Annotated in this window: 45 protein-coding genes (1 of these 45 running past the window's edge); 14 read left to right on the top strand and 31 right to left on the bottom strand. The window is 63.7% G+C overall.

Going from position 1 to position 47,839, the window contains the following annotated elements:
• Positions 1-19: 19 nt before the first annotated feature.
• Positions 20-871, bottom strand: a complete 852-nt coding sequence (locus RBB39_RS09840; protein ID WP_108133627.1) for an ATP-dependent zinc protease — start codon at positions 869-871, stop codon at positions 20-22.
• Positions 872-1,321: 450 nt separating this feature from the next.
• Here RBB39_RS09840 and RBB39_RS09835 point away from each other — a divergent pair, with 450 nt between their 5' ends.
• The gene (locus RBB39_RS09835) at positions 1,322-2,005 is read left to right on the top strand and encodes a type 1 glutamine amidotransferase domain-containing protein (RefSeq protein WP_306169062.1); all 684 of its coding nucleotides are present in this window, start codon (positions 1,322-1,324) and stop codon (positions 2,003-2,005) included.
• 41 nt (positions 2,006-2,046) lie between these two features.
• Positions 2,047-2,250, top strand: a complete 204-nt coding sequence (locus tag RBB39_RS09830) for a hypothetical protein (RefSeq protein WP_108447942.1) — start codon at positions 2,047-2,049, stop codon at positions 2,248-2,250.
• Between the two features lie 367 nt (positions 2,251-2,617).
• On the opposite strand, the gene RBB39_RS09825 is transcribed toward RBB39_RS09830, so the two are convergent.
• From RBB39_RS09825 to gorA, 12 genes are all read right to left on the bottom strand, one after another.
• Complete coding sequence (locus RBB39_RS09825) at positions 2,618-3,376, bottom strand: FadR/GntR family transcriptional regulator (RefSeq protein WP_306169061.1); 759 nt, start codon at positions 3,374-3,376, stop codon at positions 2,618-2,620.
• 252 nt (positions 3,377-3,628) lie between these two features.
• A complete protein-coding gene (locus tag RBB39_RS09820; RefSeq protein WP_306169060.1) occupies positions 3,629-4,441 on the bottom strand; it encodes an NAD(P)-dependent oxidoreductase in 813 nt (270 codons plus the stop codon).
• Positions 4,442-4,491: 50 nt separating this feature from the next.
• Entirely contained in the window at positions 4,492-5,355 is an 864-nt protein-coding gene (locus tag RBB39_RS09815) for an amidohydrolase family protein (RefSeq protein WP_306169059.1), read from the bottom strand.
• Positions 5,352-6,494, bottom strand: coding sequence for a mandelate racemase/muconate lactonizing enzyme family protein (locus tag RBB39_RS09810; RefSeq protein ID WP_306169058.1), 1,143 nt, complete (start codon positions 6,492-6,494; stop codon positions 5,352-5,354). Before RBB39_RS09810 ends, RBB39_RS09815 begins: the two co-directional genes overlap by 4 nt.
• A gap of 73 nt (positions 6,495-6,567) precedes the next feature.
• Positions 6,568-7,848, bottom strand: coding sequence for a TRAP transporter large permease (locus tag RBB39_RS09805; RefSeq protein ID WP_306169057.1), 1,281 nt, complete (start codon positions 7,846-7,848; stop codon positions 6,568-6,570).
• Positions 7,849-7,850: 2 nt separating this feature from the next.
• The gene (locus RBB39_RS09800) at positions 7,851-8,480 is read right to left on the bottom strand and encodes a TRAP transporter small permease (RefSeq protein ID WP_231498708.1); all 630 of its coding nucleotides are present in this window, start codon (positions 8,478-8,480) and stop codon (positions 7,851-7,853) included.
• Between the two features lie 57 nt (positions 8,481-8,537).
• Positions 8,538-9,545, bottom strand: coding sequence for a TRAP transporter substrate-binding protein (locus tag RBB39_RS09795; RefSeq protein ID WP_306169056.1), 1,008 nt, complete (start codon positions 9,543-9,545; stop codon positions 8,538-8,540).
• A gap of 587 nt (positions 9,546-10,132) precedes the next feature.
• Positions 10,133-11,104 carry a transporter gene (locus tag RBB39_RS09790; protein ID WP_052704298.1) on the bottom strand — a complete coding sequence of 324 codons (972 nt, stop codon included), beginning with the start codon at positions 11,102-11,104 and terminating at the stop codon, positions 10,133-10,135.
• 258 nt (positions 11,105-11,362) lie between these two features.
• Entirely contained in the window at positions 11,363-11,755 is a 393-nt protein-coding gene (locus RBB39_RS09785) for an ectoine synthase (RefSeq protein ID WP_045992068.1), read from the bottom strand.
• Positions 11,756-11,949: 194 nt separating this feature from the next.
• Entirely contained in the window at positions 11,950-13,215 is a 1,266-nt protein-coding gene (gene ectB / locus RBB39_RS09780; protein WP_045992067.1) for a diaminobutyrate--2-oxoglutarate transaminase, read from the bottom strand.
• Between the two features lie 85 nt (positions 13,216-13,300).
• Positions 13,301-13,879 (bottom strand): diaminobutyrate acetyltransferase, encoded by a 579-nt coding sequence (ectA, locus tag RBB39_RS09775; protein WP_045992066.1) that lies wholly within the window; start codon positions 13,877-13,879, stop codon positions 13,301-13,303.
• A gap of 322 nt (positions 13,880-14,201) precedes the next feature.
• Entirely contained in the window at positions 14,202-15,563 is a 1,362-nt protein-coding gene (gene gorA, locus RBB39_RS09770) for a glutathione-disulfide reductase (protein ID WP_239452524.1), read from the bottom strand.
• Between the two features lie 222 nt (positions 15,564-15,785).
• Here gorA and can point away from each other — a divergent pair, with 222 nt between their 5' ends.
• The 8 genes from can to RBB39_RS09730 all read left to right on the top strand — a co-directional run bounded on the left by can (position 15,786) and on the right by RBB39_RS09730 (position 24,731).
• Complete coding sequence (gene can / locus RBB39_RS09765) at positions 15,786-16,433, top strand: carbonate dehydratase (RefSeq protein WP_045992064.1); 648 nt, start codon at positions 15,786-15,788, stop codon at positions 16,431-16,433.
• Positions 16,434-16,830: 397 nt separating this feature from the next.
• A complete protein-coding gene (locus RBB39_RS09760; protein WP_045992063.1) occupies positions 16,831-18,402 on the top strand; it encodes an ABC transporter substrate-binding protein in 1,572 nt (523 codons plus the stop codon).
• 104 nt (positions 18,403-18,506) lie between these two features.
• On the top strand, positions 18,507-19,553 hold the full coding sequence (locus RBB39_RS09755; protein ID WP_045992062.1) for an ABC transporter permease: 1,047 nt from the start codon (positions 18,507-18,509) through the stop codon (positions 19,551-19,553).
• Entirely contained in the window at positions 19,550-20,491 is a 942-nt protein-coding gene (locus tag RBB39_RS09750) for an ABC transporter permease (RefSeq protein WP_045992061.1), read from the top strand. The genes RBB39_RS09755 and RBB39_RS09750 overlap by 4 nt, the downstream gene beginning before the upstream one ends.
• Before the next feature lie 10 nt (positions 20,492-20,501).
• Entirely contained in the window at positions 20,502-21,524 is a 1,023-nt protein-coding gene (locus tag RBB39_RS09745; RefSeq protein WP_045992060.1) for an ABC transporter ATP-binding protein, read from the top strand.
• A 65-nt stretch (positions 21,525-21,589) separates the two neighbouring features.
• Entirely contained in the window at positions 21,590-22,618 is a 1,029-nt protein-coding gene (locus tag RBB39_RS09740) for an ABC transporter ATP-binding protein (protein WP_045992090.1), read from the top strand.
• 109 nt (positions 22,619-22,727) lie between these two features.
• Complete coding sequence (locus RBB39_RS09735) at positions 22,728-23,657, top strand: LysR family transcriptional regulator (RefSeq protein ID WP_045992059.1); 930 nt, start codon at positions 22,728-22,730, stop codon at positions 23,655-23,657.
• 27 nt (positions 23,658-23,684) lie between these two features.
• Positions 23,685-24,731: a hydrolase gene (locus tag RBB39_RS09730; protein ID WP_239452523.1), complete on the top strand. Its 1,047-nt coding sequence runs from the start codon at positions 23,685-23,687 to the stop codon at positions 24,729-24,731.
• A gap of 29 nt (positions 24,732-24,760) precedes the next feature.
• Here RBB39_RS09730 and RBB39_RS09725 read toward each other — a convergent pair whose 3' ends face one another.
• From RBB39_RS09725 to RBB39_RS09705, 5 genes are all read right to left on the bottom strand, one after another.
• The gene (locus tag RBB39_RS09725) at positions 24,761-25,054 is read right to left on the bottom strand and encodes a HigA family addiction module antitoxin (RefSeq protein ID WP_045992058.1); all 294 of its coding nucleotides are present in this window, start codon (positions 25,052-25,054) and stop codon (positions 24,761-24,763) included.
• 99 nt (positions 25,055-25,153) lie between these two features.
• Positions 25,154-25,432 carry a type II toxin-antitoxin system RelE/ParE family toxin gene (locus RBB39_RS09720; protein ID WP_045992057.1) on the bottom strand — a complete coding sequence of 93 codons (279 nt, stop codon included), beginning with the start codon at positions 25,430-25,432 and terminating at the stop codon, positions 25,154-25,156.
• 172 nt (positions 25,433-25,604) lie between these two features.
• Positions 25,605-29,693 (bottom strand): translocation/assembly module TamB domain-containing protein, encoded by a 4,089-nt coding sequence (locus RBB39_RS09715; protein ID WP_045992056.1) that lies wholly within the window; start codon positions 29,691-29,693, stop codon positions 25,605-25,607.
• Positions 29,694-29,727: 34 nt separating this feature from the next.
• Positions 29,728-31,608, bottom strand: a complete 1,881-nt coding sequence (locus RBB39_RS09710) for an autotransporter assembly complex family protein (protein WP_052704297.1) — start codon at positions 31,606-31,608, stop codon at positions 29,728-29,730.
• Between the two features lie 32 nt (positions 31,609-31,640).
• A complete protein-coding gene (locus tag RBB39_RS09705) occupies positions 31,641-32,510 on the bottom strand; it encodes a hypothetical protein (RefSeq protein WP_124804730.1) in 870 nt (289 codons plus the stop codon).
• Positions 32,511-32,744: 234 nt separating this feature from the next.
• Between RBB39_RS09705 and RBB39_RS09700 the strand changes: the two genes are divergently transcribed.
• Positions 32,745-33,311 carry a Fe-Mn family superoxide dismutase gene (locus RBB39_RS09700; protein ID WP_083970298.1) on the top strand — a complete coding sequence of 189 codons (567 nt, stop codon included), beginning with the start codon at positions 32,745-32,747 and terminating at the stop codon, positions 33,309-33,311.
• 154 nt (positions 33,312-33,465) lie between these two features.
• On the opposite strand, the gene RBB39_RS09695 is transcribed toward RBB39_RS09700, so the two are convergent.
• Both RBB39_RS09695 and galU read right to left on the bottom strand, forming a co-directional pair.
• Positions 33,466-34,758, bottom strand: a complete 1,293-nt coding sequence (locus RBB39_RS09695; protein WP_306169055.1) for a nucleotide sugar dehydrogenase — start codon at positions 34,756-34,758, stop codon at positions 33,466-33,468.
• A gap of 4 nt (positions 34,759-34,762) precedes the next feature.
• Complete coding sequence (gene galU / locus RBB39_RS09690; RefSeq protein ID WP_045992053.1) at positions 34,763-35,653, bottom strand: UTP--glucose-1-phosphate uridylyltransferase GalU; 891 nt, start codon at positions 35,651-35,653, stop codon at positions 34,763-34,765.
• Positions 35,654-35,798: 145 nt separating this feature from the next.
• On the opposite strand from galU, the gene ubiG reads away from it, so the two are divergent.
• Together ubiG and RBB39_RS09680 are read left to right on the top strand one after the other, a co-directional pair.
• Positions 35,799-36,524 (top strand): bifunctional 2-polyprenyl-6-hydroxyphenol methylase/3-demethylubiquinol 3-O-methyltransferase UbiG, encoded by a 726-nt coding sequence (gene ubiG, locus RBB39_RS09685; RefSeq protein ID WP_108133608.1) that lies wholly within the window; start codon positions 35,799-35,801, stop codon positions 36,522-36,524.
• Positions 36,521-37,183: an HAD family hydrolase gene (locus RBB39_RS09680; RefSeq protein WP_045992051.1), complete on the top strand. Its 663-nt coding sequence runs from the start codon at positions 36,521-36,523 to the stop codon at positions 37,181-37,183. The genes ubiG and RBB39_RS09680 overlap by 4 nt, the downstream gene beginning before the upstream one ends.
• 257 nt (positions 37,184-37,440) lie before the next feature.
• On the opposite strand, the gene RBB39_RS09675 is transcribed toward RBB39_RS09680, so the two are convergent.
• From RBB39_RS09675 to RBB39_RS09625, 11 genes are all read right to left on the bottom strand, one after another.
• The gene (locus RBB39_RS09675) at positions 37,441-38,205 is read right to left on the bottom strand and encodes a YciK family oxidoreductase (protein ID WP_045992050.1); all 765 of its coding nucleotides are present in this window, start codon (positions 38,203-38,205) and stop codon (positions 37,441-37,443) included.
• 13 nt (positions 38,206-38,218) lie between these two features.
• On the bottom strand, positions 38,219-39,046 hold the full coding sequence (gene ybgF, locus RBB39_RS09670) for a tol-pal system protein YbgF (protein WP_253028800.1): 828 nt from the start codon (positions 39,044-39,046) through the stop codon (positions 38,219-38,221).
• Between the two features lie 31 nt (positions 39,047-39,077).
• Entirely contained in the window at positions 39,078-39,629 is a 552-nt protein-coding gene (pal, locus tag RBB39_RS09665; protein WP_045992086.1) for a peptidoglycan-associated lipoprotein Pal, read from the bottom strand.
• A 58-nt stretch (positions 39,630-39,687) separates the two neighbouring features.
• A complete protein-coding gene (gene tolB, locus RBB39_RS09660) occupies positions 39,688-40,947 on the bottom strand; it encodes a Tol-Pal system beta propeller repeat protein TolB (protein ID WP_045992085.1) in 1,260 nt (419 codons plus the stop codon).
• 95 nt (positions 40,948-41,042) lie between these two features.
• A complete protein-coding gene (tolA, locus tag RBB39_RS09655) occupies positions 41,043-42,284 on the bottom strand; it encodes a cell envelope integrity protein TolA (RefSeq protein WP_045992048.1) in 1,242 nt (413 codons plus the stop codon).
• Between the two features lie 8 nt (positions 42,285-42,292).
• Positions 42,293-42,733, bottom strand: a complete 441-nt coding sequence (tolR, locus tag RBB39_RS09650; RefSeq protein ID WP_045992047.1) for a protein TolR — start codon at positions 42,731-42,733, stop codon at positions 42,293-42,295.
• A 15-nt stretch (positions 42,734-42,748) separates the two neighbouring features.
• Positions 42,749-43,426 (bottom strand): protein TolQ, encoded by a 678-nt coding sequence (gene tolQ, locus RBB39_RS09645; RefSeq protein ID WP_181248684.1) that lies wholly within the window; start codon positions 43,424-43,426, stop codon positions 42,749-42,751.
• Between the two features lie 30 nt (positions 43,427-43,456).
• Positions 43,457-44,485, bottom strand: coding sequence for a Holliday junction branch migration DNA helicase RuvB (ruvB, locus tag RBB39_RS09640; RefSeq protein ID WP_045992045.1), 1,029 nt, complete (start codon positions 44,483-44,485; stop codon positions 43,457-43,459).
• A 2-nt stretch (positions 44,486-44,487) separates the two neighbouring features.
• A complete protein-coding gene (gene ruvA, locus RBB39_RS09635; RefSeq protein ID WP_045992044.1) occupies positions 44,488-45,099 on the bottom strand; it encodes a Holliday junction branch migration protein RuvA in 612 nt (203 codons plus the stop codon).
• Positions 45,100-45,497: 398 nt separating this feature from the next.
• The gene (gene ruvC, locus RBB39_RS09630; protein ID WP_108133601.1) at positions 45,498-46,049 is read right to left on the bottom strand and encodes a crossover junction endodeoxyribonuclease RuvC; all 552 of its coding nucleotides are present in this window, start codon (positions 46,047-46,049) and stop codon (positions 45,498-45,500) included.
• A gap of 18 nt (positions 46,050-46,067) precedes the next feature.
• Positions 46,068-46,820, bottom strand: coding sequence for a YebC/PmpR family DNA-binding transcriptional regulator (locus RBB39_RS09625; RefSeq protein ID WP_045994969.1), 753 nt, complete (start codon positions 46,818-46,820; stop codon positions 46,068-46,070).
• Between the two features lie 228 nt (positions 46,821-47,048).
• Here RBB39_RS09625 and ubiM point away from each other — a divergent pair, with 228 nt between their 5' ends.
• On the top strand, positions 47,049-47,839 hold the 5' portion of the coding sequence (gene ubiM / locus RBB39_RS09620; RefSeq protein ID WP_071211158.1) for a 5-demethoxyubiquinol-8 5-hydroxylase UbiM. Its footprint extends 472 nt past the window's final position; 791 of the gene's 1,263 nt are visible here — the first part of the coding sequence; its start codon is at positions 47,049-47,051; its stop codon lies off the right edge, out of view.

The raw sequence follows: 47,839 nt of genomic DNA, 5'->3' as shown, positions 1-47,839 counted from the left end.
GTCGGCACACAGCGTTATCTCAGGGCTGTTCCTGATCATCACGATCGGCCGCTTCCTCGTCGGCGGCTTCGCTGGCCGATTCCCCTCCTGGGAATTCGGGACGGTCGTGCAGGTAGTGGCGTGCCACGTCGATGACGGCGATATCCAACAGGAAACGACGGCCAAGCAGGACGGGATAGCTCAGGTGGGTGCGGTCGTTCAGGGTGAATTCGACCTGTTCACGCAGCGGGCCGAGGGTCATCAGCAGGCTGACCACGGGGCGGCTTTCTTCACCGTTGGCCTGGACGATGGTCACCTTGCGTTCTACCGGTGCCTCGATCCATTCATCGCGCACGGCCTCGACCACCGAATCTTCTTCATTGAGGCCCAGCTTGAAGCGCACCCATTCGTCACCATCCCGTTCGAAGGTGGTGACATCGGTAGCGGACAGCGATGAGGTGTTGGCCCCGGAGTCGATCCGCGCCTTCAGATAGGTGCCCACATCGGGCAAGCCAACCCACTCGCTGCGACCCAGCAGTTCCTTGTTGTCAATACCGGACTCGGTGCTGGCCTCACACTGCGTCGTCCGAGGACCGGGCTCCGCGCTGCCGCGCTCGAGCCCGGCCAGATCCTGGCGTACGCCGCGCAGCAGGCTACCGACTTCGCGGATATCGGCGGTCATGCGGCGATCCTGCGCCGCCTGTTCACTGAGCATGTCGTGGGTCAGGTCGCAGCGTCCCGCCAGGCGCGTCTCGAGCCCTCGGATCTCGGCGTGGAATTCCGAAGGCGTGAGAGGCTCAGGAGGAGGCGGAGCGTCGACCGGTGCCAGAGCACAGCCACCGAGCATCGCGGCGGCGGCCAAAGAAAGAAAACGAGTCGGTCGGAGGGGCATGACGCTAGCGTCCTTGTATCGGCATCGACAAAAATGGTGTGACTCGACAAGACCACTTCCGAGGAAGCTAATCGAACGAGACAAATTGAAGCGATGATAAGGAGCGACGCCAGCGCTGTCCATGCTGGGGCCGGGTTGATCACGCCTCAGGTGCTCCGCTGTACTGCTCAGAACCGCCCACAATCCCGAGCCCGCACCCCTGAAAAAGCGCAAGGGTGTCTACTGAGCGGGGCCAATGTCTACCTCATCAGAAATCGGGACAATAGACCCAAGGAGTTGCCTGAGTATTGGCGGCTACACAAGTCCCTATACAAGCCCCTGGGCATTCCGCTTCCACTATGCAGAACCTCTCGTGCTTTGCTGAAGCTAGCACGAGGCTGACTACAATAACGCAACAAGATAGCGACAGAGTCGACTACAAGGTTCAACGTTCTCGTCGGAGCCCTCGCCATGGATAACAAGATTCTTGTGGTAGTGACCAGTCACGCCAAGTATCCCAATCATGATCGAGCCACGGGTCTGTGGCTAGGTGAAGCCGTGCATTTCATCGATCATGTCGAACAGGCTGGCTGGACCTGCGACATCGCAAGCCCCAAGGGGGGCTATACGCCCATCGATCCCCACAGTCTGGCGGCCGCCGAAGCGATTGACTGGGACTACTATCAGAACAAGGACTTCATGAACCGCCTGGGTACGACGCTGGCCCTGGACGAGGTCAACGCAGCGGACTATCGGGCAATCTATCTGGCGGGCGGGCATGGAGTCATCTGGGACTTTCCGGGCAACGAGACGCTCCAACGCCTGTGTCGGGACATCTACAAGGCAGATGGTATCGTATCCTCTGTGTGTCACGGTGCCGTGGGCTTGCTCAATGTGACCCGGGATGATGGGGAATACCTGATCAAGGGCATGAAGGTGACCGGCTTCTCCAATCATGAGGAGCACCTGGCCAAGCTCGACGACATCGTGCCGTTTCTTACCGAAACGGAGCTTGTCGAGCGTGGTGGGCTCTATCTGAAGGCGGATCGCGCCTGGGAGCCATTCGCCGTAGTCGATGAGCGGCTGGTCACCGGGCAAAATCCAGCCTCGGGCCGACGCGTGGCCGAACTGGTGCTGGAAGCGTTGGGCGACTGATCACCGTCGGTCAGCAAGATCTTTTCTATCCGGACATCACCATGGCAGCCAGACATCGTCAGGGAAGACGCACGATAGCGATTATCGTCACCACGGCGCTGGTCGCCGGACTCGTCATGGGGTTCTACGCAGGAAGCCGCTACCAGCTCTGGCATCTCCAGGACGCCTGCCTGGATGCCGGAGGACGGGTTTCAGACGACGGTGTGGCACGATGTGAAATCGAACGTGAGGTTCCTGCCAGCTAGCCAGCGGAGAGGAAGCGTCGCTGGGTTGGGCAGGATGGAAAAGCAGCCAGACGAGCGACATGGAGACCGCAAGCGCCAAAGGGGAGGCAGCAGAGCATCAGAGGCTTGTCCGGGAGAACCGGCAAATACCTCATTTAACATAATATAGATTATGCGAACCATGAGTCATGAGAGCTTGTGAAGGCTGATAACAGGCTCTTGTCACCTGAACCCCGCGTCAATCGCTGTCCTTATCTACCTCGAACTTACCTCGAACTCGGCGGTAGCTTCCCACCGAGCCCAACGGATTTAGATCATCGAACTGGCAGTCCTGTCGAGCGGACTGCGTCAACCGATGACAACTGACGTACTGGCGGCCGGCACTGACTCAACCCTTCTCCTTGAACCGCTGGTAGGTCTCCCGGGCGCGTTCCAGGTGGCGCGCCATGGCGGCTCTGGCGGCGTCGGGGTCGCGTGACAGGATGGCGTCGAGAACGTCCTGGTGCTCGGCTTCCACGCGCTTGAGATAGGTGCTGGTGGAGTCGGTATTGACCTCGCTGGTCGCGAGCTTCGAGCGTGGAATCGCGCTCAGGTTGAGCTGCTCCAGCGCCTGAGGGAAGAACGGATTGTGGGTGGCCCTGGCAATCGCGTGGTGGAACTCGAAGTCCTCGTTGCGAGCCTGACTACGCTGCTGACGGGCCTTGACGAAGGCCGCATGGGTATCACGCAGGCGAGTCTCGTCGTCGGCCTCGAAGCGCTCGGCGGCCAGTGCTGCCGCCGCAGGCTCCAGATTAAGCCGCAGCTCGATGACATGCAGGATATCTTCGACGGTGGTCGGGCGAATCCGCTTGGCGGGCATGGCCTCGGCCGGTGCGGCCCGGATCACCGTGGTGCCGACGCCACGCCGTGCCTCGACCAGGCCCAGCGACTTGAGGTGAGCCACCGCCTCGCGAATCACCGTCCTGCTGACACCGAAGGAATCACACAGGCCGCTTTCTGTCGGCAGCTTCTCGCCGACGGCGATGGTTCCGGCGGTGATCAGACCTTCCAGCTGGTCGGCCACGTTCATCGACAGACTGCCTTCACGCGTCAGCTTCTTGACGTTTAGCGGTGCCGGTTCCGTGCGGGGTGCTGGCTTGGCTGCCATGGTCGATTCCTCTTCAGTTCGCGTGGCGATGACGCGACGTGCCGCAAAGCGCTATCACTGGGCTACTTTTCAGGGCTATTTATCAGGGCTGTATATCAGCACTGACTATCAGGACGCCAGTGTATCAAGGCGATGGCGTCAGGTCCCCGGTGTCAGGCTGCTCGATCCTCTATCCCTCTATCCCTCTGTCCCTCTGTCCCTCTGCCAGTGCCGGAGACGGATGCCTGGTGGCTTTCCGCGACGATTCAGTGGCTATTCATCGTCAGGGTGGCCCTGGCCTGCAAACTTGCCGCCCTGGAAGCGCACCGAAGGGTCATCGGGAGCCAGCCGCCCTCCCCTGGCCTCGATCTCGGCACGCCAGGGTTCCGAGCTGTCCCTGGGCACCCAGCCCAGAAAGCCTGCTTCGCGATTGTCCCACCATTGTTCGGCGTTGTTGGAGGCGCCGTAGACCACGGTGTAGCCCAGTTCAGGGACGCAGAAGGCGCGCTCGAGCAGCGCCACAAAATCCTCGACGCTCATCCAGGTGGCCATCATGCGGGCATCGGCGGGCTCGGGAAAGCAGGAGCCGATACGCACCGCCAGGGTCTCGACCCCGAACTTGTCGAAGTACAGGCTGGCGAGGTCCTCGCCGAAGCCTTTCGACACGCCATAGAGCGAATCCGGGCGTTTCGGCACCTTGGCGTCCAGCCGCTGATGCTGTGGGTAAAAGCCGATGACGTGGTTGGAACTGGCGAATACCACCCGCGGCTTGTCATGACGGCGCACCGCCTCATAGAGGTGATAGGTGCCCATGATGTTGGCCGGCAGGATCTGCTGCCAGGAACGCTCCACCGATACACCGCCCAGGTGGATAACACCATCGCAGCCTTCCACCAGGCGAGCGACAGCATCGACGTCGGTCAGGTCTGCCGTGACGATCTCTTCATGGCGGGTGTCGTGGGTCACGTCCTGGTCGACGGCGACCATGTCGGACAGCCGGACCTTCTTTGCCAGGCGACTCAAATGAGGTCTCAGAGCGGTGCCCAGGCCCCCGGCGGCGCCGGTGACCAGCAGTCGATTCAACATGTCAGAATTCCTTCTCGTGTGTCGTGTCTCGTGTCTCGTGATACGCGCCTTCAGCGACCGAAGCCGTACAGTTCGGCGGGATTGTCGACCAGGATGCGTTGGCGCTGCTGCTCATTGGCCCAGGCCAGCAGTACGTCGAGCTGGTCAGGGTCGTCTGGATACTGATCTCGCGGGACACCAACATGGGGCCAGTTGCTGCCCCAGAGGATGCGCTCCGGGGCGTGGTTGATGACCCGCCGGGCGATGGCGCCGACGTCGTCGTAGTCGGGCCCTCCGCTCAGACTGGTTTCATAACCGGCGCAGATCTTGAACCAGGCGTTGCCGCGATCGAGCAACCTGAGAATGGCGTCGACGCGAGGATCATCGGCCGGCACCGGATCGATGAACTTGCCGATATGATCGATGATGTACGGGCACTCGATACGTTCCAGCATCGGCAGGTGCTGGTCGAGCTCGCGGCCATTGAACTGCACCATCAGGTGCCACCCCAGGGGCGCGATCAACGGCTCGACCTCGGGCAGGCGAGCCAACGGCATGGCGCCTCCGCCCAGGTTCATGATGCGTGCGCCGCGAACACCTCGGCCATGCCAGTCTTCGAGGGTTTCCACTGGGGTGTCAGGACTGACGACGGCGACCCCGCGGGCCTTGTCCAGGCCCAGTTGGTCGAGTGATGCAAGCAAGGCGCCATTGTCGAACTGATAGGCGTTGGACTGGGTCACGACCACCCTGTCGAGCCCCATCCAGCGCTGATAGCGCCTGAAGTCCTCGAGGGTCGCGAGCTCCTTGATCGGTGCGGCCTGCGGGTGTCCCTCGAAGCCTTCCAGAAACAGGTGGGCATGGCAATCGGTGGCGCCGGCGGGCGCCTTCAGCCTGGGCGCGCGCCCTTCCAGCGGACGGGTATTGGCCGGTATCACTGTCTTGTCTCCTTGAGGGCGAAACGTGTCAGGGCGTCGCGATCGATCTCGATGCCAAGTCCAGGGCCGTCGGGGATACCGACCCAGCCCTGATGATGCTCCAGCGGCTGGGTAACAATGGCCTGGCGGAAGGGATTGTGGGTCCGATCGAACTCCATGATGGGTTCGATCGGCTCACGTCTGGGCGGATTGGGCGGCAGCGCCGCCATGGCCTGAAGGCTGGCGGCGATGCACACGGCGGTGCCCCACACATGGGGGACCAGACGCACGCCATGAAGCGCCGCCATATCCACGACGCGCCGCATCTCGGTGAAGCCGCCGACGCCGCATATGTCGGGCTGGCAGATATCGATGGCGCGACTGGCCAGCGGCTCCTGCATGGCGTAGCGGCCATGCCAGTTCTCGCCACTGGCGACCGGTAGAGGCTGGCCATCGCGCACCGCGCGATAGGTATGAATCTGCTCCGGCAGTACCGGTTCCTCGAACCAGTCGACGTCGAAAGCCGCCGCCCGCTTGCCGACCTCGAGGGCCTCCAGCAGGTCATAGCCGTGGTTGGCATCGATCATCAGACGCCGATCGGGACCGATGGCCTCGCGCACGGCGGCGATGACCCGAAGATCTTCCTCGACGTTGAAGCCGATCTTGATCTTGACCCCGTGAAAGCCTTCCTCGGCGTAGCCCGCCACCTCCGCGGCGATATCACTGACCCGGTCCACGCCATCGCGACGAAAGGAGCCGGTGGCGTAGGCCTGGACGCGTTCGCGAAAACGCCCTCCCAAGAGCTCCGACACGCTGGCACCGTAGTGCTTGCCCTTGATGTCCCACAGCGCGATGTCGATGCCGCTGAGGGCGGTCATGGTCAGCCCCCGCTGGCCCTGGTCACGCAGCCGGTTGTAGAGCACGAGCCACAGTCTTTCATGCTCCAGCGGGTTGGCGCCGATCAGGGTGTCGGCGTAGGTGGCCACCACCGCGGCGTTGGCCTGGGCCGGACCGAGGCACTCCCCCCAGCCGACGGTGCCGTCTTCGCAGGTGATCTCCACCAGGCAGTGCTGGCGGCGTTCGAAGCGCATGGAAGCACTTTCGAAGGCCTGTTCAAGGGGATGATCCAGCAGATGGGTCTCGACCCTGGCGATCTTCATCGGTGTGCCTCTTTTCCTGTAGGTGGTCAGCGGCGTGTGACGCCTCGTCGAAGGGGGCTTGGCATGGTCGCCATCACTCCAGCATGTTGGGCAGCGCCATGGACAGTGCCGGAACGTAGGTCACCAGCATCAGGGCGCCGAACAACGCCAGGTAAAACGGCCAGATGGTGCGAACGGTCTGTTCGATCTTGATCTTGCCGACCACGCTGCCGACAAACAGGCAGGCACCCACCGGCGGCGTGCACAGCCCCAGCCCCAGATTCATCATCATCATGATGCCGAACTGGATCGGATCCATGCCGAACTGGGCGGCAATCGGCAGAAAGATCGGCGTGCAGATCAGGATCAGCGCCGCCATGTCCATGATCATGCCGAGTGCCAGCAGGATCAGGTTCAGCATCAGCAGGATGGCGAGCGGATTGTCGGTGATCCCGAGCAGCGTGTTGGACAGCAACTCCGGCACGCTATAGAGGGCGAGCAGATAGGAGAACGCCGAGGCGCAGCCGACCAGGATCATCACCAGCGCGGTGGTGCGCACCGACTGGTAGACCGCCTGCTTGAACGATGCCCAGTGCAGCTCGCGATAGACCAGCGCGGTGACGACGATGGCGTAGATGGCCCCGAAGGCGCCTGACTCGGTCACCGTCAGCACGCCAGACAGCACGCCGCCCACGATGATGACCGCGGTCAGCAACCCTGGCAGTGCGGCGGCAAAGCTGATCGCCAGCGCCTGCCAGCCCGGAAAGCGTTCGCCCTGGTAACCACGCTTGACCGCTACCAGATAGGCGGCAAGGGCCAGCAGGCCACACATCAGGATGCCCGGCACGATGCCCGCCATGAACAGCTTGGTGATGGACAGGCCGCCACCGGCCGCCACGGCGTAGAGGATCATGTTGTGGCTGGGCGGAATCACCACCCCGGCCACCGACGAGGTCACCGTCACGTTGACCGCGTAGTCCGCGTCGTAGCCCTTCTCCTTCATCACCGGAATCAGGATGGAGCCGAGCGCTGAGGTGTCCGCCACCGCGGAACCGGAAATCCCGCCGAACAGCATCGAAGAGGTCACATTGACCACCCCGAGCCCTCCGCGCACTCGGCCCACTGCGGCAGAGGCCAGGCGCACCAGGCGCTGGGAAATACCGCCGTGCAGCATCAGCTCGCCGGCGAAGATAAAGAACGGAATGGCCAGCAGGGAAAACACCGAAATGCCCGAGAGGATGCGCTGGAATGCCACGAACAGCGGCAGTCCCTCATAGAGAAAGCCCCCTACTGCTGCCAGTCCTACCGCAAAGGCCACCGGAGCGCCGACGGCCAGTCCCAGGGCAAAGAGTCCAAAAACGATAGCGAGTCCCATGCTCAGTCCTCCTGGGTCGGGTTGTGCCGGCCGCCAAGCCGCTTGACGATGTTGGCCACAGCGAACAGCACCATCAGCGCACCACAGATCGCCAGCGGCGCGGCACGCCAGCTTTCGGAGAGTCCGAGCATCGGGATAGGTCGTGCCAGGTTGGTCATCATCAACTGCCAGCCCTGCCAGGCCATGAAACCGCCAAAGGCCACCACGAACAGATCCGCCAGATGGTGCATCAGACCCTTGATGGGCGCCGGCATGTTGTCGCGCAGCAGGTCGATGGACAGGTGGCTGTTGTGACGAACGCCGGCAGCGGCGCCGAGAAAGGTGATGTAGGCCACGCTCAGAAGCGCCGTCTGCTCGACCCAGGTGGGGGTGTCATTGAGCACGTAGCGGCCAAATACCAGCCAGCCAAAGGTGATGATCAGCAACACCAGCAGCACCCCGGCCACCATGATGCAACCATGGGCGATACTGTCGAGGATGCGGTCCAGTCGGCTGGGTGTTTCACGCTTGTAGCGTATGCTTCGTGACTCCGGCGATGCCGGAGGAAAGGCACCACGGCGTACCGTGGCGCCCTCTTGCTCTGACTCGGTTTGCTCGGACCCGACGTCAGAGGTGTCGGTGGGTGCGTTCACGCATCAGCCTCCCCGCCCGCCCCCGGCACCGGGGACGGGGCTCTCGTATCAATGGGATCAGTCGGCCTGAGCCGCGCGAATGTCGTCGACCAGCGAGGCCAGGTCCGGGTTCTCGGCAAGAAAGCCCTCATAGACCGGTAGCATCAGCGCCTGGAATTCTGACTTGTCCGGAACCTCATTGATCTCGACGCCTGCATCCAGCGCCGTTTGCCGACTGGCCGCGGTACGCTCTTCCCACAGTTCACGCTGCTGCTCGGTGGCGACCTGCCCGGCCTCCCGGACCGCCGCCTGGTCTTCTTCGGACAGCTCGTCCCAGGTACTGCGGGCCATGCACAGGCACTCGGGAATGACCAGGTGGTTGGTCAGCGAGTAGTAGCCGGCAACCTCGTAGTGGCCGCTGGATTCGTAGGACGGGAAGTTGTTCTCGGCGCCGTCGATCACTCCGGTCGTCAGCGATTGGTAGACCTCACCGTAGGCCATGGGGGTGGCGTTGCCACCCAGCGCATCGATCATGTCGACGTAGAGGTCGTTGTTCATGACCCGGACCTTCATGCCCTCGACATCTTTCGGAGTCTCGACCGGATGGTCGGTGTTGTAGAGGCTGCGCGAGCCTGCCCCGAACCAACCCAGCGCGACCAGGCCCTGCTCCTCCATCGCTGCGGCGAAGCGTTCGCCGATCTCGCCATCCATCAGTTCGTACATGCGCTCTTCACTTTCAAAGATGAAGGGCAGCGAGAGGACGTTGGCAGCCGGCACCATCGGACCCATGGGGCCCATGTTGAAGTTGCCGAAATCCAGAGCACCGTTGCGGGTCTGCTCGATGGCATCGGGCTGATCCCCCAGCACGGCGTTGTGATAGACCTTTGGCGTGATGCGCCCTTCCGTTCGCTCGTCCACCTCCTTGGCGAAGGTCTCCAGCGCAATGCTGTTGGGGTACTCGGGAGGATGAATGTTCCAGCCGCGCCACTGTTCGGCCAGGGCTGGCGTTGCCAGCAAGGCGGTGGTCGCGGCCAGGCCGGCAAGATGGATGGCGCGGGTGAGCTTGCGTGAAGCGGCGGGATTCATGGCGAGTCCTCTGGTTGACCTTGTTGGCGTTGTTGTCATACCCGGTTGGGCAAGTGTCCGGCCCTCTCGTACTGCCATCACATGGCGATGGCCTGAGCCGTTTTCTGGAAACCATGGCATACTATGTATGACAAAGTAGAAGAGAGGACTTCCTGGCTGCAACCCCTTCCTGACACTTTTTGACTAAAGTGCAATGCCTCTGTCGAGGTGCGTTAGCCAAGGCGGCCAGCATGATCGACATTTTTCGGAAAAGCTCTTTATTCGCGGGCAATAACGATCTGTCCGAAACCTGTTCCTGGTGCAAAGACGCCCCGTTGCAGCGGCAGTTTATTTGTAAAATGCTGTCACTTTTTGGCGTGACGCGTGGCCCGCTGTGTCCATGTGCAGCATGAGCTGCATAGGCGACAGGAAGTCTCGTGGGACGTGCAAGGCCTCGGCTGATAAAGACATTCAGCGCACAATATCGATGCAGAACAACGGGAGAATCGGGCGCCGCTGAGCGCCCGAGAACATGGTGGAGATTCGTTCGGGGGAAGGATCGAGGCGGCGCGCCCGAATCATCGGATCGGGCGCTGGTCGGGAGGTGGCTAGAAGGCCCAGGCCGCCGACAGCGACACCGTATCGCCATCGAAGCGATTTTCGGATGACACATCGTGAAGCCACTTGCCGATCAAGGTGACCGGCGCCTGGCCCAGTGAGACGCTCTTCATGAAGGCCGGCCCTACTCCTGCCCCGCTACTGCGAAAACCATCTTCCAGGCGATCCGGTACCGGGCCCGAGTCCGACTCGAGCTGCTCGTAAACGTACCCGGCCAGACCCAGTCCGAAGCTTGGCGTCAGGTACTTCGCCGCCAGCACGTCCAGGTGAAACTCGTCGCCGGTGGTGTAGTCGGTGGCATCGTTCTTGAAGTTGAACAGGATGCCCGCGGTCATCGACAGGTCCCATCCGCTTTCGGGCAGCCAACTGTAGGTAATGGTGGGATCGATCGACCAGTAGTGCCGCCCCAGGTTGATCCGATCATCCTCGTCGTAGCGCCCCACCGGAATATTGATGCCCACCGCCGCCGTGGTGTGGTGAGTCCCGTTGGCCCAGTTGAGGGCGACCGGCACCAGGTACGGATCACCGAAGCCGCTGTTGCTTCCGGTGTTGAAGCGTTCCTGGCCCGGGATGCTGGCCTCGAGATCGACGCTGACGTCAAACACGTAGGGAAGATTGATCCCGGCGATGTAGGTGGCACCGAGCCACTCGACGTCGGTCACCCAGGTCAGCTTAAGCAGGTTGAACCACAGCGTCTGGTCGAGACCCGCCGACAGCCGCCCGCCCAGGGGGCGCGCGCCGATATCGCCCTCGTAGCGCACCAGGTCGTTGCGCGCATAGACCCCGGGTGGCGGGGCCAAGCCTGCGGCAAAGTCGTTATAGGCGCCCGGTACATAGATGCTGCTGCCACCTTCCGAGGCATGAGCCGTCGCTGGGGCCAGCAGTGCTGCACCAAGGATCGGCGCTGCCAGCAGGTAGTGATACATACCGGAGGTCAGGAGTCGGGGGCGACAAATGGCCATGGGGACGGTTCCATTGAGAAGTTTGCTGCAAAGTATAGGAAGCACTACGAACTTTTGGGCACAATTTTGACGTACCTGCCTCCTATGCCCCCACGTACCCTGCTGCTCTTCCCGTGACGTCTACCTCCAGCGTCCTGCGACTACTCCGTTCGTCCTGCGATTACTTCGGTCGATTGGCCAGATACGACAACGGCGCCCCAAGGGGCGCCGTTGTCGGGTGCGGGAAGCGAGTTCCTGTTCAATCCTGGCGGGACGCCCTTACTCGCCGGCGGGCGCGTAGGAGCCATCTTCGCGGTGCACTTCCTTGCCCGTCAGGCCCGGAGTGAACACGCAGGCCAGGTGCATGGTCTTGGAAGCACGCAGCAGGTGCTCGTCGTGCTGATCCAGGATGTAGATGTCGCCCGGCTTGATCGGCCAGATCTTGCCGTCGGCCAGGGTCTCCACTTCGCCTTCGCCCTCGATGCAGAACACCGCCTCGAAGTGATGCTTGTAGTGGATGTGGGTCTCGGTACCCTCGAAGATACGGGTGATGTGGAAGGAACACTGACCGCCGTCATCGGCGAGCATCAGGCGGGTGCTGTCCCAGTTACCGTTCTCTGCCTTTACCAGGCGGTCGGTCTGACGGGCTTCTTCCAGGTTGCGAACGATCATCGAATTCTCCGTTGTCGGGTGTCGGGGGCGTCGGCGGTGCCGGGCATCGAAAGGCCCTGTGCGAGGCTTCGAGCGCTGGTGGCGTCCGCAGAAAAAGCGAGGGCGAGCCCTCGCTTTACATATTGCTCAGGGCAGGATCAGCGGCACCTTGCTGCTGGCGCCTGCCCGCAGATAGCCTGCGGGCGTATCCTGTTTCAGCTTAGCGCCTCGTGGGTGCTGCGCTCGAGGATATCGAGACCTTCGATCAGATCCTCGTCGGTGATGGTCAGCGGACACAGGCACTTGACCACCTCACCGTCCTGGCCACTGGTCTCGATCACCAGGCCGTTCTCGAAGGCCTTGGCGGTGATCTTGTCGGCGATATCGCCGCTTTCCACGTCGATGCCGCGCATCAGGCCGCGGCCACGCTCGGATGCCGGATACCCCTTGTCGCTGAGCCAGGCGGCGATCTTCTGAAAGCGCTCTTCCACGATCCGCGCCTTGCGCTGGATGTCACGCTCGAAGGTATCGTCGCTCCAGTACTTGCGCATGGCAGCGGTAGCGGTGACGAAGGCCAGGTTGAAGCCACGGAAGGTACCGTTGTACTGACCCGGCTTCCACTTGTCGAGCTCCGGGCGCATCAGCACGTGGGCGAACGGCAGGCCGAGTGCGGACAGCGACTTGGAGTTGGTGACGATGTCCGGTGTGATGCCGGCGTGCTCGAAGCTGAAGAACTTGCCGGTGCGACCGCAGCCCGCCTGGATATCATCGATGATCAGCAGGATGTCATTGTCGCGGCAGATGCCCTCGAGACGCTTGAGCCAATCCAGGCCGGCCACGTTGATGCCGCCCTCGCCCTGGACCGTTTCGACGATGACCGCGGCGGGCACGTCGAGACCGCCGGACTTGTCGCCGAGCAGCTTCTCGAAGTAGTCCAGGGTATCGGTCTCGCTACCCATGTAGCCATCGAAGGGCATGAAGGCTGCACCCTGGGTCGGAATACCGCCGGTCGCCTCGCGGAACTTGCGGTTGCCGGTGGTGGCCAGCGCTCCCATGGTTACGCCGTGGAAGCCATTGGTGAAGGTCACGATGTTGTGACGACCCTTGGCCACACGAGCGAGGCGAATGGCAGCCTCGACGGCATTGGTGCCGGTCGGCCCCGGGAGGTGGACCTTGTAGTCGAGACCACGCGGCTTGAGGATCACCTCTTCCAGGGTCTCCAGATAGTCGCGCTTGGCGGCGGTCCAGAAATCAAGACCGTGGATGATGCCGTCGGTGGCCAGATAGTCGACCAGCGCCTGCTTCAGGTGCGGGTTGTTATGGCCGTAGTTCAAGGTGCCGGCACCGGCCAGAAAGTCGATGTACTCGCGGCCTTCCTCGTCGGTCAGGCGAGCGTTCTGCGCCTTGGTGAAGACCACCGGAAAGGAACGGGAATAGGTACGAACTTCGGATTCCATGCGTTCGAGGATCTGGGTCTGCATTGCGACCTCCTGTCGGGTTCGTAGGGGAAGTTATCGGGTATCGGTGGCGACGGACGCTGGCGCCCTGTCACCACCCTGGAAGCCGTTAGATACGCGTCGTGTCGAAGGGACCGATGCGCACCAGGTTTTCCGGATCGTGCTCTCCACCCAATTGGTCGGTAGAGAAGTACTCGCGGCTGTTCAACGGCGCCTGCCAGCGATCGGCCAGGCGGCGGAACAAGCCCCAGGAAGCCTGGTTATCCGGTGTGATGGTGGTCTCGAGGTGGTGGACCTCGGCAAATTCAGGGCGGGTCAGGATGGCTTCGACCAGTCTGCGGGCCAGGCCGGTACCGCGGGCCTTCTCGCCCACCGCGACCTGCCATAGAAAGTAGGTGTCCGGAGCATTGGACTTCACGTAGCCGGAGACAAAGCCGACGATCTCGCCTTCCTCGTTGGTGGCAACGGCACAACTGTCACGGAACTGGGTGGCCAGCAACAGGTAGGCGTAGGCGGAGTTGACGTCCAGGGGCGGGCAGGACTTGACCAGCTCGTAGATGCCCCAGCCATCCTCGGGAGTGGACTTGCGAATAAACAGCGGCGCCGCTTCGTGACCCACCACCGCGTCCGCCACCGTAGGCTTGGCGAGGTCGGCTGATGGTGTGAAGGGCTCAGTGCTTGCGGTCATGTTCGTTATGCTTCGCTGTAGCGAATTTGGACAAGCATTATAACAGTCGAGTATGACATTTCAAAATCTGGATTATTCTTAACCCCTGGAAGCATAAAAAAAAATTATGCGAGTAGCGCCAGGCCACGTCTCATGGCGGCTCGGAGCGATCACTGCCGCTCACCTCCCCTATCCCTTTGGCGTAATCGATTGCCTCTCCAACGAGACGATTTCGTCCGCCTGAAGCAGTATAGTCGGCCCTTTCGGATCGGCGAGAAAAGGCCACAAAAAAGGGCACCCACAGGTGCCCTTTCTGGCGTCGGCCGGTTTCTGACTGTCGTCGTCAGGTACGGGTCGGCGTGCGCATGGTGACGAACTCTTCGGCGCCGGTCGGGTGGATGCCTACGGTGGCGTCGAAATCTGCCTTGGTCAGGCCCGCACGCACCGCGATGGCGATGCCCTGGATCACCTCACCGGCTTCCTCGCCGACCATGTGCGCCCCTACCACCACGTCGCTTTCGTCGTCGACGATCAGCTTCATCAGGCAGCGTTCATCGCTGCCGGACAGGGTGTGCTTCATGGGACGGAAGTCGGCACTGTAGACGCGGACCGCCTTGCACACCTCGCGGGCCTTCTCTTCGGACAGGCCAACGGTGCCGATGTTGGGATGGCAGAACACCGCAGTGGCGATGTTGTCGTAGTTCATCGGCGCCTTGGGCGCGTCACCGTAGTGGTGTGCAACCAGATGCATGGCCTCGGCCAGGGCCACCGGCGTCAGCTCAGGACCGCCGGTCACGTCACCCAGCGCCAGGATCGAGGGCACCGAGGTCTCGAAGCGATCGTTGACCTGGATGGAGCCGTTCTCGTTGAGCGCGATGTCGAGCTGGTCCAGACCCAGGCCTTCCAGATGGGGCTTGCGGCCGGTGGCGGACAGCACCGCATCCACCTCAAGGGTCTCGCCATTGGTCAGGGTGGCCTTGATCCCGCCTTCGACCTTCTCGAGGGACTCGATGTTGGTGTTGAAGTGCAGGTTGACGCCTTTCTTGGCCATCTCGTCGCGGGTGAACTCGCGCACCTCCTGGTCGAAGCCGCGCAGGAACAGCTCACCGCGATACAGCAGGTGGGCGTCGGCGCCCAGGCCGTTGAAGATGCTGGCGAACTCCACGGCGATATAGCCGCCGCCAAGCACCAGAAAGCGCTTGGGAAACTCGTCCAGGTCGAAGATCTGGTTGGAGTTCATGGCCAGTTCGCTGCCGGGGAACGGCGGCACCCAGGGCCAGCCACCCACCGCCACCAGGATCTTCTCGGCGCTGATGGTCTCGCCGCCAACCTCGACACGGTGTTCGTCCACCACCTTGGCGCGACCGTTGATCAGGCGCACCCCGGCGTTGTCCAGCAGCTTGCCGTAGATGCCGTTGAGTCGCTTGATCTCACCGATCTTGTTGTCGCGCAGGGTCGCCCAGTCGAAGCTCGGCGCCTGGTCGAGCTGCCAGCCGAAGCCGCGAGCGTCGTCGAAAGCCTCGTGGAAGTGTGCGGCGTAGGAGTAGAGCTTCTTGGGCACGCAGCCCACGTTGACGCAGGTACCGCCGAGGTAGCGATCCTCGGCGACGGCCACCCTGGCCCCGGTTGCCGCCGCGGTACGGGCAGCGCGGACACCACCGGAGCCGGCACCGATGACAAAGAGGTCATAGTCGAATTGTGACACTTGCGTCTCCTGATTCTGTTGCTGGGACCCTTGTTGTCGGGACCGCTGTCGGATCATTAGGGGCCTGGCCTACCAGGGACCTGCCTCGAGGCCCACCAGGATGGGAAACCTTCCCATGATACCAGCGGGCTGGCTACCACGGGAGGGTGCTTGACCACCTTGACCGAGGGGGGTAAAAACATGCACCACTTTAGCCATCCACTGCTTGCACGGGGAAAGTTCATGAGTGATATCGACAATCTGCTCGCCAATAATCGGGCCTGGGCCGACAGAATCTGCCAGGAAGACCCTGATTTCTTTGCCCGCCTTGCTCAGCAGCAAAGCCCGGAGTATCTGTGGATCGGTTGTTCCGACAGCCGCGTGCCGGCCAACCAGATCATCGACCTTCCCCCGGGTGAGGTGTTCGTCCACCGTAACGTCGCCAACCTGCTCTATCACAATGACATGAACGCCCTGTCGGTGGTGCAGTTCGCGGTGGACGTGCTCAAGGTACGTCACATCATGATCGTCGGCCACTACAACTGTGGCGGCGTGCGCGCTGCGGTCACCGGCGGCGAGAACGGTATGGTGGACAACTGGTTGCACAGCGTACGCGAACTCTACAGCATGCATCGCTCGGAACTCGAGCATCTGCCGCTGGACGAACAGGTGGATCGCATGTGCGAGCTCAACGTCAAGTCTCAGGTCAAGACGCTGTGTCGTACCAAGATCGTCCAGCGTGCCTGGCAGCGCGGCCAGGCGCTGTCGGTGCATGGCTGGGTCTATGGCCTCAGCGACGGTCGTGTCACCGATCTGGAATGCAGCGTGCACGGCCTGGATCAGGTCGCCCAGCTCTATCGCATCGACCGCGTCTGCCCGCCCCAGCAGTGACGGCTGGTCTGAACTGACCGATTGACCGCCAGGCGACCCTGGACACCACTGTCGCCTCGGCGCTGTGTCGATTGCCCTTTCGCGCCCCCGAATCTCGTTCGGGGGCGCTTGCACTTGCGGTTACCTCACTCGCCTCCGCCGGCTACCTCAGCTCCTCTATTTCCCCTTACTTTTCTGTCTGCGCCACCTTCTCGTCGCTCAGCGCTTGTCTGCTCCTTGAAGACACGCTCCCCGGGCCCATATTCGTTCCTCGCATGGGTGCTGTCACAATTTCGATTGTGTTTAAACGCGACACCTCACTATGTTGATGCAGGACATTGACTAGCCGGCGCTTACAACATTGACCAAGGCGTCCGACTGGCAATTACAACAACCTCAACAAGCAGGAACTCCTTCCATGTTCAAGAAGACCCTTCTGGCCGGTGCCCTCGGTGCCGCCATGCTGACGGCTGCCCTGCCCCAGACCGCACTGGCCGAAAACACCCTGCGCATGGCCTACGACGCCGATCCGGTGTCGCTGGACATCCATGAGCAGCTCTCCGGCGGTATCCTGCAACTGTCGCACATGGCCTTCGATCCGCTGGTGCGCTGGACCAAGGACTTCGAGTTCGAGCCCAGACTCGCCACCGAGTGGGAGCAGGTCGACGACACCACCATGCGCATCAGCCTGCGCGAAGGGGTCACCTTCCATTCCGGCAACCCCTTCACCGCCGAGGACGTCGCCTGGACGGTGGAGCGCCTCAAGCGCAGCCCGGACTTCAAGGCCATCTTCGAGCCCATCGAGACGGTCAACGTGGTCGACGAGCACACCGTGGAGATCGTCTCCAAGCGGCCCAACCCGCTGCTGCTGAACATGGCCACCTACATCTTCCCGATGGACAGCCAGTTCTATTCCGGCGAGACCGACGGCGGCAAGGCCAAGGACGAGATCGTCAAGAACGGCAACTCCTACGCCTCGCGCAACATCTCCGGTACCGGCCCCTTCCAGGTGACCAACCGCCAGCAGGGCGTTCGGGTCGACTTCGAACGCTTCGATGACTACTGGGACAGCGAGTCCCCGGGCAACGTCGACGCCATCACCCTGACCCCGATCGGCGAGAACGCCACCCGCGTCGCCGCCCTGCTGTCCGGTGACGTCGACTTCATCGCGCCGGTACCGCCCAACGATCTGGAGCGTATCGAGAGCGACGAGGACACCAATCTGGTGACCATGTCGGGCACCCGCATCATCCTGTTCCACATGAACCAGGAGCGGGTCGAGGCCTTCCAGGACCCGCGCGTGCGTCAGGCCTTCAACTACGCGATCAACCAGGAAGGCATCGCCGATCGTCTGATGAAGGGCTTCGCCACCCCGGCCGCCCAGTTCTCGCCAGAGGGCTACTCCGGCCACAACCCGGATCTCGAGCCGCGCTTCGATCTCGACCGGGCCAAGGAACTGATGGCCGAAGCGGGCTATGAGGACGGCTTCTCGGTCAGCATGATGGCGCCCAACAACCGCTACGTGAACGACGCCAAGATTGCCCAGGCGGTAGCCGCCATGCTGGCGCGGATCAACGTCACGGTGGACCTGAAGACCCTGCCCAAGGCCCAGTACTGGGGCGAGTACGATGATCGCGCCGCCGACATGATGATGATCGGCTGGCACTCCGACACCGAAGACTCCGCCAACTTCCACCAGTACCTGACCGAGTGTCCGGACGCCGACAGCGGTGGCGGCCAGTACAACGCCGGCAACTACTGCAACGAGGAGCTCGACCAGCTGATGGTCGACGCCAACCTCGAGGTGGATCTGGAGAAGCGTGGCGAGATGCTGCGTGAGCTCGAGCAGGGCCTCTACGACGATGCCGCCTTCATTCCGCTGCACTGGCAGAATCTGGCCTGGGCTTCTGCGGCCAACGTCGACATCGAGCCGGTGGTCAACGTGATGAACTTCCCCTATCTCGGGGATCTGGTCATCGAAGAAGAGTAAGACGACAGGCACCGCCACGCGGTGCCTGCAAGCTCCCATTCAGCAGCTGCCTCGGCTCCGTGACATGGTCGCGGAGTCGAGCGCCTGTACCCTGGACAATCCCCATGATCGCATTTCTGATCAAGCGCCTCTTTCATGCGCTGCTGGTGATGTTTGTCATCAGCGTGATCGCCTTCGCCATCCAGGACAACCTGGGTGATCCCATCCAGCAGATGGTGGGTCAGTCGGTGCCCGAGAGCGAGCGCGAGGTGCTGCGCGAGGAACTGGGGCTCAACGATCCCTTCCTGGTGCAGTACTTCCGTTTCGCCGTCAACGCCGCCCAGTTCGACTTCGGCTATTCGTACATCTACAACGAGCCGACTACCGAAGTGGTCCTGCGACACCTGCCGGCGACCCTCGAGCTGGTATTCGCCTCGACCCTCCTGATCATCTTCCTGTCGGTGCCGATCGGCGTCTACAGCGCGATCAAGCCCCGCGCCTGGCTGTCCCGTTTCTTCATGGGGGTGTCGATCATCGGCATCTCCATCCCGGTGTTTCTCACCGCTATCGTGTTGATCCAGCTGTTCGCCATCGGCGTGAGCTTCACGCCCTTCCCCGCCGATACCGGCTGGGGCGCCTGGCTCAACGGCCTGCTGTCCACCGAGGGCGGCATGCCGGCCTACGGTCGCGGCGACCCGATCCACGTGTTCGGCACCTGGACCACCAACTTCGCCTCGCTGGAAGGCCTGACCTACCTGGTGCTGCCGGCCATCTCGCTGGCCTCGATCATGCTGCCGCTGTTCATTCGCCTGATCCGCGCCGAGATGCTCGAGGTGATGCAGTCGGAGTACGTCAAGTTCGCCCGGGCCAAGGGCATCTCGATGCGTCGCATCTACTTCCTGCACGCGCTGAAGAACACCATGTTGCCGGTCATCACCGTCGGCGGCGTGCAGATCGGCACCCTGGTGGCCTACACCATCCTCACCGAGACGGTGTTCCAGTGGCCCGGCATGGGCCTGATGTTCCTCGACGCCATCGAGCGCTCGGACATCCCCCTGATCGTGACCTACCTGATGATCGTCGGCCTGATCTTCGTGATCACCAACACCCTGGTCGACTTGATCTATGGCCTGGTCAATCCCACCGTCAAGCTGACAGGTAAGCCCGCATGAGCACCCAGAGCACTGCGACGAGCAGCCGGTGGGAGCGGTTTCGCGACTCCTACCTCTTGTACAGTTTCAAACGCGACCTGATCGCCCAGACCAGTCTTCTGATCTTCGTGGTGATGGTCCTGGCCGCGCTGCTGGCGCCTTGGCTTGCGCCGGCCGATCCCTACGACCTGGCCCAGATCGACATCCTTGCATCCGAGCTGCCGCCGTTCTGGATCGACGGCGCCGACCCCCAGTACCTGATGGGTACCGATTCCCAGGGGCGCGACCTGCTCTCGACCATCCTCTACGGCATGCGGGTGTCGCTGGTCATCGGCTTCGGCGCCGTGGCGCTGCAGGCCACCCTGGGGGTGTGCTTCGGTCTACTGGCGGGCTATCTGGGTGGGCGCGTCGACGCCTTTCTGATGCGCCTGGCAGATATCCAGCTGTCGTTCTCGACGTTGATGGTGGCCATCGTGGTGGGCGCCCTGTTCAAGGCGATCTTCGGCGGCGCCACCTACTCCGACTATGCCATGTGGCTGCTGGTGCTGATCATCGGCCTGGCCGAATGGCCCCAGTACGCCCGTACCGTGCGTGCCTCGGTGCTGGCAGAGCGCTCCAAGGAGTACGTCGACGCCGCCCGGGTGATGGGCCTGCGCAGCCGGCGGATCATGTTCCGTCACATCCTGCCCAACACCCTGTCGCCGATCTTCGTCATCTCCACCGTGCAGGTGGCCAACGCCATCATTTCCGAGGCGGCGCTGTCGTTTCTCGGCCTCGGCATGCCCGAGACCCAGCCGTCGCTGGGCTCGTTGATCAAGTCCGGCTTCGACTACATCCAGTCCGGTTCCTGGTGGATCACCCTGATTCCGGGCCTGGTGCTGGTGGTGCTGGTGCTGGTGATCAACCTGCTCGGCGACTGGCTGCGCGACGTGCTCAATCCACGACTGTACAAGGGCTGAGGTAGACATCATGGCACTACTCGACGTCAATCACCTCGACGTGCGCTTCGCCCTGCGACAGGGCGACGTGAAGGCACTGCGCGATGTGTCGTTCAGCCTGGATCGTGGCGAGCGTCTGGGCATCGTGGGCGAATCCGGCGCCGGCAAGTCGGTCGCCGCCTTCAGCCTGCTGAATCTGATCGCCAAGCCGGGCTATATCGCCGGTGGCAGCATCACCTTCGATGGCCAGGAACTGACCGGACTCGGTGAACGCGCCCTGCGCAAGGTGCGTGGCCACCGCATCTCGATGATCTTCCAGGATCCGATGATGACGCTCAATCCGGTGCTGTCCATCGGTGAGCAGATGGTGGAATGCCTCAAGGCCCACCGCCGAATCTCCAGCAAGGAAGCCCGCGCGATCTCGCTGCGCAAGCTCGAGCAGGTGCAGATCCCGTCGCCGGAAAAACGCCTGGACCAGTATCCCCATGAGCTGTCCGGCGGGATGCGTCAGCGCATCATCATCGCCATCGCGTTGCTGCTCGACCCGGATATCATCATCGCCGACGAGCCCACCACCGCCCTGGATGTGACCATTCAGGCGGAGATCATGGCGCTGTTGCTGGAGCTGTGCGAGAAGCACAACGTCGGCCTGATCCTGATCACCCACGATCTTGGCGTGGTCAGCCAGGTGACCCAGCGCATGCTGGTGATGTACGCCGGACGGGTGATCGAACAGGGCCCGACTCGAGAGATCATCAATGATCCGCAGCATCCCTACACCCAGGGACTGATCAACGCCCTGCCCCAGATGGCGACCCCGGGCGAGCGGCTCAACCAGATACGCGGCAGCATGCCGTCGTTGAGCCAGCTCCCCAGCGGCTGTCCATTTCATCCGCGCTGCGACTTTACCCAGCGCCAAGACGGCAGCGAACGGACACCCTGCAAGACCGAGGTACCGGCCTTCGTGCGCTCCGGCAACTGTGAGGTGGCCTGCCATATGGTCGCCGAGATGCAGGATGCCGAACGCATCGTGGCCAGGGAGGACAACTCATGAGCCAGACCACTCAGGCAGCCGTCAAACCGCCGACCGAGCCGATTCAGCAGGACGGCCCCGCCGACATGAACCCTGCCGCTGGAGGCGACAGCCTGCTCGAGATCCGCGGGCTGGAAAAGCGCTTTTCACTGTCCGGGGATTTCCTCGAGCAGCTCAAGTTCCGGCGTGGGCGTATCGTGCGCGAGCAACAGCACGTGCACGCGATCAACGGGGTCGACCTGGACATCCGCCGCGGGGAGTCGCTGTGCGTGGTGGGCGAGTCCGGCTGCGGCAAGTCGACGGTAGCGCGTACCGTGATGGGCCTGCTGCGGCCCAGCGCCGGCGAGATCCATTACGACGGCGAGCGTATCGATCATCTCGATTCGAAAGCATTGCTGCCTTTCCGTCAGCGCATGCAGATGATCTTCCAGAACCCCTACGCCTCGCTCAATCCGCGCATGACCATCCAGCAGACGCTGGAAGAGCCGATCCGCCTTCACCACCCCGACTGGAAGCCACAGCAGGTCGTCGACAAGGTCCACGAGGTGATGAGCTCGGTAGGCATCGCCCCGGACTGGGGCTCGCGCTACGGCCACGAGTTCTCCGGTGGCCAACGACAGCGTATCGCCATCGCCCGGGCGCTGGCGGTGGATCCGGAGTTCATCGTCGCCGACGAGCCGATTTCGGCGCTGGACGTGTCGATCCAGGCCCAGGTGCTGAACCTGTTGATGGAAGCCCAGCGCGAGCACCATCTGACCTACCTGTTCATCACCCACGACCTGGCGGTGGTGGAGCATTTCGGTACCCGGGTGGCGGTGATGTACCTGGGCCGCGTGTGCGAGGTGGCGCCCACGGCGACGCTGTTCGCCCGCCCGCGTCACCCTTACACCCAGGCGCTGATGTCGGCGATTCCACGCCTGGAGGACGACCGTCCCCAGCACCTGCGCCTGCAGGGCGAGGTGCCGACCCCGGTGAACCTGCCCTCGGGCTGCGTGTTCCACGGGCGCTGCCCCCACGCCAACGAGCGCTGCCGCCGGGAGATCCCCCGTCTGATCGCCACCGACGAGGGCGGTCAGGTCGCCTGTCATGGTGTCGAGGAAGGTCGTCTGTCTTGACCGCTGCCTTGACCTCCCATCGCCTTCACCTGCAACACGCCGACGCCGGGTACGCCCGGCATCGGGTTATCTGGCACAATCGACGTTTCGCAGGACAGGTGACACTTCCATGGAAATACGTTGGCTGGAAGACTTTCTCGCCTTGGCCCGCACGCGTCATTTTTCCCGTGCCGCCGAAGAACAGAACGTGACTCAGCCCACCTTCTCCCGGCGCATCAAGCTGCTCGAAGAGGAGATGGGCACCACCCTGATCAACCGTCAGACCCTGCCGCTGTCGCTGACGCCGGCCGGCGAGGCCTTCCTCGCCATGTGTCACGACGTCACCCGGCGGGTCGACCTGACCCGCCAGCGACTGGCGCAGATGGCCGAGGAACAGGCCGGACAGCTACGCCTGGGGGCACCCCAGAGCCTGCTGGCGCAGTTCCTGCCCCAGTGGCTCAGCGGCTGGCAGTCGCCACCGCCGCTGCAGCCCTACCTGCGTGCCACCGCCTGGCTGGTGGGCGACTATTTTCAGGGACTTGCCTCCGGCGAGATCGATCTTGCCCTGTGCTACTGGCCGACCAGCGGCAATCCGCTGGAACTGGCCAACGAGGACACCGATTATTGCGTCATCGGCCGCGAGCGCTTTATGCCGGTGTGCCTGCCGGATGCCAGCGGCCAGCCTCGCTTTGCGCTGGAAGGCGGCAAGGGGCGCGCCCTGCCGTTGATCGCCTATCATCCCCGGGGCATGATCGATGCCGCCATCCGCTCCCATCTGGACCGACTCGGCGACGCCCCTACCCTGACGGTGCTCAACGAGAGTGTACAGAGCGGCAATATCCGAGAACTGGTCGCGCTGGGCTATGGCCTGGGCTGGTTGCCCGAGCGCAGCCTGGGCGAGGCGCTGGCCTCCGGCGCGCTGGTGGCGGCAGGACCACCGCGCTGGACGGTATCCTTCGATATTCGCCTGTATCGCCACCTCTCGACCCGTCGCGCGGCGGTCGACGCCGCCTGGCAGGAGCTGTGTGCTCACGCCCTCGACGCCGAGGCTCAACCATGACGCCCCGATGCCCCCGGAGACCTTGCCTTGCCCCAGCCTGACGCCCATTCAAGCTTGCCCCAGGCCACCTCGGGCCTTCGCGCGGATGCAGCAACACCGGGCGGCTTTCGTGCCGCCCGCTGGCTGTCCAATCCGCATGTCCAGACGCTGCTGCCACGCGTGCTCCGCCCCGCCGAGGTGGACTGGCGGCAGGAGTTTCTCGCGCTGCCCGACGGTGACGAGGTAGAGCTTAGCTGGGTGCGACCGGAACCCGAGGACCCCCGCGCCCCTGTCTTTGTGCTTTTCCACGGCCTCGAGGGGGGAATCACCTCGCCCTACGCCCACGATCTGCTGGCGGCGGCCAGAGACCAGGGCTATCGGGCCTTGCTGATGCACTTCCGTGGCTGCGGCTCTCGCCCCAACCGTCTTCCGCGCGCCTACCACAGCGGCGATACCGGGGACGCCAGGGTGTTGCTGGAGGTACTTGGCGATCGCTATCCCGAGGCAGCCAAGGTCGCCGGTGGCGTGTCGCTGGGGGGCAATATGCTGCTACGGCTGGTCGCCGAAGAGGACGCGAACTCGTTGGGGCTCGACGCCGCGGTGGTGATCAGCGCGCCGCTGGATCTGGCGGCCTGCGCCCAGCGCCTGGGCGAGGGTTTTTCACGGGTCTACGAACGCCACCTGCTGGCCTCGCTCAAGCGCAAGGTGATACCTCGGCTCGAACGCGGTGAGCTTTCCCTCAAGGTCAGCGTCGAGCAGGTGCGCCGGCTTAAGCGCCTGCGCGACTACGACGACGTCATCACGGCGCCGATGCACGGCTTCCTGGACGCCGATGACTACTATGCCCGCGCCTCCAGCGGCCCGGTGCTCGATCGGGTGGCCGTTCCCACCCTGATGCTGCATGCCCGTGACGATCCTTTCATGCCGGCCGACCTAATCGAGCGCTTCCCGGCTCGCTCGCCGCTGGTGACCCTGGAAGTCGCCGAACGCGGCGGCCATGTCGGATTCATGGAGCCAGGCCCTCGCCGCCCTCGCCCTTGGCTTGGCCGACGGCTGGCGCGCTACCTGCAGGAGCTGTCGCTGACACCAGACTAAGCAGTTATGCAGGACTGCCCATGATGCCACTAGGGTGAATCCGTCTCTGCTTGCAACATCTGAACCGTCGGCTGCGGCTTCTTGCGGGCCTGTGCCAAATCATAGTTTGTCTGCATGGCGAGCCAGGCGTAAGCGGTGCTGACACCTGCGGTTTCCAGGCGCAACGCGAGCTCAGGACTGATTGCCGCTCTTCCATTCAAGACCCGTGACAAGGCGACGCGTGACATCCCTAGTCGCTCGGCCGTTTCCTTTACCGATAGGCCAAGCTCCTCGATGACATCCTCGCGCAACAGCTCTCCGGGATGCGGAGGTTCATTCATCATGTTCTTGACTCCTTATCTTGAAGAAACTGAAGACTTGGCGTTCCCCAAGCGGGGAAGTATCCGAGACGTCGATAGCCACGGGCGCTTTTCGGACAGCGCCTAGTGGTAATCGAGATAATTGACCAACTCCACATTTGCGTCCGCGAAGCGAAACGTCACGCGCCAGTTACCGTTGACACGGATAGACCAGCAGCCTTTAAGCGCCCCCTTGAGCTGATGCAACTTGAACGAGGGCAGGTTGAGATCCTCCGGCCGACAGGCGACATCGAGCAGCGCCAGGATGCGTCGAAGCTTGGACGCGTGGGTGGCCTGGATGCCTCGGGTGGTGCCGGTTCGATAGAATGCCTCAAGTCCCTTGTGCTGAAAGCTGATGATCATCAGGTAACCGTAGCGCGACACGTTACAGGATACAATGATAAGAGACTGGCCAGTGCCACTGTTTCAAACCCAACGTCAGTCTCCCTATCTATCCTGTACACACAAGAGCCCCGGCCATGGCCGGGGCTCTTGTGGTTTACGCAGTGTGTTGCGTGCTGTGCTGCGCGCTTGGTCACTGCAGTTCCGGAGGATCTCCCGGCAGGCTCCAGGTGTAGATCAGGTCCACCGCCTGGGCGGCGCCGGAGACCGCTTCCAGGTAGAGGCTCCGCCACAGCTGGTAGGTCAGGGTCAGCTCGGCGATGGGCGAGAAGATGCCGACGCCGTAGCCCACCTCCAGACGGTCGGTGAGACGGCCGCTGACCACCACCTGACTGCTCTCGCCACTGCCGGAGGTATCCAGCGACAGGTCCTGGATGCCGAAGGCCTCACCCATGGCGCCTACCGCCCCCCCGGTCTTGCCCAGGGTCAGGCCGATCAGCGCCGAGGTCAGGGCGCCGCTGGAGTCGCCGCTGTCATCCGGCGCCCGGCCGCGCAGCACGTAGGACAGCGCCCGAGACTCGTCCATCGACGGCTCGGAGAAGATCTCCAGATCGGGCTGGCTGGCGGTACCGGTGACCTTGAGACCGGCGATCACTCCGTCTTCGGTGCTGGCCGGGTTACGGATGGCTTCGAAGTCCAGCGTCGGCAGACTCGGCGGGCCGGCGAAGATCAGCTTGCCCTGGCGAATCTGCAGATCCTGGCCGTAGGCGCGGAAGCGGCCATCGACCAGGCTGACGTCGCCGAACAACTGCAGCGGCCCGTTGTTCTGGCGCACCTCCAGATCCCCTTCCAGCTCGGTCTGCAGACCGTAGGCGCTCAGGCGCATGTCGGGTCCCAGCAGCAGCCGTACGCGGATGTCGATGGCCATGCCCGCCTCGGCCATGGCCTCGGCGGTGGATTCTCCTACCGGGTCTTCCTGGGCACGCCGTTCGGCCTCCTTGGCCTCCTCGTCCATCTCGCGGGTGATGATGATCTCGTCACCGCTCGGGGTGACCGCGGACGCCGGGACGTCACCGACCTTGAGCCTGGCCCAGGGGATCCGCACCTCGCCACGTACCCGCAGTCGCGAGGGGTTGGCGGTGATGGTCAGGTCCGGGGCCAGCTTCAGCTTGCCGAAGGCCGGCATGGCGGCGAGCAGTGGATCCTGCACCGCGGACAGCGCCATGTTGGCCTCCCAGCTACCGTCAGGCCAGGCGGCGTCACCGGTGATATTCAGGCGCCCTTCCTCGGCGTCCACATGGCCGGAAATCCGCGCGCTGTCGCCGGACAGCGCGATATCCAGCCGTCCGTCGGTGACCGCCAGGGGGATATCACCACCGTGGACCCTGAGCCCGGTCAGACTGATGTCGCCACTGAGGTCGGGTGCCTCGCGGCTGCCGGCGATACGGATGGTGCCGCCAAGACTGCCCTCGAGTTCATCGAGGCCGGCCGCCAATGGCTGATACGGTGCCAGGCGCACGTCGGTAATGGTCAGGGTGCCGTCCAGGCCACCGCGTCCCATGGGATCGTCGATGGCCAGGGCCAGGTCGATATCGCCGCTCTGGGCCAGTGACAGCGCCAGGTCCATGTCGATGCGGGCCTCGCTGGCGTCTGCACTGAGCGACATGCTGGTGGCAGGCACCGACCAAGGCTGGCCATAGGCGTCCTCGCCGGTCACGCTGACCTCGCTGTCGACCTGGACGTCGGCCTGCCAGCGACTGCCGCCGGCCGACCAGCCAGCGACGACACGAGCGCCGGTGTCGCCGTCGATGGCCCAGCCCTCAGGCAAGGCCTCGTTGACCAGGTCCATGGGCAGCTCATTGATCTCGAGAGTCAGCGAGCCGGCGTCCGCCGAGGCGCTCAGCGGCTCGCTGATGCACACGGCGCCGCCCTGGCGACGTGCCAGGCAGAAGGGCTCGGCCTGGACCGACCCCGCGGCCAGGTCGGCCTCGAAGCTCAGCGGATCATCGAGGGCGATATCGCCCTGGGGCAGCGTAACTTCCAGCGGCGACAAGGTGCCCTGATAGCGGTCGCGGGCCTCGTTCATGGCCCCGTCAAGGGCCAGCACCAGACGGTTGAGTGGCCCGTCCTCGCTGCCCTCCACGGTGAGCTCAAGGCGGTGATCCGACAGCCGCCCATCGAGATCCAGGGCGATATCGGAGAATCGCTGGCCACCGGCTTCGACCTGTCTTGCCTCAAGACCAATATCGAGCTCGGGGTCGTCGATTCCGGCCACACGGCCGGACAGCGACAGCTCGCCGACACGATTTTCCTCAAACGCTACCCCGCTGCCATTCAAGGCAAGGTCAAGCTGGGGCGCCTGGAGGCTGCCGCTGGCCGTGATGTCTCCGGATAGCTGGCCGGCAAGCCCCGGATACAGGCTCGCCATATCCGGCAGTGATATCTCGGCGTCGACGTCGAGGTTGGACTCGCTGACCTGGCCGACGGCCTGGATGCGATTGTCGCCCTGGCGGAAATCGAGGCTGTCGATGTCCCATTGCATATTGCTGTTGCCGGCGAGTTGGGCCTCCAGCGACAGCGGTCGGCCATCGAGGGTACCCTCGATATCCAGCGCCGGCACCTCCACCCGCCAACCCTCATCGGTCTGGGTGAACGCCACCTGCAGGGTGCCGTCGATATCCCCCGCGAGCCCTTCGACGAAGGGTTCCGGATTAAGGCCCGTGAGGGTCGCTGCCGCCTCCACCGAGACGCCGTCAGACCAGTCGACACGTCCCTCGGTGCTGAGAGCGCCGGCGCCCTCCGGTGCGACCTCAAGCGGCGCCCAGGCAAACTGTGAAAGATCCCCCTGGCCCTGAAGGGCCAGGGTGGTTGGCGGTACATCCGGTCCCTCGGCGGCCAGGGCCAGTTGCAGCGTATAGCCGGTCAGGGAACCCTCGATGGCGAGATCTAGATCGCGGGCGATCCACGGCTCCACCTCGGCCGTGGCAGCGGTGGCATTGCCAGCTTCAGCATTGTCTGGTGCGCTTGTCTCGGCGTCGCTCACCTCGCCAGTCTCTTCGATGCCTTCAGGTAGGGGGCTGTCCATGCCAGGCAGCGGCCATTGCAGTCTGGGGCTCTGGAAGGTGGCGCTGAAGGGCAACGTGGGGTCGAGGGCGTCGAGTCGGGCGACCAGGTGGGTGTCCACCGGGCCCGAGGTCTTCAGGTCGATTTCCAGGTCGGCCAGACTGCCGGCTGCACTCAGCTCGACCCGCTCGCCGGACAGCGCCGGGAAGATTTCCGGCAGGTACAGATCGGCGGCAAAATTGAGCTCCAGCGGGTAGTCGCCGCTCAACGTGGCGCGGGCCTGGAGCTCGGCGTCGGCATCGGCGGAGGCCACCGCCAGGGGCTCGATGGTAACGGTCTGACCGCGGGCATCGAGACTCAGGTCCAGACGCTCGACGTGGTAGTCGAAGGCACCGTCGACGGTGGTGTCCTCGACCACCAGTTCGGGTACTTCAATGGCCAGTGGCAAGGTGACCTCGGGCAGCACCAGACGCTCACGCTCATCCAGCGGGATGTCATCGGCCTTGGCTGCGGCCCCTTCCATCTCGGCGGCGGCCTCGCTCGGCAACGGCGAGCGCACCGCGATGGCGGCGTCGATGGCCTCGGCGCTGACGATGGGCCCTTCGTGTTCGGCGTCGCTCAGGGCCAGCATGGCGCCGGGCGTCAACGGCAGGGTCAGATGAAGACCCGCCAGGCGCGTAGGTCGAACGCTAAGGGTATCGCCCTCGGCCACCGCCGCGGTGGTGAAGCTGTCCCAGGCCAGTCGAGTGCCGTCGGCTAGTTGCACGGCGACGTCCTCGACCGCCAGTTCACGGATCTCGACGGGAAACGGCAGCGCCAGGGGCCCCGGCTCGGCGCTGGTCGGCTCGGGTTCTACGGGAGGCTCCTCCGCGGCTTCGCTCTCGCCCAGGCGGACGTCGGTACCCGACACCCTCAGGTAATCAAGACACAGCCGGCCATCAAGAACGCAGTCCTCTGCCCAGGACAGCGACAACGCGTCCACCGACAGCCGCAGGCTGCCCATCTGCATGCGAAAGCCATCCAGCGCAAAGGTGTCGAGCAGCGCGCCTTCGACCGCCTCGTACTCGAGAAAGCCCATGCGCTGGCCCTGATCCAGCGCCATTCGGGTGCCCCAGGGACTCAGCACCAGGCCGCCAATCAGCAGCACCAGGCCAACCAGGGTCAACGGCAGCCAGATCAGCAGACGTGTCAGGGCCCACAGGGCGCGTCCTTTTCTCATTGAAGCCTCGTGTCAGGGGCCAGCAGCATCGGGTTCAAAACTCGGGCCCGATGGCGAAGTGCAGCCGGAAATTGTCGTCTTCGTCATCGAAGGGATGGGCGACATCGAAGCGGATCGGGCCGACCGGAGAAATCCAGCGCACGCCCAGACCCGCGCCCTTGTTCAGGTCGCCAGGCCACCACTCGGAGAAGGCGTCACCGACATCGAAGAAGGCCGCGCCCCACCACTTGCCGGTGATCCGGCGCTGGGCCTCGACGCTGGCGGTGAACTCGTGCTGACCGCCTTCCAGGTCGCCGTTCTCGTCTTCCGGCGACAGCGACTCGTAGCTGTAGCCACGCACGCTGGAGTCACCACCGGTAAAGAAGCGAAGCGAAGGGGGGATCTTCTCGAAATCGTCGGTATTGATCGCGCCGACACCCAGTCGGCCGATAAAGCGGTTGTCGTCACCCAACTTGCGGATCCAGGCGGTATCGCCGGTCATGCGGAAGAACTCGGCATCAGAGCCCCAGGCATCGCTGGAGTACTGCAGTTCGAGATTCTGACGATCGCCCCAGGTGGGAAACTGAGGGTTGCGCGTACGGGTACGCGACCAGCTTACCCCGGGATAAAGCAGCAGCACCTGATCGGACTGCTCCCCCTGGGTAAAGTCCTCGTAGGTGGCGCGTAGATAGATCGTCTGCTCCCAGTCATTCTCGAACACCCAGTGCCGACCAAAATCGACAGTACTCTCGAAGCTTTCGGTGTCCTCGATGTCCTGCTGGCGCAGCCCGTACTGCAATCGGTAGCTATCGTTGAGCGGATCCTCCAGCGGGATCTTGTAGGTGCCGCTGAACTGCTGATCCGGTGCCGACAGGTATAGCTGATTGGTCCAGCTATGGCCGTAGCGGTTGACCCAGGGCTGCTCCCAGGAGAACTGCAGGCGCGGCCCCACATCGGTGGCGAAGCCGATACCCGCCTCGAACTGGTGACGATCCGCCGGCGTCACGCTGACGTCGATCGGCATGGTCGGGAATTCCGGTGGATACAGTCCAAGTGCCACCGCCAGAGCGTCGCGGCTGATCCGCGGCCCCTGGTACGGCGTCGGGATCTCCGCGACGTCCACCGAGTACCACCAATTGTCGTTCTCGGGCAGCGCCAGGGAGCCCTTCTGGCGTTCCAGGCGGGGGCGTACCGTCAGCGAGCCGAACCATTCGGTCTCGCTCAACTGGTTGTTGAGTTCGGCGACGTCGCTTGCCAGGTAAGGATCGCCGTAGTCGAAGGGCACCAGATTGCGCAGGCGTTCCTCGACGATGTGATGGCCCTTGAAATTGACCCTGCCGAAGCGATAGCGCGGCCCGCTGTCCATGCCCAGGTACAGCCGGGCGCTGTTGGCCCAGGGGCGAATTTCCATGCGCTCATCGGTGAACTGCCAATCGAAGTAGCCTCGCTCCACGGTCAGGCCCTGCAGCCTGCCCTTTAGACTCTCGTAGGGGGCGTGTTCGAGGATGTCGCCTTCCTCTTGCGGATAGGCGTCGATCGCCAACTGAAAGGGGGCGTCATCGCGGGCGTCGCCCTCCAGGGTGAAATCGATCACTTCCAGCTTGACCGGCTCCCCCTTGTCGATGGTGAGGAAGACCTCCTGGGGCTCGTCATCGCGGTCGAAACGCATCTCGATCTGCGGTTCATAGTAGCCGTAGACCCGCATCGCCTCCTGGGTCAGTCGAACCACCTCGTTGCGCAGCCGCTCCACACGATACTGGCTGCCGTCGAGCCCTTGCAGGTAGACCTCGACATTGTTGGCCATATCCCCTTCGATACCGACGATCTCGGCATCCATGCCCAGGGCCGGCACCGACACCGAGACCAGGCAAAGGGCGGCCCCTGATCGACGGACGAACGGACCCAGACCCGAACGAGCGGGAACGCGATTTTCCATAATAGACTGGCTTTCCTGACGTGGGTGCTGGATCAACGCAGCGCCTCCAGTTGGGCGCTGAACGCGAGCTGGGACTGACGCAGTTCGCGAAGATCGGCGCCAAGCGACCGGGCGCTGTCATCCAGCGCATCCAGGCGCTGCTCGAGCCTGGCTTCCATTGCGCGACGTTCCTCCGCACCATCTTGGCGCGATTGGCGCAGGCCTTCAACGTCCTCGTCCAGGGAGGCAAGCCGCTGCTCCAGGGTGTCGAACCGCGGCAATAGCTGGCCCAGTCGGGTATCCAGGCGCGTTACCACCTCATCGACCCTGGTGGTCAGCGACCCCAACCGGCCGGCAAAGGACTCGCGGGCATCATCGAAGCGGTCCATGCGAGCCTCCAGGGCACCTCGGGCATTGTCGCCGGCTCGTTCAACGGCACCCAGCGATGTGCGTGTCGCCGCCAGCGTATCGGCGATGGAGGCGATACGCTCTTCGACATCCTGCAGAGTGTCGGCGTTGTTGCTGTGTTGGTCCAGCGTTGTCTGTGCCTGTTCGGAAACAGTGTTTCTTATATTCTCGGCGGTCGACTCGAGTCGCTGGGCCAGGGCATCGTCCCGCTGTTCGAGTTCGGCCACTCGACGCTGGATGTCCGCCACCAGGTCCCCTTCTCCCTGCTCGGCGTCGAACCGCGCATGAATGTTGGACAACTCCCCTCTCAAGCGGGTCAGCTCACCCTCGAGCCGCTGACGTTCCTGCCAGGCCAGCCAGCCAGCGGCCCCCACTGCACAGATAATCAACAGCACCAGTAGCCATAACGGCCAAAGTCTAGGCGCCGGGGGCCGGCGATAGCGAGCGGCGGATACACTCTCTCCTGGATCGGGTACGATAGCGCCCGGACGGCCGACTTCCGGTGGATGCCCCATGAAACTCTCCTTGCGGTTCAGCGTGTGGCACTGTGGCACCGGATGGCATCGCTGGCTCAGGGCCGATCACGTGCCACGGGCCTTGGCGGCCAAAGTTGGCTGATAGTGTAAGGTTTTTTACCATATTTACGCACGGCAGACGGATAACGCGTTAGCGCTATCCCTATCAACGCCTTGCTGTGGGGCACCTGCCATACCTCGCTTCACCATGACGTTCACGACCCCGGAGTCCCCATGATCCTTGAATTGCCCGCGCTGCCCTTCGATAGCCACCAACTGGAACCCTACCTCTCGAAGGCCTGGGTCGAGGATCGCTACCAGGGGGACCATCAACGTCATCTGACAGCGCTCAATCGTTGGGCGAGCGGGTCAGGCACGGCTACGAGGTCCCTCGAGGACGTAATGTCAAAGGCCCATGGTGAGGTGCTCGAACACGCTGTCGAAGCCTGGAACCTTACCCTGTTCTGGCACTGCCTGTTACCGCGCCCGACAGCACCGGAGGGTCGACTGAACGAGGAACTGACACAGACGTTCGGTTCCTTTACAGGATTGAGAGAGGCGATGCACGGGCGGGTCGAGGACGAACTGGAGCAAGGGAGCCGGCAGCCAGGCTGGCTGTGGCTGCTGCACTCCAACCGTGGCATGAGCCTGACGATCAGTGCGCGTGGCCAGCGGCTTGATGCCGCATCGGGCAGGCCGCTGCTGGTCATGGATCTTGGCTGTGGAAAATCTCCGGTGGAGCAACTCTGGCCGCTGATTCACTGGGACCTTGTCGCCCAGAATCTCGGCGACTGTCATTGACCGATGACACCTCGAGCAGCTCAGGTCGGGCCAGGCCTGGTCTGGCCAAGACAGAACAAGACACCAAAGTAAAGAGCGCAGTGAATACTGCGCTCTTTACGGGCCAGACCCGGTGCCGGGCCGATGGTTCGGCTGTCAGGGCCTGAGCGATATATCAGGTTGCCGGGTCGGCACGTCGGCCGATGCCGCGATAGTGAAAGCCCTGGGCGGCGACGTACTGGGGGTCATAGATATTGCGACCATCGAGGATCAGGGCGCCCTCCAGCTGTCGTTTCAGCGCCATCCAGTCAGGATTCCAGTAGGCCTTCCACTCGGTGACCAGCATCAGCGCATCGGCGCCATGGCAGGCGTCGAGCGGGTCGTCCTGATGCAGGCTCAACAGCGGGTGGTCACCGACCACCGCACGTACGGCAGGGAGCGCAGCGGGGTCATGCAATCTGACGTGCACACCCTGGGCCCACAGGGCGCGCAGCAGCGTCAGCACGGGCGCATGATCGATGCGTGCGGTGCCGGGCTTGAAGGCAGCCCCCCAGATGGCCACGGTACGGCCTTCCAGACGCCCCTGATAGTGAGCCCACAGCTTGCGGAACAGCGTCTCCTTCTTGTGCTCGTTGATCTCGAGCACCTGGTCGAGCAACTCGGAGTGGCGGCCGCTGGCCGACTGGACATCCACCAGGCCCACCAGATCCCGGCTGAAATTGGGGCCACCGAAGCCACAACCGGGGTACAGGTATTCATAGCCGATGCGCTGATCTGCCCCCATGCCCTGACGCACGTACTCCACGTCCACGCCCAGGGTGTCGGCTAGCCCGGCCATCTCGTTCATGTAGCTGATACGGGTCGCCAGCATGCCATTGATGGCCAGCTTGGTCAGCTCCGCGGCGCGTCGAGGCATCCGCCTGAACACCTCGTGACGCCGATTGAAGGCACGCATCAATTCTCGCACCTGGCGCTCGGCGTGGTCATCGTCGCAGCCCAGCAGCCAGCTGCGGGCGCGGGTAAAGGTTTCCCAGGCGCGCCCTTCCTCGAGGGTGTCAGGCAGCGCCACCGAGGTCACGTTCTGGCCCTCGAGCACAGACTCGAGCCGCTCGGTGTCCCCTACCGGAAAGGTCGCGTTGTTGACGATGATGGCACCGTCGGCAAGACACGAGGCGTTCTCCTCCACCAGACGGCTGGCATCGTCGCGCTGGGTCGGTGACAAGGCCAGCCACAGCACGTCGATATCAGGGCCGTCGACCTCGCTGTTCCGCTCCAGGGTCAGGTGCCCGGCCTCCATGGCCTCCGTCAGGCGTTGCAGTACCGAAGGCTCACGGATCAGCCAGTCACTATCCTTGAGCTCGCTCCAGCGGCGATCCAGCGGTTGCCAGCAGACATCATGTCCAACCCAGGAGAGCGCGGCGGCAGCGGTGGCTGCCGAAAGCTCACTTCCATGTATCACGACCTTCATGGCTTCAGTCCTCGGCGGCGTAGCGTTTCAGCAGCTCGGTGAAGCCCTTGCCATAGCGGGAGTGGCGCCGACCATAGGCCAGGATCGCCTCCAGGTAGCCGAGCTGGTGGCCGCAGTCGTAGGTGGTGCCCTGCATGCGGTAGGCGTCCACGCCTTCGGCGACGCGCAGCTCCTCGATGGCATCGGTAAGCTGGATCTCGTTGCCGGCGCCGGGCGGGGTCTTGGCCAGCAGCGGGAAGATACGACCCGGCAACATGTAGCGTCCGATCACCGACAGGTTGGAGGGCGCTTCCTCGACCTTGGGTTTCTCGACCAGGCCGGACAGCTCACAGGACTCACCGGGCTCGGGGGACTCGCCCTTGGGCGCAACGATGCCGTACTTGTAGACCAGCTCGCGTGGAACCTCTTCCACCATCAGCTGGGAGCGTCCGGTGCGCTCGAAGGCGTCGATCATGCCGGCAAGGTCATTGCGCTCAAGGCCATCATCATCGACCAGTACGTCGGGCAACAGCACGGCAAAGGGCTCGTCGTCACCGATCACTGGACGGGCGCACAGCACCGCGTGGCCGAGGCCCAGAGGTTCAGGCTGACGCACGCTGATGATGTTGACGTCGGCAGGAACGATGGCACGCAGCTCCTCGAGCAGCTCGGTCTTGCCCTTGGCCTCGAGCCCGGCCTCCAGTTCAAAATGCTTGTCGAAGTGGTTCTCGATGGCGCTCTTGGTGCCGTGGGTCACCAGCACGATGTCACGAATGCCCGCCGCAACGGCCTCCTGTACCACGTACTGGATCACCGGGCGATCGACGATGGTGATCATTTCCTTGGGGATGGCCTTGGACGCCGGCAGACACCGTGTGCCAAAACCTGCGACGGGGAGAACGGCCTTGCGGATCATGAGACTTCCTTCTTCTCGAAATTGGGTTCGGCTGTCGTCCATGGCGATCTGGGCCATGGGACTCGGAACAGGGAATGCGTAGAATAGCGTACCAGACGAACTCGGTCCGCTGACATCGGCGGCATGGAACGCCCTGGAGATACAGATGAGCATATCCGATACCCCTTCCGCCAACGTGGACCACAACGAGATCGACAAGTTCTCCGCGCTGGCCGAACGCTGGTGGGATCCCGAAGGCGAATTTAAACCGCTGCATGCCATCAACCCGCTGAGGCTCGATTTCATCGACGCCAGAGTAGGACTGGCCGGACGCGAAGTGCTGGACGTCGGTTGCGGCGGAGGCATCCTCTCCGAGGCCATGGCACGCCGCGGCGCTCGGGTGACCGGTATCGATCTGGCCGAGGCGTCGCTCGCGGTTGCGCGTCAACACGCCGATGAGCAGGGGGTCGCTCTCGAATACCGCTACATCAGCGTCGAAGACATGGCCGAGGAAGCGCCGGAGCGCTTCGAAGTGGTGACCTGCCTGGAAATGCTCGAGCACGTGCCCGATCCCGAAGCCATCGTGCGTGCCTGCGCTCGCCTGCTCAAGCCCGGCGGACAGCTCGCGCTGTCGACCATCAATCGAAATCCCAAGTCCTACGCCCTGGCTATTCTCGGCGCGGAATACGTGCTCGGCATGGTACCTCGTGGTACCCATGACTACGCCCGTTTCATCCGACCAGCCGAACTGGCCCGCTGGTGCCGCGATGCAGGACTCGAGATCGAGGAGCAAAGCGGTCTGGTCTACCACCCGATCACTCGTCGCTTCTCGCTGTCCGCCAACGATGTCTCGGTCAACTACCTGATGATCTGTCGCAAGGAGACCGCGTGAACGATTCGCTACCTCGCGCCCTGCTGTTCGACCTTGACGGCACCCTGGTGGATACCGCTCCTGACCTGGCCCAGGCCACCAATCGATTGCGCCGGCTGCATGGTCTGGACGAGCTGCCCTACCCTGCCATTCGCGCCCAGGTGTCCAATGGTGGCAGCGCCCTGGTCACCCTGGCGCTGGGGCTCGAAAGCGAGCATCCCGACCACGCTGCGGCGCGTCAGCAGCTGCTCGACCTCTACGCCGAAGCGGTGGCCGAACACAGCCAGGTGTTCCCGCCGCTCGACCGTCTGCTGCTCCACTGGGATGGCCTCGACCGGCCCTGGGGGATCGTCACCAACAAACCACGTCTGTATGCCGAGCCCCTGGTCGAGGCGCTGGGACTCGCGCCGGGCGTCATGCTCTGCGCAGACGACCTGCCGGTGAAGAAGCCACATCCAGAACCACTGCTGGAGGCGGCCAGGCGCCTCGACGTCGCGCCCGAGGCGTGCTGGTATCTAGGCGACCACGTGCGCGACATGCAGGCGGCAAAAGCCGCGGGCATGCCGGCTATCGCCGTGGGCTATGGCTACATTGCCGAGGAAGAAGATTACCGGGACTGGCCGGCCGACCGCTGGTTCGATACCGCGGAGGCGGTTCTCGAGGCGCTGAAACGGCCCTGAGAGTCCAATGAGAGGACTCCGAGAGGCGTTGAGAGGCCATTGAGAGGCCACTGAGACGTTGCTGGAAGCCAGAGGTCGACGAGGCCAGGGCGGCGCTGCACGACGACACGAGGCGCGAGCTGAGCGACCATGAGCGTCGCTTCGCTGGCGCTGGGGTCGGGATCGGCAGTTTCGGCGGTTTGACGCAAGGAACGGCGGGCCTATTGGCTCGCCGTTCCTTTTGCAACGCTCGTTGCTCGCTTCGCTTGCCTGTGACGTCAGCTTCTCGGCGGCTGGGCGTCGAAGGCTTCCCCGTTGCGGCCCTTGCTGTCAGGGCCCATCAGCCACAGATAGGTCGGCATAATGTCCTCTGCGGTCCGCAGGCTCATGGGGTCCTCGCCCGGGTAGGCGCTCTTGCGCATGGCGGTGCGGGTCGCCCCGGGGTTGAGGGTGTTGATCCTCAGGGTCCCCAGATGATCGATCTCCTCGGCCAGTACCTGGGCAAAGCCTTCGGTGGCGAACTTGGAGACCGAATAGGCGCCCCAGTAGGCCCGCCCCTTGCGGCCAACGCTCGACGAGGTAAAGATCACCGAGGCGTCGGCAGACTTGGTCAGCAGTGGCAACAGCGCCTGGGTCATCCAGATGGGCCCGTTGATGTTGACCTGCATGACCTGATCCCACAGTTCCGGATTGTACTGCTCGAACGGAGTGATCCGGCCTAGCTGCCCGGCGTTGTGCAGGATACCGTCGAGCCGGCCGAACTCCTTGTCCAGCGCCTCGGCCATATCGTGGTAATCCTTGAGCGTCGCCCCTTCGAAGTTCAACGGGAAGATCGCCGGTTGCGGGCCTCCGGCGGCCTCGATCTCGTCGTACACCTTCTCGAGCTTGGCGGTGGTGCGGCCCAGCAGAATCACGGTGGCCCCGCGACGTGCGTATTCGATCGCCGCGGTGCGCCCGATGCCGTCTCCGGCACCGGTCACCAGCAGAATGCGATCCTTTAGCAGGTCTTGAGGTGCCTGGTAATCAATCTTGCACTCGGTCATGGCGCTTCCTTGATCAGGCCCCGGCCTGACGCAAATAGTCATCGGCAAGAGACGCCGCATTGCTGTCAGGATAGTCCTGCTGGACGGATTCCAGAAGTGCGTGGCCGCCTTCGGTATCTCCCTGCCGCGCTTTCAGCAGTCCCAGCTTGTACATGGCGTCGGGAACCTTGCTGCTGTCGGGAAAACGGTCCAGTACGGTCTCGAAGGCAACGGCGGCATCGCCAAAGGACGACTGCGCCGAATGCAATTCACCGAGCCAGTAGTAGGCGTTGGCGGTCAGGCTGGAGTCGGGATAACGATCGACGAAGGTATCGAAGTCGCTGATCGCCTGATCGAAGTCTCGCGACTGAACCTTGGAGAACGCCGACTGATAGGCCTCCCTGGCATCATCGCTGGCCTGGCCAGAGGACGATGAGGATGCTCCGCTGCCGCTGCCGCTGCCGCTGCCGCTGCTGTCTGCGGATTCGCTCGGCGGCTCCGTGGGCTCACTCGGGGCGCTTGGCGGCGCTGCCTGGCGCGGCAACTCGGACATGCGCTGATCGAGGTCCATGTACTGCTGGCGACTCTGTTGCTTGAGCTGATCCAGCTGGTAGCGCAGTTCTTCGATCTGCCCGCGCAATTCTCGCAGCTCGCGCTGGTGCTGCTCGACCTGGTTGAACAGTGCGAGATTGCCGCTGGCCTGGGCCTGGGTGGCCGTCTGATCGTAAAAGCTGTTGCCACCGCTGAGGTCTCTGACGACCGGCTGCTGAGCCAGTGCAGGTGACAGGATGGCGGGTACCATGACGGACAACGGGAGCACCAGGGCTCCCGCGCCGCACAGTCCCTTAAGACTGTGTCTCATTGACTTCTCCCACGTCCGACGTCAGTGGCTTTCAGTAAGCAAAGACCACACGGCGGTTCTGTGCAAAGGCATCCTCGTTGCTGCCGCGAGCTGCGGGGCGCTCTTCGCCGTAGCTCACCACTTCCATCTGCGAGGGATTGACGCCCTGCAGGCGCAGGTAGCGCTCGACGGACCCGGCACGGCGCTCGCCAAGCGCGAGGTTGTACTCGCGGGTACCGCGCTCGTCGGTGTGGCCCTGCAGCACGACGGAGGCGTTGGGGTTGCTGCTCAGGTACTGGGCGTGGGCGTTGACCACCGATTCAAACTCGGGACGGATAGCGTCGCTGTCGTAGTTGAAGTAGATGGTGCGCACTTCCGGGATGCGGCCGTCGGCCATCTGGCCGGCACCGTCGGTGCCATAGCCGGAGCCGCTGACCTGGCCGCTGCCGGCGGTGCCGGTACCGACGCCGGTGCCACCCATGGTACCGCCGGTACCGGTGCCTGCGGCGCTGCCGTCCTGGGTGCCGCCGGTGCTGGAGCAGCCAGCCAGAACGGCCAGGGAAGCGGCGATGGCCAGCGAACGGGCGTAGGGCTTGAGAAACATCATGTCACTCTCCTTGCGTGATGCATCAAAGTCGATTCATCGGCATATGGCCGTCGAATCAGTTCAGAAACGGGGACCAGGCCGGCTCACGGACATCGCCCTGGGCGGCGGGCAGACGGAACTGCGCACGTCCATCGGCGGTGACCGCTCCCAGCACCCCGGTGCTACCCTGCTGGGTGGCGAAGATTACCATGGTGCCATTGGGCGCGATACTGGGAGATTCGGCCTGCTGGGCATCACTGATTTCCACCAGACGCCCGCTCTCGAGGTCCTGCTTGGCCACCTGATAGCCATTGTTGCCGCGGTGGATCAAGAACAATGTTTCGCCATCCGGCGACAGGCGACCACGAGCATTGTAGTTGCCGGTGTAGGTCAGACGCTCGGCCTCACCACCAGACACGCTCTGGCGATAGATCTGGGGGCCGCCCGAGCGGTCCGAGGTGAAGATCAGGGAGCGGCCGTCCGGCGCCCAGGCCGGCTCGGTCTCGATGCTCGAGGAGTTGGTGACACGCTGAACGTTGCGCGAGCCGATATCCATCACGTAGATCTCGGGCTGGCCATCCCGGGACAGCGCCATCGCCAGGCGACGGCCATCCGGCGACCAGCTCGGTGCGCTGTTGAGCCCCTCGAAGTCGGTCAGCTTGACGCGCTGACCGGTGGCAAGATTCTGCACGTAGATGGCCGGCCGTTCGGTCTCGAAGGACACATAGGCCAGCTTGCCGCCATCCGGCGACCAGGCCGGTGACATGATCGGTTCATCGGACGTCAGGACCTGCTGGCTGTTGCGCCCATCGGCGTCGGCCACATAGAGCCCGTACTGGGTGTTGTCGCCCACCCCCTGCGAGGTGACATAGGCGATGCGGGTCGAGAATGCGCCACGAATCCCGGTGATCTCCTCGAAGATCTGGTCACTGATATAGTGCGCCGCGCCGCGCAGATCGGAACTCGATGCCGTGACTGTCTCGCCCAGCAACCGGCTCTCGCCACTGACGTCGAGAAGCTCGAAGCGCACCTTGACCTGGCCACCCTCCTGACTGGTGCTGCCGACCACCAGGTAGCGCGAGTCGAGACTGCGCCAGTCACCGTAGGTGACCTCCTCGCTGGTCGAGGGCTGGTTGAACATCTCTGAGCGCGGCAACGGTTCGAAGTAGCCGCTGCGCTCCAGGTCATCGGAGACGACCTGGGCGATATCCTCCGGTAGCCCACCCGCCTGGTCGGCAAAGGGCACCACCGCGATCGGTGTGGCCCTTTCGTTGCCGCGGGTGATATCGATGGTCAGATCGGCCTGGGCCGCTGGCCCGGCCAGCCATACCAGCATGCCTGCCACAACAGCAAGCAGACGCTTGGCAAGGCTTGTGTGAGCGACGGTCATGCTGACCCTCCTGGTCCACCAACTCGCATTCAAGGCTCTCATCAGCGAATGTCTCCCGGTCTGAATCGCAGATTGAATTGACGATAGTCGCGTTGCACGCCGCTGGGAAGGTCTCGCAGTTCGGTGAACGGAGCAGCAGACTCCACCGCCTGGATGGCGGAGTTGTCGAAGGCGGCGTTTCCGCTCGAACGTGTGACCGTTGCAGCAAATACTTCACCCGAGGGCCCCAACCTGACCTGTACCTCGGCGGTGGTGCCGTCGCCCACATTGGGCGGGATGACCCAGGCCTGCTCCACCGCACGCCGCACCAGCTGGATAAAGCCATTGGCGGCCTCGTTCCCCTGTTCGGCGTTGGAGACGGCACTGGAATCGCCCTCGATGATCCGCTGAAGCTGCCGCTCGGCCTCTTCTCTGGCCTTCTGTTCGGCGGCCTCGCGGGCCTGGCGTTCGGCTTCTTCCTGTGCCTTGCGCTCGGCTTCCTCGCGGGCCTGACGCTCGGCTTCCTCTCTTGCCTTCTGCTCGGCTGCCTCGCGGGCCTGACGTTCGGCCTCTTCCTGTGCCTTGCGCTCGGCTTCCTCTCTTGCCTGCTGCTCGGCTGCCTCGCGGGCCTGACGTTCGGCTTCTTCCTGTGCCTTGCGCTCAGCCTCCTCTCTTGCCTGCTGCTCGGCTTCCTCTCTTGCTTTCTGCTCGGCTGCCTCGCGGGCCTGGCGTTCGGCCTCCTGCTGTCGCGCCGCCTCTTCCTGACGACGTCGCTCGGCTTCGGCCTGGCGCTCCTGCTCGGCCTGCTGGCGAGCGGCTTCACGCTCAGCTTCCTCTTCGGCCTTGCGCTGGGCGGCGGCTTCGGCCTCGGCGGCCCGCCTTTCGGCTTCCGCCTGGGCCTGCTCGGCAGCTTCTTCCCTTGCCTGCTGCTCGGCTTCCTGCTGAGCCTGTTGTTCTGCCGCCTGACGCTCGGCCTCTTCGGCGGCCTGCTGCTCTGCGGCCTCGTGGGCCTGACGTTCGGCCTCCTCCTGGGCCTGGCGCTCGGCTTCTTCCTGAGCCTGACGTTCGGCCGCGCGGGTGCGTGCCTCGGCCGCCTGCTGGGCCTGATCGGTACGTGTCTCGGTGCTGATCAGGGTAGCCTGCACGATGGCGTTGTTGGGCGCCTCGGGTTCACTGCTCGGCCACTTGATCACACTGATGACCAGGATACCCAGGTGCAGGGCAACGGCCAGCACCGTCGGCAGACCATAGCCAACTCGCCCGGCGGAACGCTTAAGTGTCTTTCGCCGCTGTGGTTTCGCCATGAGCGCTCCTAACCGTCCTGGGGCGGGGGTTCGGAGATCAACCCGACGTTGGCGACGCCGGCGACCTGCAGCGTGCTCATCAAGGTCACCACCTGGCCGTAGGAGACGTTGCGATCACCCCGCACCATGACCGGCGTGCCGGGATTGCGCTCGAGCAGAATGACCACCCGGTCACTCAACTCGTCCAGGCTGACCTGGGTCTCGTCGCCACCGAGGCTGATGAAGTACTGCCCATCCTTGTCCACCGAGACGATGATCGGGTCGGTGTCTTCGGTGTCCTCGATCGGCTCCGAGGTCGCCTGAGGCAGGTCGACCTTGACCCCCTGGGTCAGCATCGGCGCGGTGATCATGAAGATCACCAGCAGCACCAGCATGACGTCGATAAAGGGGACCACATTGATTTCCCCCATGGGCTTGCTGCGCCCACGGCGATTGAAGGGTCCAAGCATGCGGCGTCTCCTTGATCAGGCGGCGCCGGCGTCGGGCCGGCCCTGCAGGTTGCGGTGCAGGATGGAGTGGAACTCCTCGGCAAAGTCTTCGTACTTGCCCAGCAGGCGCGACGATTCCGCCGACAGGCGGTTATAGAAGATGACCGCGGGGATCGCTGCAAACAGGCCCATGGCGGTCGCGACAAGCGCCTCCGCGATCCATGGTGCCACCGTGGCCAGGGTCGCCTGCTGGGCCATCGACAGCGACTGGAAGGAGCCCATGATGCCCCAGACGGTGCCGAACAGGCCGATATAGGGGCTGGCCGAGGCCACCGTGGCGAGGAACACCAGGTGCAGGTTCAGGCGCTCTTCTTCACGTGACCAGGCCACCCGCATGCTGCGTTGGACGCCGTCGAGGATCGCCTGGGGGCTGCGGGTCTTCGGCATCAGTCGATTGAACTCGCGAAAGCCGGCGCGAAAGATGTGCTCGGCGCCCTGGGTCTCGCCCTCGGCCGGGGCGTCTCGATACAGCTCGTTGAGGTCGACGCCGGACCAGAAGCGGTCCTCGAAGGCGCGATGCGCCTTGCGTGCACGGCGCATCACAAAGCTGCGCTGGAACACCACGATCCAGGAAAGCACGGAACCGATCATCAGCAGCAGCATGACAAATTGCACCACGCCGCTGGCGTTCATGATCAGATGGGGAATGGACATGGAGTCGTTCACGGAAATCCTCGTCTCGGGTCAGTCGTTGGAAGCGTCGAAGGCCTGGTCGTCAGGGGCCATGCCGAAATGGGTCCAGGCCTGGCGCGTCACCACCCGGCCTCGTGCGGTGCGCATCATCAGACCTTGCTGAATCAGGTAGGGTTCGATCACGTCCTCGATGGTGTCGCGCTCCTCGCCGATGGCCGCCGACAGCGAATCCACCCCCACCGGGCCACCGTCGAACTTCTCGAGCATCGCCAGCAGCAGGCGACGGTCCATATGGTCGAGGCCATGGTGGTCAACGTGGAGCATGTTGAGCGCCTGGTCGGCCACCTCGGCGGTGATGCGCCCTGCCGCCTTGACCTCGGCGAAGTCGCGAACCCGCCGCAGCAGCCGGTTGGCGATACGTGGCGTGCCACGGGAGCGCCTGGCCACCTCACGGGCGCCATCCGTGTCGGTGTGTACCTCGAGCAGGCGCGCCGAGCGTGCCACGATCTCGGTCAGCTCGTCGATGGCATAGAACTCGAGGCGCTGCACGATACCGAAACGGTCGCGCAGCGGTGACGTCAGACGGCCGGCTCGGGTGGTCGCCCCGACCAGGGTGAAGGGGGGCAGATCGAGCTTGATCGAGCGGGCCGCAGGGCCCTCACCGATGACGATATCCAGTTGGAAGTCTTCCATGGCGGGATAGAGGATCTCTTCCACCACCGGCGAGAGTCGATGGATCTCGTCGATGAACAGGACGTCACCGGCCTTGAGATTGGTCAGCATGGCGGCCAGGTCGCCGGCACGCTCGAGCACCGGCCCGGAGGTCGAGGTCAGGCCCACGCCCATCTCGGTGGCGATGATATTGGCCAGGGTGGTCTTGCCGAGTCCAGGCGGGCCGAATACCAGGGTGTGGTCGAGACTCTCGTCCCGGGCCCGGGCGGCATGGATGAAGATCTCGAGCTGTTCCCTGACCCGGGGCTGGCCGATATAGTCGGCCAGGCGCCTGGGGCGGATGGCGTGGTCCACCCGCCCTTCTCCTTCCTGCGGATCGGCAGCGATCAGTCGGTCGGTATCGATCATGGTCAACCCGCCATGCGGCGCGCCAACGCCGCCTTGATCATGGCTTCGGTGCTGCCCTCATCCTCGAGACCGGACAACATGCGGCTTGCCTCGGTGGGCTTGTAGCCCAGACTGACCAGCGCCGCCTCGGCGTCAGCCAATGCCGTCTTGCCGGATACCGGTGTGGACGGCTGAGCGTTCCCTTCGAGCGGTAGGCTGTCGGGATGCTGCCAGTGGGGAAAGCGATCGCGCATCTCGATCACCAGACGTTCGGCTGTCTTCTTGCCGACGCCAGGCAGACGTGTCAGCGCCTTGACGTCGTCTTCCATCACGCAGCGGATGAAGGCGTCCTCGTCCATGCCGGAGAGAATCGCCAGGGCCAGCTTGGGGCCGATACCGTTGACCTTGATCAGTGCGCGAAATAGCGCGCGCTCCTGCTCTCGGGCAAAGGCATACAGCAGATGGGCATCGTCGCGCACGGTCAGATGGGTGTACAGCGACACTCGCTCCCCGGCGCCCGGCAGGGCGACCAGGGTGGTCATGGAGGCTTCCATCTCGTAGCCGACGCCATTGACGTCGACCACCAGCCAGGGTGGTTGGGTTTCGAGCAGTGTGCCCGTGATGCGTCCAATCATGGCGCGAATACTTCCTTGATCTCGGCGGTAAAAGTGATCGCCAGTGTACCTGAGACGGCGGTCACGAATCGCGGGAGCGGCTACCCTGCAAGCGTACCTTGCATCCCACTATACGGTGGCAGCCTGGGCCCCGCCAGCACAAACAAACGCTGTTCGATAATGCTTCCGTCGCCACTTTGCGACAGCCTGAACGTCAGCCGATGCAGCAACAACAACCCGGCGCATCGGCGTAAAAAAACCTAGGGCTTGTCTGAAAAGTGCCTGCGCTCGGTAATACGGCGTTAAAAATCGGCTGGTGCGCCAGCCCGGTCAAAATGCTCATTTACACCCCGTAAACTGCGCTTTCTCACCGATTTTTGCCTTGTCTAACCTTCGCTCGTCGACTTTTCGGACAGCGCCTAGGGACGATACTGGCGCCAGGACGTCCCCTTGCCGCCACCTCTGGAGCCGCTGGGCCGCCCACCGAAGGAGCCCTGGGTGATCAAGCCACGTGACGCGTAGCAGTGCGTCAGGGCGATTCCCAGAGCATCGGCGGCGTCCGCCTGGGGCGTACCGGACAGACCCAGCGTCGCCGTGATCATGTGCTGCACCTGGGTCTTGTCGGCACCACCGCTGCCGGTGACCGCCTGCTTGATCTGGCGCGGCCCATACTCGTGCACGTCAAGGCCGTGATTGGCGGCGCAGACGATGGCGGCGCCCCGCGCCTGGCCCAGTTTCAGCGCAGAGTCGGCATTTTTCGACATGAACACCTGCTCGATGGCGAAGGCCGCGGGACGGTGGATCCCGATCAACTCGCTGATCCCGGCATAGACCTGCGCCAGGCGCTGGGCCAGGGACTCATCCTTGAGCCGAATGCAGCCACTGGCGATGTAGCGCGGCTGCCGCTCGCTGGCGTCGAGTACCCCGTAGCCGGTGATACGCGAGCCAGGATCGATCCCCAGCACGATCATGCCGGGTTCCCCGGCAGGTCAGCGCTCCAGTTCGGCAAGAATGGCATCATTGAAGTCCGCATTGGTGAAAACATTTTGCACGTCATCGAGGTCTTCGAGGTGATCGATCAGGGCGAGCACACGGCGCGCGAGATCGGCATCCTCGATGGGCGTGGTGGTATCGGCGAAGAGTCCGACGTCGCTGTAGACGGGCTCAAGCTCCGCGGCCAGCAGGGCATCCTTGACGGCACCAAAGCGCTCCGGTGATGTCACCACCTCCAGGCTGCCGTCTTCGTCGGTCAGGATATCCTCGGGCTCCGCGTCCAGGGTGGCCGCCATGGCTGCCTCCTCGGAGGTCCCCGGTGCCAGAGTCAGTCGCCCCTGGTGATGGAACATGAAGGCGACCGATCCGCTGGTGCCCAGGTTGCCGCCATGCTTGGAAAACGCGTGTCGCACATCTGAGACAGTTCGATTGCGGTTGTCGCTCATGCACTGCACCAGGATGGCGACGCCTTCCGGACCATAGCCCTCGTAGGTGATCTCCTCCATGTCATCGCCATCATTCTGCCCTGCCCCGCGATCCACCGCCCGCTGGATCGTGTCCTTGGTCATATTGTTGGACAGGGCCTTGTCGATGGCGGCCCGCAGACGCGGATTGTCAGCGGGTTCGGGCCCGCCCTGACGAGCGGCCACGCCCAGCTCGCGGATCAGCTTGGAGAATATCTTGCCGCGCTTGGCATCCTGGGCGGCCTTGCGATGCTTGATGTTCGACCACTTGCTATGTCCTGCCATGGTGCATCCCGTTGGTTGCTGGAAGCCGACGCTTCGCACGTCGCCGGGCGATATTGGAAGACAAGGCCCTGAAGGAGCCTGCCAAAAGCACCTGAACCCGGCGCTGGATCAAAGGCGCGCCACATAGCCCGCCACCTGATCACCCGTTGTGCTAGCGTCGGGCGCTTGATTTATCGCGCATTCTACCGCGCGTGCAGCTCACCAGCGAATCCAGCTCAGGAGTGACGAATGAAGGATGTGGCCATCATTGGTGCAGGGCCAGTGGGCCTATGCCTGGCGCGAGCACTGGCCGGTGCCGGCTTGAGTGTGGCACTGATCGATCGAATCGATCGCCCTCGACTGGCCGAACCCAGGCCCGATGGGCGCGAGATCGCCATGACCCAGGCATCCTGCGACCTGCTTGCCGACATTGGTGTGTGGCAGCGGATCCCCCAGCACGAGGTGGCACCGCTGACGCATGCCAAGGTGTTCAACGGACAGTCGTCCTTTGCCATGGACTTCGACTCCGGCAACGATCGACCACTGGGCTTCATGGTGCCGAACCATCTGATACGCCGCGCCGCCTTCGAGGAAGCCGAACGTATGGACGGCATCGACTGGCACTTCTCGGCGCTGGAAAGCATCACCAGCGACCCCGGTGCGGCGCGTCTGGCACTGGAAGACGGTACTCGACTGTCGGCACGTCTGGCGGTGGCCGCGGACAGTCGCTTCTCCGAATCCCGCCGTCAGATGGGCATCGCTGCGCGCATGCGCGATAACGGCCGCAGCATGCTGGTGTGTCGGGTTCGCCACCAACGCGCCCATGACCAGTCTGCCTGGGAGTGGTTCGACCACGGCCAGACCCTGGCGTTGTTGCCATTGCACGAACACCTGTCGTCGGCGGTGGTGACCCTGCCCAGCCAGCAGATGTCGGAGCTTACCGCGCTGCCGCCCGAGGCACTGTCGCAGGCGTTGACCCATCGCTACGGACGCAGGCTCGGCGCCATGACCCTGGAGGGAGAGACCCACGTCTATCCCCT

The sequence above is a fragment of the Halomonas sp. MMSF_3323 genome, from assembly GCF_030733595.1.
Lineage (GTDB): Bacteria > Pseudomonadota > Gammaproteobacteria > Pseudomonadales > Halomonadaceae > Halomonas > Halomonas litopenaei.
This window is presented reverse-complemented; position numbering and strand designations above follow the sequence as displayed.

Excerpts from the sequence above, each read along its gene's own strand:
- ybgF (WP_253028800.1), bottom strand. The coding sequence starts at position 39,046 with ATGAGACACAGTCTTAAGGGACTGTGCGGCGCGGGAGCCCTGGTGCTC.
- RBB39_RS09720 (WP_045992057.1), bottom strand. The coding sequence starts at position 25,432 with ATGATCATCAGCTTTCAGCACAAGGGACTTGAGGCATTCTATCGAACC.
- RBB39_RS09785 (WP_045992068.1), bottom strand. The coding sequence starts at position 11,755 with ATGATCGTTCGCAACCTGGAAGAAGCCCGTCAGACCGACCGCCTGGTA.
- RBB39_RS09840 (WP_108133627.1), bottom strand. The coding sequence starts at position 871 with ATGCCCCTCCGACCGACTCGTTTTCTTTCTTTGGCCGCCGCCGCGATG.
- RBB39_RS09725 (WP_045992058.1), bottom strand. The coding sequence starts at position 25,054 with ATGATGAATGAACCTCCGCATCCCGGAGAGCTGTTGCGCGAGGATGTC.
- RBB39_RS09805 (WP_306169057.1), bottom strand. The coding sequence starts at position 7,848 with ATGGGACTCGCTATCGTTTTTGGACTCTTTGCCCTGGGACTGGCCGTC.
- RBB39_RS09745 (WP_045992060.1), top strand. The coding sequence starts at position 20,502 with ATGGCACTACTCGACGTCAATCACCTCGACGTGCGCTTCGCCCTGCGA.
- RBB39_RS09705 (WP_124804730.1), bottom strand. The coding sequence starts at position 32,510 with ATGGGGCATCCACCGGAAGTCGGCCGTCCGGGCGCTATCGTACCCGAT.
- RBB39_RS09755 (WP_045992062.1), top strand. The coding sequence starts at position 18,507 with ATGATCGCATTTCTGATCAAGCGCCTCTTTCATGCGCTGCTGGTGATG.
- RBB39_RS09675 (WP_045992050.1), bottom strand. The coding sequence starts at position 38,205 with ATGACCGAGTGCAAGATTGATTACCAGGCACCTCAAGACCTGCTAAAG.
- ubiG (WP_108133608.1), top strand. The coding sequence starts at position 35,799 with ATGAGCATATCCGATACCCCTTCCGCCAACGTGGACCACAACGAGATC.
- RBB39_RS09835 (WP_306169062.1), top strand. The coding sequence starts at position 1,322 with ATGGATAACAAGATTCTTGTGGTAGTGACCAGTCACGCCAAGTATCCC.
- pal (WP_045992086.1), bottom strand. The coding sequence starts at position 39,629 with ATGTTTCTCAAGCCCTACGCCCGTTCGCTGGCCATCGCCGCTTCCCTG.
- RBB39_RS09710 (WP_052704297.1), bottom strand. The coding sequence starts at position 31,608 with ATGGAAAATCGCGTTCCCGCTCGTTCGGGTCTGGGTCCGTTCGTCCGT.
- RBB39_RS09750 (WP_045992061.1), top strand. The coding sequence starts at position 19,550 with ATGAGCACCCAGAGCACTGCGACGAGCAGCCGGTGGGAGCGGTTTCGC.
- RBB39_RS09625 (WP_045994969.1), bottom strand. The coding sequence starts at position 46,820 with ATGGCAGGACATAGCAAGTGGTCGAACATCAAGCATCGCAAGGCCGCC.
- can (WP_045992064.1), top strand. The coding sequence starts at position 15,786 with ATGAGTGATATCGACAATCTGCTCGCCAATAATCGGGCCTGGGCCGAC.
- tolA (WP_045992048.1), bottom strand. The coding sequence starts at position 42,284 with ATGGCGAAACCACAGCGGCGAAAGACACTTAAGCGTTCCGCCGGGCGA.
- RBB39_RS09700 (WP_083970298.1), top strand. The coding sequence starts at position 32,745 with ATGATCCTTGAATTGCCCGCGCTGCCCTTCGATAGCCACCAACTGGAA.
- RBB39_RS09825 (WP_306169061.1), bottom strand. The coding sequence starts at position 3,376 with ATGGCAGCCAAGCCAGCACCCCGCACGGAACCGGCACCGCTAAACGTC.
- RBB39_RS09715 (WP_045992056.1), bottom strand. The coding sequence starts at position 29,693 with ATGAGAAAAGGACGCGCCCTGTGGGCCCTGACACGTCTGCTGATCTGG.
- RBB39_RS09820 (WP_306169060.1), bottom strand. The coding sequence starts at position 4,441 with ATGTTGAATCGACTGCTGGTCACCGGCGCCGCCGGGGGCCTGGGCACC.
- ruvB (WP_045992045.1), bottom strand. The coding sequence starts at position 44,485 with ATGATCGATACCGACCGACTGATCGCTGCCGATCCGCAGGAAGGAGAA.
- tolR (WP_045992047.1), bottom strand. The coding sequence starts at position 42,733 with ATGCTTGGACCCTTCAATCGCCGTGGGCGCAGCAAGCCCATGGGGGAA.
- ruvA (WP_045992044.1), bottom strand. The coding sequence starts at position 45,099 with ATGATTGGACGCATCACGGGCACACTGCTCGAAACCCAACCACCCTGG.
- RBB39_RS09790 (WP_052704298.1), bottom strand. The coding sequence starts at position 11,104 with ATGGCCATTTGTCGCCCCCGACTCCTGACCTCCGGTATGTATCACTAC.
- tolB (WP_045992085.1), bottom strand. The coding sequence starts at position 40,947 with ATGCTGGTATGGCTGGCCGGGCCAGCGGCCCAGGCCGATCTGACCATC.
- RBB39_RS09810 (WP_306169058.1), bottom strand. The coding sequence starts at position 6,494 with ATGAAGATCGCCAGGGTCGAGACCCATCTGCTGGATCATCCCCTTGAA.
- galU (WP_045992053.1), bottom strand. The coding sequence starts at position 35,653 with ATGATCCGCAAGGCCGTTCTCCCCGTCGCAGGTTTTGGCACACGGTGT.
- RBB39_RS09830 (WP_108447942.1), top strand. The coding sequence starts at position 2,047 with ATGGCAGCCAGACATCGTCAGGGAAGACGCACGATAGCGATTATCGTC.
- RBB39_RS09740 (WP_045992090.1), top strand. The coding sequence starts at position 21,590 with ATGAACCCTGCCGCTGGAGGCGACAGCCTGCTCGAGATCCGCGGGCTG.
- RBB39_RS09735 (WP_045992059.1), top strand. The coding sequence starts at position 22,728 with ATGGAAATACGTTGGCTGGAAGACTTTCTCGCCTTGGCCCGCACGCGT.
- ectA (WP_045992066.1), bottom strand. The coding sequence starts at position 13,879 with ATGACCGCAAGCACTGAGCCCTTCACACCATCAGCCGACCTCGCCAAG.
- RBB39_RS09795 (WP_306169056.1), bottom strand. The coding sequence starts at position 9,545 with ATGAATCCCGCCGCTTCACGCAAGCTCACCCGCGCCATCCATCTTGCC.
- ectB (WP_045992067.1), bottom strand. The coding sequence starts at position 13,215 with ATGCAGACCCAGATCCTCGAACGCATGGAATCCGAAGTTCGTACCTAT.
- tolQ (WP_181248684.1), bottom strand. The coding sequence starts at position 43,426 with ATGTCCATTCCCCATCTGATCATGAACGCCAGCGGCGTGGTGCAATTT.
- ruvC (WP_108133601.1), bottom strand. The coding sequence starts at position 46,049 with ATGATCGTGCTGGGGATCGATCCTGGCTCGCGTATCACCGGCTACGGG.
- RBB39_RS09760 (WP_045992063.1), top strand. The coding sequence starts at position 16,831 with ATGTTCAAGAAGACCCTTCTGGCCGGTGCCCTCGGTGCCGCCATGCTG.
- RBB39_RS09695 (WP_306169055.1), bottom strand. The coding sequence starts at position 34,758 with ATGAAGGTCGTGATACATGGAAGTGAGCTTTCGGCAGCCACCGCTGCC.